Raw genomic sequence first — 41,852 nt, 5'->3', positions numbered from 1 at the left:
TAGCGATAAATAATGTTAGAAACAAGCTAATTGCAAGAGCATTTGCAGTCATAAAAAGAGGAACACCTTATGTTGTTCTTCAAAATCATGTAGCATAAAAAAAATAGTAAATTTTATTAGGATTTGATCTTGGAATACGTATAAAGTTAGTTGTGTTGTTTAAGCATTAAATTTAGTAAATAAAACTAACAAAAAAAATCTGCGAGGATTTTTATAATTAAGCAAAAAGCAAGCAATTAATTTTGTAAAGCTTATTGTAGGTAGTTTTTTTCAAAGTGTTTTCTTTAATATTTTTCGGTATTTTAATCCGTAAACTTCTTGAATTTTATGATTAATTATGTGGTCAGATGGAAATACTTTTAATTCCAATTTATCATTTTTTGATTTCAGCCACTTTATAAATTCAATATATTGGTCAGATTGTGCTACCGTTAAAAATCTCAAAGATTCTATTTTATTTCCGATTTTGAACTTTATCCTATTTCTGTTCGGTGTTCGATATGCTGATATGAATTCAATTTGCAATAAATCCACATAAGGAACTTGTGAGGTTTTCTTTAAAAATGGGTATTTAATTATAATTTCATTTTCCAAAAATTTAATATCGAATGTTCTTTTTCTTTGATAAAGAATAATTAAAATAACAATTCCGATTGATATTAGAATAGATATTACTTTTATCCAAATGATTTCTGAAGAATTAGCTATTACAATTCCAATTCCCAAAAACACTAATGAGGCAATTACTGCTTCATAACTCGAAAAGCTTGATGATGAACTATATTTTGTCATTTTCTCAAATTACCTAAAACGTTCCCAGGCTTTGCGTGGTTGCGGACTAAAGAAGCCGAAACTTTCGGATAAACACTAAATTCAAAGAGATAAAACCAACTTTAAATTAAGCCGAAAACCCGCAATCTCGCAAAACCTGTGTTTGTGGCAGGTTTATTACTCAAACTTAAATTTATGTGTTACTTCAATTCTGTCTTTTATGATTACTTCTTTAGTTTCGGAATTTATTTCAATTTCTTTAAAATTATAATAGAGAACAAAGTCATCATATAGACCTGAATTATTCAATTTCTTATCGAAAATGATTTTTTTATTTTTTTCTACTAAAATATGTGCTTCAAAACATGATTTTCTTTTAAAAGAGAATTGCATTTTGTAGTCAATTTTTGCAACAATACCTTTTCCATTGGTTTTTTTAATCCATGTTCCTTGGGTTATATATTGATTATTAATAAAGTCTAGAATGCCATTTCTTAATACTTCAACTAACTCTGGAAACTCATTTAAAATTATTTGAAATCCTTTATTTAATATTTCAATGTAATAATTTTGAATTTCGATTTCATTTCCAACTGAAACTAATGAATCCCATTTTTTCTTTTCAAAGTATTTAAAATTTACAACAAGAACTTTACTATCATTAATTTCAATTTTTTTTTCGCTATAATTTAAAAAAGAATCTTCAAAAACAACTCTGTTGAAATCTAATTTTGCTTTATACTTTTTTGTCCAATATAATCCAATGTGAAAACATAATGGACGAGAATAAGTATTGAAAAAATCATCATACTTAAAATTTTCTTCTTCTTTTCCAGTTTGAAGAGTTATGTAAAAATCTTTAATTCGAGGCATATTTTTAGGTTTTCTTGGCAAAACTTGCCACTAACTAGCATATATAAGCAAGTTTAAAGAACTTTTTTCATTTTCAACAACCTGCTATTATGTGTCCAAAATAATTATTTTGAAACAATCATCCTAGTTTTTCTTTTAAATAAGGCGCAGTGTAGGATGTTTTATGTAAGGTTAATGCTTCTGGAGTTCCTTCAAAAAGGATATTTCCTCCTCTAATTCCTCCTTCTAAACCTAAATCAATGATGTAATCTGCGCATTTTATCAATTCGATATTGTGCTCAATGACAATGATGGAATGCCCTTTTTCAATCAACGCATTGAAAGAACCTAATAATTTTTTAATATCATGAAAATGCAATCCTGTTGTGGGTTCATCAAAAATAAACAAGGCTTTGTCTTTGGTAGTTCCTTTTACAAGAAAGGATGCCAATTTAATTCGCTGAGCTTCTCCACCAGAAAGTGTAGAGGAAGATTGTCCCAAAGTAACGTATCCTAAACCAACATCTTGCAAAGGTTTCAGCTTTTGAGCAATTTTTCCTGCTAAATTTTCAGTAAAAAAGGACACAGCATCGTCAATGGTTAAATTCAGAATGTCATCAATCGTTTTATCTGCAAAAGTTACTTCCAAAATTTCTTTTTTGAAACGTTTTCCATGACAAGCATCACATTCTAAATGCACATCTGCCATAAATTGCATCTCAATCGTTACTTCGCCTTCACCTTTGCAAACTTCACAACGACCTGCATCTACATTGAATGAAAAATGTTTTGGTTGATAATTTCTGATTTTCGCTAATTTTTGATTGGAAAAAAGTGCTCTGATGTCATCATAAGCTTTGATATAAGTAACTGGATTTGAGCGCGATGAACGTCCAATAGGATTTTGATCAATAAATTCAACATGCTTTATGGATTCAAAACTTCCTTTGATAGCTGTGTGTTGACCAATTTTATCTCCATAACCAAAAAGTTTTTTCTGCATCACAGGATATAAAATCTTTTTAACGAGCGTACTTTTTCCTGAACCAGAAACACCTGTAATCACGGTTAAACATTCTAATGGAAAAGTGACATCAATGTTTTTCAAATTGTGTTCTCTTGCGCCAATAATTTGAATGAGGTTTTTAGAAACTCTTCTCTTTTTAGGAACTTCTATTTTTAGTTGATGGTTTAAATACTTAGCTGTCAATGAATTGGATTGTAAAATTTCATCAAAATTTCCTTCAGCAACTACATTTCCACCAAAAGTTCCTGCTTCAGGACCAATATCAATAATATAATCAGCTTCTTTCATGATGTCTTCATCATGTTCAACTACAATGACAGTATTTCCTAAATCGCGTAAATTTTTCAATACTTTTATCAGTCTTTCTGTGTCTTTTGGATGTAAACCAATACTTGGTTCATCTAAAATATACATAGAACCCACTAACGAACTTCCTAATGAAGTCGCTAAATTGATGCGTTGACTTTCGCCACCAGAAAGAGTATTGGAAGGTCTATTCAGTGTTAAATAATTCAAACCAACATCATTCAAAAATTGCAGACGATTCTTTATTTCCACTAACAATCGCTTGGCAACTTTTTCTTCATATATAGTAAGGTGTATCGTATTGAAAAATTCAGACAATTCATCCAGAGGAAGTGTTACCAAATCAGTGATTGTTTTGTCATTTATTTTTACATAATTGGCTTCCACTCGCAAGCGTTTTCCATGACAAGTGTTGCATTTAGTTTTTCCTCGATAACGAGAAAGCATCACTCTATTTTGAATTTTATAACTTTTTTCTTCCAAAGCTTCAAAAAAATGATGAATTCCATGAAAACTTTTAGTGCCATTCCAAACCAATTCTTTCTGTTTTTCTGTCAATTCAAACCAAGGTTTGTGAATGGGAATGTCAAATTTATACGCAGTTGCAACCAAATCTTCTTTATAATGTCTGAAAGAATCTGTTTTGTATGGAAAAATGGCATCTTCATAAATGGACAACCCTGTGTTTGGAATGACCAAATCTTCATCAATTCCAATAACATTTCCATAACCTTCACATGTTGGGCAAGCTCCATAAGGATTGTTGAAACTGAATAAATGCGTATTGGGTTCTAAAAAAGACACATTGTCCAATTCAAATTTATTGCTAAACTCGGTAATTTTTGAAGTTTCTAAATTTTCAACAAAACAAATTCCTTTTCCTTCAAAAAAAGCAGTTTGAATGGCATCTCCCAATCTGTTGTAAAAATCTTCATCGTTTTTGGTAATGATTCTGTCAATCACTAAATAGATGGGTTCATTTTTATAAGATTCTATAGGAAAATCAGGAATTCTGTAAATAGTTTCTTGCCATTTAATTCGTGCATATCCTTGTTGTTCCAACACTTGAAAAACCGTTTCTAAATTTCTGTTTTCAGGTATATATATAGGAGAGAGTAATAATAATTTGGTTTCATCAGCAAATTCTTTGACAAAATTTACCACATCAGAAACGGTATCTTTTTTGACTTCATTACCAGAAATAGGAGAGAAGGTCTTTCCAATTCTGGCAAAAAGCAATTTCATATAATCATAAATTTCAGTAGAAGTTCCAACTGTAGAGCGTGGATTTGTGGCATTTACTTTTTGTTCAATAGCGATTGCAGGCGCAATTCCTTTGATATAATCTACTTTTGGTTTGTCAAGTTTTCCTAAAAATTGCCTTGCATACGAAGACAAACTTTCCACATACCGTCTTTGACCTTCAGCATAAAGCGTATCAAAAGCCAAAGAAGATTTTCCTGAGCCAGATAAACCCGTAATTACGACCAATTTATTTCTAGGAATCACAACGTCAATATCCTTTAAATTATGGAGTTTTGCGCCTTTAATGATGATGTTTTCTTTTGGATTTACAGTCGCTAAATCAGTCTTCATGTGCTTCGAAAAATAAGCTATAAAAATACCAATAAAATCACTCACTAAAAAAAAGTTTTGATTTCTAATTGTTAAAATTATTTGTTTGTCTAAAAAATAATTCTATATTTGACCACTTAATAACCACAAAACAAGACGCATATACTAAAAAACTACTTTTAAAATTAATATCAAATTAATCAAAATTGAAAGATTTTCTTTCGAAAAAAGTAGTTATGATGAGAACAAAAATCACTTCTGATAGTTTATTAGTAAAAAATTATATTCTTGGGGATGAAGCATCTCTAGAAATTTTAATAAAAAAACACCAACAACGTCTTTTTAGTTTTATATATAGCAAAGTAAAAGACCGAGACATCACAAATGATATTTTTCAAGATACTTTTATCAAAGTTATTAAAACGTTGAAAAAAGGAAATTACAATGAAGAAGGGAAATTTTTGCCTTGGGTAATGCGAATTGCACACAATTTAATCATTGACTATTTTAGAAAAAACAACAGAATGCCCAATTTTAAGAATTCGGATGAGTTTGATATTTTTTCAATTATTAGTGATGATTCATTGAATGCTGAAAAGCAACTGATTCAAGAACAAATTTTTGATGATGTTAGAGAATTGATCAATGAATTGCCTGAAGAGCAAAAAGAAGTGTTGATGATGCGTATGTATAGAGACATGAGTTTCAAAGAAATCAGTGATTGTACAGGTGTGAGTATCAATACAGCTTTAGGAAGAATGCGTTATGCGCTCATCAATATGAGAAAATTAATAGAAAAACATAAAATAATTTTAATAAACTAACAATAAAGATAAAATTGTATCGTTAAGAATTTATAATCAAGACATTAAATTCAATATATGATGCAACTTTACTCAAAAAAGTCATCTGAAATACAGATGCAACCAACAAAAGAAACAGTTCAATTTTTGATTCATTTTTCCAAATCGCTAACTATTGTAAAAACAAAATCAAAAAATTTCATTGAATTGAATTTGAATTAAGAGTGGAAAAAGCTTCAACAAATGTTGAGGCTTTTTTTATGGTTGTTTTTTAAACGCAAAGGCGCAAAGATTTTTCGCAAAGTTTGCAACTTTTTTCTTGACGTTTCTTTGTGTCTTTGCGGGTAATGATTTTTTAATTTTTTCCTTTATAATATGCATCCAAAACAGTTTTTCTTCCCACAGTTTTTGTGATGATGTCTTTTTCCAAATCCCAACCTCTAGCAGGTGAGTATTCGCGCCCATACCAAATTATTTGCAAATGCAATTCGTTCCATAAATCTCTTGGAAACAATCTTTTGGCATCTTTTTCTGTTTGCACCACGTTTTTTCCGTTTGATAAATTCCAACGAAAAAGCAATCTATGTATATGAGTATCAACAGGAAAAGCGGGCACTCCAAAAGCCTGACTCATTACAACACTTGCGGTTTTGTGACCAACAGCAGGCAATTCTTCTAATGCTTCAAAACTTTGAGGAACTTCACCATCATATTTTTCAATCAATATTTTTGACAATCCATAAATGCCTTTGCTTTTCATGGGTGATAATCCACAAGGTTTGATGATTTCTTTGATTTCTTCTACAGAAAGTTTGACCATATCAAAAGGATTATCCGCTTTTGCAAACAAAATAGGCGTGATTTGATTGACACGAACATCTGTGCATTGAGCTGATAATAAAACAGCAATCAATAACGTGTAAGGGTCTTTATGGTTTAATGGAATTGGAATTTCTGGATAGAATTCTTGCAATTTTTGGATGATAAAATCAACTCGCTCTTGTTTGGTCATGAATTTGAATTCAATTAAAACACAAATTTAGGGAGATTAATCCAATTCAGCATAAATATCATCATCCCATTCAAAGCCTTTCACAGCCCAACCAATACTATTTTGATAAAAACTTATTCTCATTCTCAATATAAAATTTTCAAAACGAATTGCGTACACTTCTCTGTAAAGTACATTTTTCAAATTGGTTTCTTTTACTTTCACCACGTCAACAGCTTTGCCAAAATTGGTAGTAAAATATTCTTTAAAACTTTCTGTTTTGATTCTAATGGAGTCAACCTCAGTTTCATTAAGAGCCCAATAAGGTTTCATATCATTAAATGCAGTTTCAAAGTTCATGTTTAAAAAATCATTCGCTGTTTTTTTAGCAAACGTTTGAACTTCTGAAATGTCTTTGAATTTTTTAATTTGACCAATTGTTATTGTTGAAATCAAAAATGTAACAAGTAATAAGGTAAATTTCTTCATGATAATATATTTTTAAAATACAAATTAAAATTAAATTTTAAGTATAATCAATTAGTCAAATGTCTTATTTTTGAAAAAGATTTAAAATAAAATAATAAAACATAATGACATCATTAAAAAAAGGAGACAAAGCACCCAATTTTGAAGCAAAAGATCAGTTAGGAAATACCATTCGTTTGCAAGATTATTTAGGTAAAAAATTAGTTTTATTTTTTTATCCTAAAGCAAATACACCAGGTTGCACAGCAGAGGCTTGTGATTTGAGAGATCATTATACCGTTTTTTTAGCAAAAGGATATGATATTGTGGGAGTGAGCGCAGATGCTGCCAAACAACAACAAAGTTTTACAACAAAATATGAACTTCCTTTCCCATTACTTGCAGATGAAGATAAAGAAGTAATTAAAGCATTTGGAGTTTGGGGACCTAAAAAATTTATGGGAAAAACGTTTGATGGAATTCATAGAACCACATTTGTAATTGATGAAAATGGTTTTATTGAAGAAATTTTTACCAAAGTAAAAACAAAGGAACATGCAACTCAGATTTTAGGGAAATAAAGCTAATTTCAAAAAAACACTTGTTGAGCTTAATTGAATTTTAAAATAAATTTGCCACGAATTCACGGATTTTTTTTAAATATATATCCAATAAATTCGATTTTTCATCAAAGATGAAAACAATTATTGTAATGAAATCCTTAAAATTCGTGAATTCGTGGCAAAAAAAATCTATTTCATTATCCAATAAAAAAAATTAAAACCATCAGATTCAAAATATTATAAAAAAGCGTTTTCTAATCTAGGAAACGCTTTTTTTATAATTTCATTCCAATCTTAAAGTTTAAAACCCTTCCTGTCATAAAATTTGGAATTCCGAATTGTGTTTTAGAATACACATCTCTTACCCAAGTATTGGTAATGGCATTTTGAATATCGAACATGTTAAAGAGTTCTAAACCAGCAGTTAATTCTTTGAAATTAGACAACCATCCTGTTTGATAACGCTTATTTGCATCTGTAAAAACATAAGAAATTCCTAAATCTGCTCTTCTATAATCTCGCAAACGTTGTTGGAATTGATACACATCAGCATATGCAGGTGAACCTCCAGGCAATCCAGAGTTATACACCAAATTCAAATACGCTTTTAAGTTTGGTAAATTCGGCACATAATCTTGAAATAAAATTCCGAACTTAATTCGCTGATCTGTGGGTCTTGCAATATATCCTCGATTATTGATATTTTCTTCGGTTTTTAAATATCCTACACTTACCCAACTTTCACTTCCTGGGACAAATTCACCGTTCAAACGAATATCAAGTCCATATGCATACGCAGTTGCAGCATTGTCAGCTCTATACCTAATTCTTACATTATCAACAGTATATGCATTTACATCATTCAAATTTTTATAATATGCTTCAACTGTTAATTTAAAAGGACGTTCCCACATTTGATAACTATAATCCATTCCTGTCACCAAATGAATGGATTGTTGCGCTTTTACATCCACATTGATGTTTCCATTGAAATCTCTCAATTCACGATAGGATGGAGGCTGTGCATACAAACCCCCAGAAATTCTAAAAAGCATGTCTTTTTCCCAATTGGGTTTGATGGCGAATTGCGCTCTTGGACTGAAAATAGTTTGATTTTTTGATGCAATTCCATTTCCGGTTACACTCCAATTGTGAGCTCTAATTCCGATATTGTAAAAAATTTCATGGTCATTCCAGAAAGTTCTTTGGTCAAATTGCACAAAACCTGAAACTCTTTGAATTGTTACATTGTTATCTTTTCTGATATTTTGAAACGGTACAATTTCACCTTCAAAAGGTTCATAAGGCTGATTATTTCCTGCATGATGTGGAGGACGAATTGAAAAACCCAAAGAGTCAATCACTTCCCATTCTCTAATGCGATCTCTGATGTCTTCTTTTTGATATTTTGCACCAAAAGTCCATTGTTTTTGGTCTTTATTGATGCTTCCTCTTACTTGAAAATTGGTGATTAAAGCATCTAAATCATTTCGAGCGTGATTGAGTTGCGAACCAATTCCTTGCGAAAATTCCACCTCTCCAAAATTTTCAGAACCAATATTAGCATCCACTTCACCTAGATTGTATTGCGCTGCAATGTCAAAATATTCTTCTTCTTGGGTATTGTATCTTGATGCAATTGTGGTTAAAGTAAAGTTTTCATTTACTTTATAATCTGCCGAAAAAGCACCAAAAAGAGTCAAATAATTATCTTGTTCTTGACCTGCATAAAAAACAATTAATTCTAATGGATTGGCTACTGTTCCAAAACGAGTTCTTCTTGAAAGAGGTTTGTAATTGTAATTATTCAAGGAGAAATTTCCTAAAAAATTCAAACTAAACTTTTCAGAAAATTCATACGAAAGATAAGATTGAACATCTGTAAATTTGGGTCTAAAGTTTACTTCAATTTGTTGACTATTTACAAACAAACTATTGTCTCTGTAACGAACTCCAGTAATTGTGCTCAGTTTTTTATTTAAAAATTGTCCTTCAAAAGTGGCACTTCCTCCCAAAAAACTTGCATCAATTGTTGTGGCAGTTTCCGTAGGTTTTTTATACGTAATGTCTAAAACCGATGACAATTTATCTCCATATTTTGCTTGAAATCCACCTGCAGAAAAATTGATATTTTGAATCATGTTTGTATTGATGAAACTCAAACCTTCTTGTTGTCCTGAACGAATTAAAAACGGTCTATATACTTCAATACCATTTACATACACTAAATTTTCATCAAAATTTCCACCTCGAACATTGTACTGAGTACTCAATTCATTGTTATTATTTACACCAGGCAAGGTCATCAAAATATTTTCGACACCAGCATTGGGTCCAACTACATTTTTTACTTTATTGATATCAATTTTTGTAATTCCTTGTGCTTCTTTTTTATTGTCTTTGATGACAACTTCTTTGAGTTCTTCCGTTTTTAGAGAAAGAATTGGCGAAAAGCGAATTCCATTTCTATTGTTTGCTATTATTTTTTCGGTTAAAGTTCGGTAAGAAACGTGACTAAAAACTACAGTAATTTCAGTATCAATGGGAATTCTGATGGAGTAATTTCCATTTTCATCTGTCTCAGTTCCTTTATTTCCGAAAGTGATAGAAACCTTTTCAATAGGTTGTTTTAGGCTGTTTTTAACAGTTCCTTTTAAGATTGTTGTTTTTTGTGCTACCAAAAAAGCAGGAAAAAAAAGGAATAAAAAGAGTAGTTTTTTCACAAAGGCTAATTTACTTGTTTTTTAAAGAACGTAGCAGAAAGCTCGTTCGTATTTCCCACATTGTCATAAACTACAATTTTAAACAAATGTTTGCTACCAACCAAGATTTTATCTGAAAAATCGTAGGTAAGAATTCCTGTTTTGTGATTGTATTCCATTAAAATCCATTCATCATTTAAAGTCGCTCTAAAGGTATCAATACCAGAGCCAATATCGCTAATTTTTACTTTTAAAGTTTCGGAATTTGAAATCCATTGACCATCTTTAATATACATTAATTTTATAGTAGGTTTCTGATTGTCAGAAACTAAACTATAATTACCTAAATATTTTGTTGTAGTGAAAAAGGTACTGTCTTTTTTTCTGGTATATAAATATCTTGGATATTTTGGATATTCAAGATTGGCAATGTACAACTGTTTTTTTTCTTCCTCACTGTATTTTGAAACGTCAAAAGTAAGTGTAAAATAATCATCCAAAGGAATTGTTGGATTATGAATTTTTGCAATTCCTTTTTCTACTTTAAAATCTAAAAAAGTATCTTCATAAAAAGTATTTTTTGGAAAAGCAATGGTAACATCTTCTAAATTGAATTTATTGAAATTTTTAGCAATTACTTGAAATGCTGTAGAGTCTATTTTTTTATTAAAATCAGCTTGATGATCTTTGCCAACAACAGGAATTTTGAGCATGCTTGTGTTTCCATAAAAATCTTTAGCGATAATGTTTATGGTATAATTAAACTCTTTCTCAATGTTGATTTTCCCAAAACTGATCACATTTTTATAAGTAGATAATGCGTTTGCTGGCTCCAAATATGTTTTTTGGAAACGAGTCTTATATTTTTTAAAATGCTCATAATCAATATGAAGATTGATGAATTTACTTTCAGCAAAATCAAATGTTTCAAGTTCATGATAATACATTGATTGTCCATTTACCTGCATTTCAAGACTATAAATTCCTAATTTATTGTACGTACTATCCATTTTATCAATAACTTCAACGCCAAATCCAATCAAATTTTGTGCAGAAATTTTATCAGCAATATGTTCGCCCTCAGCAATTTTTTTTATAGGCAATTGAAAATGATTATTTTGTTGGTTGATATGTGAATTTTCGCTCAAAGAATAGACTTTTACACTTTGAAAAATAGGTGCAATTGTGTCCTGAATAGCAAAGTTAAAAAACAACGGATTGATGATTTTTTCTGATTCTGTATCGCGAATTTCAAAATGCAAATGTGGTCCTCCAGAACCTCCTGTATCTCCAGAAAAAGCGATAATTTCTCCTTTTTCAATCGGAAAAGTATCTTCACTAAATCTCGTTTCTTCAATTTCATAACACTCTTTTTTGTATTGAATAGATTTTACATACGATTCAATTTTTGGTGCAAATTTGCTCAAATGTGCATACACAGTTGTAAAACCATTGGGATGTGTAATGTAGATAGATTTTCCATATCCAAATTGACTCAATTTTATACGAGAAACGTACCCTTCACCAGCTGCTAAAACCTCTAAACCTTCTTTTCCTTGGGTTTTGATATCCAAACCAGAATGAAAATGATTGTTTCTCAATTCGCCAAAAGAACCAGATAAAACAATGGGAATTTTCAATGGAGATTGAAAATAATCTTTCGGATATTTTTCTTGGCTATTGATGTAGAATGAAATGAATGTTAAGAAAATGAGTGTAAAATGTTTCAAAAGACAATTATTTTTGGTAAAAATATAAAAAAATAATCTTTTGATAATCTGTTTAGCATCAATGTATTAATAAAAAAGTAATTAAATGTTGTAAAATAAAAAACAGATTACTAACTTTGTAAGGATAGTTTATTCTAGAAAGCAACATGAGTAATACGCTTGAAGCAGTTCATTTATTGGAAGTTACCTTAAAAAAATTACTTTCGAATTATGAATTTTTGGTAAAAGAAAATCAGATTTTACTTCAATCGAATACAAAATTGCATCATCAGCTTTTGGAAAAAGAACAAATTTTAGCAAATCAAAAGAATGAGTATGAAATGCTAAAAATTGCAAAAACTATCGAGGGCAGTAGTAAAGATACAAAAGATACAAAGCTGAAAATAAATGCCTTAATTCGAGAAATTGATAAATGCATTGTTCAGTTACAAGAATAAAGTTCTTTAAATGGCGGAAAAACTAAAGATAAATGTTGTAATTGCTGGTAGAACCTATCCTTTGAGTGTGAATAACACAAATGAAGAAGAAGGAATGCGCAAAGCCGCAAATGCAATTAATAAATTGATCACTCTTTATGAGCAAAACTATGCAGTTAGCGACAAACAAGATGTCTTGGCTATGTGTGCATTGCAATTTGCTTCAAAATTAGAAATCAGTGCTTTAGATAAAAATTCCACCAATAAAGAAGCAATAGAAAAATTAAATGAGTTGAACAATTTGGTAAATGCTCATTTAGAGTAAGTTCTTTAAAATACATTAACACACACTGCCTACGTTAGTAATTTGTTTGATAAACTCAACAAAAATCTATTATAGAGGATGAGTTTTAGTTGCTAAAGCAAGCCATCAGAACTAGTTTCTTGGATGGATCCTTGATCAGCTAGTTAGTCCTAATCATGTAATAATAGAGTTTATATAAACCCCACTAATGTAGGCTTTTTTATACACTAAATTTAAATTATGGATGGAATGATTCTTCCCATTATATTGGGAGTTTTAGCTGGAGTAGCTATAGGTTTTATAATCTTTAAAGCGTTAGAAAAATCGAAAGGAAAAAAAATATTAGACAACACAAGAAAAGAAGCTGCTTCTATTATCAAAGAAGCTAATATTGATGCAGAATCAATAAAAAAAGAAAAAATTCTACAAGCAAAAGAGAAATTTATTGAATTAAAATCGGAACACGAAAAAGTTATTTTAGCAAGAGAGAAAAAGATTTCAGAAGTAGAAAAAAGAGTTCGTGAAAAAGAATCGATTGTTGCATCTGAAATTGATAAAAACAAACGATTGACAAAAATTCTTGAAGACAAAGAAAAAGATTACGATACCAAATTAGATTTTTTAGAGAAAAAAGAAAGTGATCTTGAAAAAATGCACACACGTCACATTGATATGTTAGAGCAAATTTCGGGACTTTCTGTTGATGAAGCTAAAAAAGAATTGATAGCATCTTTAAAAGACCAAGCAAAATCAGAAGCAATGGCTTTTGTGCAAACTTCTATTGAAGAAGCCAAATTAACAGCTGAACAAGAAGCTCGAAAAATTGTTTTAGGAACCATTCAAAGAGTAGGTGTAGAGCAAGCTGTTGAGAATTGTGTTTCTGTTTTTAACCTAGAATCTGATGATGTAAAAGGACGAATTATTGGACGTGAAGGAAGAAACATTAGAGCTTTAGAAGCTGCCACTGGTGTCGAAATCATTGTTGATGATACTCCTGATGCAATTATTTTATCTTGTTTTGATCCAGTTCGAAGAGAAATTGCGCGTTTGGCAATGCACAAATTGGTAACTGATGGAAGAATTCATCCTGCAAGAATTGAAGAAGTAGTTGAAAAAACTGAAAAACAAATTACTCAAGAAATTATCGAAATAGGAAAAAGAACCGTGATTGATTTAGGAATTCATGGTTTGAATCCAGAGTTGATAAAAATTGTTGGACGCATGAAATATCGTTCTTCCTATGGTCAAAATTTATTACAACATTCACGTGAAGTTGCCAACCTTTGTGGAATCATGGCTGCAGAAATGGGATTGAATGTCAAATTAGCTAAAAGAGCAGGTTTGTTGCACGATATTGGAAAAGTTCCAGATGCAGAAAGTGACTTACCTCACGCATTATTAGGAATGCAATGGGCTGAAAAATATGGCGAAAAAGAAGAAGTTTGCAATGCGATTGGAGCACATCATGACGAAATTGAAATGAAATATTTAATTTCACCTATTGTGCAAGTTTGTGATGCGATTTCTGGTGCAAGACCAGGCGCAAGACGTCAAGTATTGGATTCGTATATTCAGCGTTTGAAAGATTTAGAAAACATTGCTTTTGGTTTTCCAGGAGTACAAAAAGCTTATGCAATTCAAGCAGGACGTGAATTGCGTGTGATGGTTGAAAGCGGAAAAGTAAGTGACACCAAAGCATCTGAATTGTCATTTAGTATTTCTCAAAAAATTCAAAATGACATGACCTATCCAGGGCAAGTAAAAGTAACCGTTATCAGAGAAACTAGAGCTGTAAACGTAGCTAAATAAAAAGTTTCACTAGTATTATATAATTCAAATCCTACTGAAAAGTAGGATTTTTTTATCTTCTAGGATGATACGTTTCTACAACATCACGCAAATAACTTTTATCCAAATGCACGTATATTTCTGTTGTGGTAATACTTTCATGACCTAACATTTGTTGAATAGCTCTTAAATCTGCGCCATATTTTAACAAGTGTGTGGCAAAAGAATGTCGAAAAGTATGTGGACTTATTTTCTTTTTCAAATTGATTTTTGTTGCTGCTTCATTGATGATGATAAACACCATTTGACGTGTCAACCCTTTTCCTCTTCTATTTAAAAACAAGGTGTCTTCAAAGTTTTTTTTAGGCTCTTGAAGAATCCGGATTTCGTTTATATATGTTTTGATATATTTTTGTGCTAGCTGATGAATAGGAACAAATCGCTCTTTGTTTCCTTTTCCAAGAACTTTTACAAAACCTTCTTCGAAAAATAAATCTGAAATTTTTAAGGTTGTCACTTCACTGACACGCAATCCACAACTATACATGGTTTCCAATATGGTGCGATTTCTTTCTCCAAAAGGATGACTTAAATCTATTGCTCCAATCAATGCATCTATTTCCTCTTCGGATAAAGTATCTGGTAGTTTTCTGCCAATTTTTGGAGCTTCAATCAAATCTGTTGGATTTGTTTTTCGATAATCTTCAAAAACCAAATAGTCAAAAAAACTTTTCAAACCAGAAATTAAGCGTGCTTGACTTCTTGCATTTATTTTTTTTGCAGCATCATAAATAAATTGCTGAATGGTGCTTTCATCAATTGAAATTGGAGAAATTTCTATTTGATTCTCTGAAAGAAAACGTACCAATTTTTGCAAATCGTTACTATAGCTAACAATGGTATTTGCAGACAAACCACGTTCTATTTGTAAAAAAAGTTGATAATCTTTGATGGCTTTATTCCAGTTCATAGAATAAATGTACTTAAAAAAATCAATAGATTTAAAAAGACTATTTTACAATCTCTAAAAAAAATGTTCTGAATTTTTTTTATTTTTTTAAGTAAATTGCAATTAATAGTTAATTATATATAAGTTAAAAGATATAAAGTTTTGATATCAATAAAAATATTCATAAAATATTATGATATTCATTAATTTATTTATATTTGATTTTCAATATTTAAAATATTAATCCATTCTTAAATGGTTTTTAAGATGTTTTTCAAATCAATTATTAATAAAAATGAAACTTTCTTCACCCTTGATTACTCGCTTTATTGCATCAGCATTTTTTCTATTTTATTCATCTTTTAGTTATCTTCAAGCTCAAAAAACTTCAAATATTCATCAAAAAAAGGTTTCATCCCTTTTAGATCATTCATTTGAGTGGATTAGTAATGATACTATAAATACAGCTTTAGATGGGTTTCCTAAATTTAAAATTAAGGTAAAAAATAATGGAACAAATCGTTCTCCTGATCGTTTAGGGGTTTCATTTATTTCAATTGATTATGATGGTGTGATTGGTGGATTTGCAAATTTTCCCAATGGAGGTCATATCAAACTTGAACCAGGTGATTCAACAATTGTAAGTATTTGGTCTCAGGGTGTCAAAGAAAGACCTATCAATGATAAAGATGCAAATGACATTTTTTCTAGAGATATTGGATTCAAATTCCGAGTTGATGATTTTAATAATCCTCAAGAACATATTGTTCGAAAAACTATCAAATTTATGGATTGGGAAAGACCTGTAAGATTAGAAAAAATAAACGGTTCTATGCAAATTAGTGGAATAATTCCTGCAGATTTGAACAGCACTTCCATTTCTGGAAATACATCCCAAGAAACCAAAGTTTACATCAGAACTCCATATGCTCAGGAATTAATTGAAATTTCTAGAGGTCCAGCCAATCAGTCACTTTCTTTTCAAGCCAATATTTTGCCAAGAAAGGATTGGTATTTAGTGGTTGATCAGCCATCATATGTAAGAAGTGTAACACATATTACTTCAGAAAATGCGACCAATATTCAAATTAATAGAAAAGAGGCAGGAATTATCATTCCAAAGTATGAATTACATAATGTAATAAATACTCCTACAGGATTTTGGCGAGGTGCAATATCAGAAACTGAACAAACTTTTGTGGTTTTTCCAGGGCAAGAAAACTGGAAAGCAGAGAATACAACTGTTTTAAAACAAAATAGTAGTATTTATAAAATGAATTTTGAAGGGACACAAATTTGGAGTCATGAAACAGGTTGGGAAGTTTGGGGTGGAGATATGACTTCTGATGGAAAATGGGTTTCTTATATTGTCAATCCTGCACCTGGCCCTAAAGAGCATAAAATGGTGATTTTAAATGGTGAAACTGGAAATGTTCATTGGGAAATAAAAACAACTGCTGATGAAGCTTATTCTGCAACTGGACGCATTCTTGAATCTGTTGCTATTGAGTTGTCTGATGACGGAACTTTTGTTGCTTTTGGAACTTCTGCTGGTGGTCAAGTTACTATAGCAAATATTCAAAACAAGGAAATTTTATGGTCTTTTCCCGATGAAACGTATCCATATACAACTGGATTTGGTCAAGTTCGTGAAATGAGATTTTCGGACGACAATCAATATCTTTACATTGGTTCTGGAGATAGTTATCTCTTTAAATTACGTCTTTCAGATAAGAAAATCTTATGGAAAACATACATTGCAGCTTGGCCTTTTGTGAATGGTATGAATTTTAGTCCAGATAAAAAATATATTTATACAGGCACAAAAGCTTATGAACTATCAAAAATAGATGCAGCAACTGGTGAACTCATTTGGCAAATAGAACCTCAAAAATTTGATGCTGAAGTTTCACGAGATGGAAAATATGTAGCAACATTTGGAGGTCTTTTATTCGAGACTGAAACAGGACAATTTTTAGGTTCTGGCAAAGACAGAACGCATGTGCTTAATGGTGAAAAGTTCACAATTGGAGTAAATAAAGAAATCACAACCTATGATTTTGGTGGAAAAGTTTGGAATGTGAGTGAACAATCTGGAATAGGTGATTGTGCAGGTTGTCAAGTTCAGTGGTCTTATCTTAGTCTTGATGAGCAATATGTTATTGTCTCTGCACGCGATATGACTGAAAGTTTTCCAACTCCAGGTCCTGGAATTGCTATTTATAAAAGAGTAGCAGGTACAAATCTTTCAGTAGATGATGAATTAAATAGATTGCCAAAACAAATCGAATTAAAACAAAATTATCCAAATCCATTCAATTCAAAAACAGCTATTGATTTTTCACTTCCTTTTGATGCTGAAGTTAAAATTGAAGTATTTTCATTATTAGGTCAATCAGTATCTGTGATTTTAAATGAAAAAAGAAACGCTGGATTACACACTATAGAATTTGATGCTGCTGGCTTGGCAACAGGAATGTATATTTATAGATTAACTACTCCAACATTTTCTATTTCAAAAAAGATGAATTTACTGAAATAGATATGGATAAACGTGATATTGCTTAAACTATTTATCATACGTCATATCCAAAACGGAAACTTAAAAGTTTCCGTTTTTTTTTGTTGAATAAATTGTATTTTTGAGGTATGAAACTACTAATAATCAACGGGCCAAATTTGAATCTCTTAGGGAAAAGAGAGCCAACAATTTATGGCAATGAAACTTTTGAAATGTATTTTGATACCTTGAAACAAAAATTTCAACACCTAGAATTGCATTATTTTCAATCAAATATCGAAGGTGAAATTATTGATAAACTCCACGAAGTTGGGTTTGATTTTGATGGAATTATTTTAAATGCAGCAGCTTATACGCATACTTCTGTTGGCATTGGTGATGCCGTTAAAGCCATTCAAACGCCTGTTGTTGAAGTACATATTTCCAATATTCACGCACGTGAGGAATTTCGTCATCACAGTTTTATTGCGCCAAATGCGAAAGGAATTATTGTAGGTTTTGGTCTAAAAGGATATGAATTGGCGATTCAAAGTTTTGTATAAAACGAATCGATTTCAAAAATCATTTTTATATCTGCACGATTGTAATGTGCGTTTGTTTCCAAAGGAACTTCTTTAAACCCAATTTTTTCGTACAAAGTTATTGCAGGAATCAATTTTCGATTGGAATATAAAGTAATGCTTTCCCAACCTTGATTTTTTCCAAAATCTAAGCAATATTTCACAAGCATTTCTCCAATTTTTTGACCTCTAAAATTAGGTTTTACAGCCATTTTACTCAATTCAAAAAAATCTTTTTGATTGATGATTGAAACAACTCCCACAATTTCATTTTGGTATTTTGCTAAGAAAATAAATCCACCTTTGTCTAAAATATATTCTTTTGGATGACTCAAAACTTGCTCATCATAAGGTTCTATATAAAAATAATTGCGAAGCCATTCTGCATTCAATTCGTAAAAATCTTTTGAATATTGATTTTCAAAAGGGATAATTTCAATTTCCGTTTGCACATTGTTCATGGCATATTCTATAATTCGTTCTTTTGGATGAAAAGGTTTAATATCATTCAAGCCTAACTTTTCAATGGCAATCTTTATTTTTTCATCTTCAGCAATTGAAGTTGATCTATTTTCTAGGGTCAAGAAAAAATCAGCTGCAGCTATCATTGCTTGTAAAGGCATCAAACCAATCAATTCTGAACCTGTGATTTTTACGCCAATTTCATCCCCAATTTTAGTAGCTTCATCAAAAACTTGATGCATGGAATTGAGTTGAAAATTTGTCAAATTACAAGAAACTTGCGCAATTCCAAAATCTTCTAAAAACCAACCAATGGCTTTCACAGCTTTTAATTTCCCAGGAATTCTGACAGTTTCACCATTTTCATGTGTTACCAAACTTCCTGATTCTCTTATTTTAGAAGCAATTTGATTGGCTAATTTGACTGATGTTGAATTCAAATTTAGATTGTAAGCTATCAAAAAATTGCGAGCACCAATGGCAGTAATTCCTGATTTTCGAATTTGTTCATTGTATTTTTTGGGGCCAAAATCGAGTTGCCAATTGTTTTTTTTGATTTTTTCTTGCAATCCTTCGTATTCTCCTGAACGAATGGACGCTAAGTTTTTTTTCTGTTCTTCTATGGAAGCAAATTCATAAAAATAGCCAGAAATCCCCAACTCTTTTCCTACTTTTTCACCCAATTTATGCGCATATTTAACGGTTTCTTCCATTGAAATATTGGCAATAGGAATTAAAGGACATACATCTGTAGCACCAAATCTTGGATGTGTTCCTTTTTGAATGCTCATATCAATCAATTCTGATGCTTTTTTGATGAGTAAAAATGCTGCTTCCACCACATTTTCTGGTTCACCAACAAACGTAAATACTGTTCTATTAGCCGCATTTCCAGAATCAATATTGAGTAATTGAACTCCTTTCACAGACTTTACAACATGGGCAATTTCTTGAATTTTTTCAAGATCATTTCCTTCGCTAATATTGGGAACACACTCAATAAGTTGCTTGTTTTTCATCAAAAAAAGATTTCAGAATTAATTGTAACGGTTTTTTCTAGCTAAAAACCAAAACCTTACTGCAAATAATAGGAGTAAAGGAATTACTGCTATTGGAAATTCTTGAATTTTTAACAACCAAAAAATGGGAATTAGGCTTAAAAAAAGCAGTAATAATAACGCATATTTTGAAATCCATTTTGGTGGATGTTGTTTTAAAAGTAAAAATGCAATCAAAAAGTTAGGAGCAAAAGCCCATAAAAAGTTGAAATTGTTGGGTGTTGTTGAATGATTGGTAAAAAACCATAAAAACACAATCAGTAATCCAATAATTCCTGAGAAAAAGAAAATGGTAAAATCGAGCAATTTGGTTCTTTTATTCTTTTGAACATCTCTAAAAGTGATGAAAATTCCGAAAATTGAAAAAAGTAAGAAAATCAACAATGGACTAAAAATGGATTTTTTTGGTGTAATTTCTTCAAAATTCAGCAATATATCTTCTCTTTTTACCAAATTTTCTGATTTTGAATCTATCTTAATAGTACTATTTTTAAAGATTGCATATACATATTTTGGCAAATACATAGTTCCTTCAGCTGTAGCTTTTTGGTCTAATTTGCTTCCTAAAGCCACATTGATTCCAAAACTTCCCCAAGAATTCCAAGGAATTTCTTGATTCATTAATTGTCTGAAAGATTGATTTTTTGGAAGATGTTCATCATTAAAAACAAGCTTTTTATTTAAAATAGTCTTAGTAATATCTCCCAATTTTGTAGCGCAATTGTCAAAATACGGATCGTATAAATAATTGCTATTTTGAGGAAGTGCATTGATTTCTAGAAACTTAAAAAATGCTTGTTTTTCATCTTGATTCAAATTCAACACTTGCTGTTTTACCCAACGTTTATCTTGCTGATACGAAGCTAAAAAATAATCAAAAGGATATCTTCCTAAACTGTATAATAATTTTCCTTTGACAAAATTTGAATAAAAATTTGGTTGATTGAAATCAAACATTCCATAATTGTAAATCAAATCCAATTGCAACATGGGATCTTTTACTCTGATGGCTGAATGCCCAAAAGCTTCGTACAATTCCGTTCCTGGACCTGCAGTAACAATGCTAATTTCGGAATATACAGAAAGTTGTACTTGTCCTTGTAATGATTTGAAAATCAGTAAAAAAAATAGGAGGAAAGCGTATTTTTTTATCATAGAAATTATCTTCTAAAAAAGCTATAATCAAACGTGATAGAGAAAATATTCGAAAATAATGCATTTCCAACACTGCCAATATTTGTCAATGCATAATCTACTTGAATGCCTTTGTATATGAATCCCAATCCAAAATTTGGTTGCATAGACAATGATTTTGAGTTATCAAATTCGGTTGTATTTTGAAAATTTCCAATACCCAATCGTAAAAAAGCAATGCGTTCGTAATCCAATTGAAAGCCGATTGCAGGATCAATACTTGCAAAATCTGTGGAAATAACATCATTTGTTTTGGCAAAACGTATGTTCAAATCCACTTCTGATAACAAATTAAAAAATCGCCCAATTCGGAAATTTTTAGCAACACCTATTTGCACTTTTGGTTTGGTAATTTCAGTAGTTTCTGGCAATTCTTGATTTTGCCCAGGAATTGCATTTTTGATTTTTTCAAACTCAGTTTCATTGATACTCCAACTATTAAAAGTGGTGGTAATATCGCGAACCATCAGCCCAAAATGCCAATCATTTCGTTCAAATTGGATTCCAGCATCAAAACCAAAACCCCAAGAAGTAGCAAATTCACCAATAATTCTGCGAACAACTTTGGCATTGACACCAAATTTTACATCTTTAAAAATCAAATCTCTAGCATACGCAACATTGAAAGCATAATCAGCAGCAGAAAATAGACTCACTCTGTTAAAATCAATATTTCCATCACCATCAATCAACTCAGTTGTGTTTAAAATATCATCCACACCAAATCGAATTACAGAAAAACCCAAAGCGCTTTTTTGATCAATTGGCATGGCAAAAGCCGCATAATTGTAATTGGCAATTCCTGCAAAATAAGAAGCATGCATTAACGAACCTTGATAGTCTTCAATGCCTGCCAAACCAGCTGGATTCCAATACATTGCGTTTACATTATTCGTAGTTGCCACCACAGCTTTGCTCATTCCTAAAGCAGCAGCATCCACACCAATTGTTAAAAATTCGTTGGAATAATTTCTAAAAGCTTGTGCCTTTAGAAGTATTGGAAATAGCATTGAAAGAAGTAAAATTTTATATTTCAAGGACATCAAAAATTGAATAACAAATATCTAAAAACCTAGTAAAATAACAGTCGATTTTGAGAGATATTGTTTACAAAATCGGAATTTGAATATTTTCTTTGATAAAACGTGCAATTCGATCTTCCAACCACATGTTTTCATATGCTTTAAAAGAGTTTATAAAACCAACATGACCACCATATTTTGGAGTTTCTAAGTGAAAAAAAGGTGAATGATGAGCTTCTTCAAAAGGAAAACATTCTTTTGATAAAAAAGTATCGTCTTTTGCATTGATCAAAAGTGTTGGTTTTTTGATTGCTAAAATATATGGTTTTGAACTCGCTTTTTCCCAATAATCTTCTGGACTTTCAAAGCCAAAAACAGGTACTGTATATAAATGCTCTAAATGTTTGAATTTGGTTGCTTTGAATAATTTGTCTTTATCCAACTGAAATTCAGGAAATTTGTATGCTTTTTCCAAAACCTTGGTTTTCATGGTTTTAAAAAAAACTTCGAGATAGAGTTTGTTCTTTATTTTGTCCATTTCCTTTTCAGCACTGGCAATGTCAATTGGTACAGAAACTGCAATTCCACCTTTGATTGTTGGTGAAATTTCATCACTTTTTTCGCCCAAGTATTTTAATGTTAGATTTCCTCCCAAACTAAAACCAATAATTATGATGTTTTTATAATCATAATTGTCTAATAAATGATTTACGACAAAATCAACATCTTCTGATTTTCCACTGTGATAGGTTGATAAAAGTAAATTATCTTCGCCACTGCAACTGCGTAAATTGAAACAAACAGTATCTAATTCTTTAGCATTCAAATGATTGGTTGTTGAAGTCATGTATTTGGAATCTGAACTTCCTTCCAAACCATGAATTAAAACAGCTAAGCTATCTGAACCAACGAATGAAAAATCCAAATCAATAAAATCATCATCCCAAGTGGTGATTCTTTTTCGAGAATACTTGGCAATATCTTTCATGAACAATGGTCTATACATCGTATTGAAATGACTGTTTCTGAAAGGAATAGTTGGTAAAAAATCGGATGTAAAGACGGGCATATGACGTATTTTTTACAAATATGAGAAAAAAATGATTGAAAACACAAAAGCACTTTCAATAGATTTCTTACTTTAGCCTATCAATACAATCAACTAACCAATGAAAATCAAAAGTTATATTCCAAATTTATTAACATTAGCCAATCTTTTTTGTGGTGCAGTTGCAGCAATGTATGCTGTAAAAGGATTTTATGAAATGACTGCAATTTTTGTTGCAATCGGAATTCTTTTTGATTTTTTAGATGGATTTGTAGCGCGCATTTTAGGAGTTAGTGGTGAACTTGGGAAACAATTAGATTCATTGGCAGATGTTGTTACAAGTGGAGTTGTACCTGGATTATTGATGTTTTTTTTGATCAAAACCAATGTTATCAATGGTCCAAATGTAGAAATGGAAATTTCTTTTGGACAATTTGAACCGAAATTTGGATTGTTACCTTATGTCGCATTTTTAGTAACACTTGCAGCTGCATATCGTTTGGCAAAGTTTAATATAGACACCAGACAAACAGATTCATTTATTGGTTTGCCAACACCAGCCATGAGTTTATTTGTGATTTCATTACCCTTAATTTATCAAACTACGGATATTGAAATGGTGAAAACGTTGCTATTAAATAATAATTTTTTAATAGGAATTACAGTAGTCTTAAGTTTTTTAATGAATGCAGAAATTCCGCTTTTTTCTCTAAAATTTAAAAACTTTTCTTTGAAAAAGAACCTAGTGAAATATGTGTTTCTTGCAGTTTCAGGAGCAATGATTGTTTTGTTGAAATATATGGCAATTCCGATGATAATTACTTTTTATGTAGTTTTATCAATGGTAAATAATTTGTTTAAAAAAGCTTAAAGGACTTTTTTCTTTTTGAGTTCAAAATCTTTGCCAAGATACACTTTACGCACCATTTCATCTGCAGCCAATTCTTCAGGAGTTCCTTCTTTTAGGATGCTACCATTATACATCAAATAAGTTTTGTCAGTAATTGCTAAGGTTGCTTGCACATCATGATCTGTAATTAAAATTCCGATATTTCGATCTTTTAAATGTGCTACAATATTTTGAATGTCTTCAACAGCAATTGGATCAACACCTGCAAAAGGTTCATCTAACAAAATAAAATTTGGATCAGAAGCCAAACAACGAGCAATTTCTGTTCTTCGTCTTTCACCACCAGATAATAAATCTCCACGATTTTTTCGAACGTGGCCAATGTGAAATTCTTCAATTAAAGATTCTAGTTTCTTTTTTTGATCTGATTTAGAAAGTTTGGTGAATTGCAATACAGACATGATATTGTCTTCCACAGAAAGTTTTCTAAAAACAGAAGCTTCTTGTGCCAAATATCCAATGCCTTTTTGAGCACGTCTGTACATGGCATCATTGGTTATTTCTTCATCATTCAAATAAATATGACCTTCATTGGGTTTGATCATACCCACAATCATGTAAAAACAAGTTGTTTTTCCAGCACCATTTGGTCCCAATAAACCTATGATTTCTCCTTGTTTTACCTCCAAAGAAATTCCTTGAACTACTTTTCTGCTTCCGTAAATTTTTTGGATGTTTTCAGCTCTTAAAATCATTTTTTGAAAACTAGGTTAACTATTATTTGAATTATAAAGTAAATGTACCAATTTTGATTTTTTGTGAATCTTAATTTGCTCTTAAAAATAGAAAATCAATTAATTCTCACTTTCTAAAGCCTCCCAAAATTCGACAGCTCTTCGCAAATGCGGAATCACAATGGTACCTCCAACCAACGTTGCAATAGACATGGTTTCCATCATTTCTTCTTTTGTAACGCCATTTTTATACGCTGTTTCTAGGTGATAGGCAATGCAATCATCGCATCGTAAAACAGCTGATGCCACCAAACCTAATAATTCTTTGGTTTTGACTGATAAATGGCCTTCAGTATACGTATTGGTATCTAAATTGAAAATTCTTTTGATAACTTTATTATCAGTTGCCAGAATTTTCTCATTCATTTTTTGACGATACTCGTTAAACTCTTGAACTTTTTTGTGCATTTTTTTCTTGATTTTTAATAACTCTAAGTGAAACTAAAATTCCAATTTCATACAAAATCATAATTGGAATGGTAACAATAATTTGACTAGCAATATCTGGAGGCGTTATGATTGCAGCAACAATCAATACAACAACTAAAGAATGTTTTCTGTATTTTCTTAAAAATTGAGGTGTTAAAAGTCCAATTTTTGTCAAAAAATAAATAACAACTGGCAATTCAAAAATGATAGAAACGCCAATTAATAAATTGGTTACCAAGCTTATATGAGATTGTAACGTAAAGCTATTGACAATATTATCAGAAATTTGAAAGTTGTATAAAAAGTGAACTGAGATAGGTGCAATTACATAAAAACTAAACCAAACACCAATGAAAAATAGGAGTGAAGCAATAAAAATAAATCCTCTAGAACTTTTAATTTCTTTTTCTGTCAATCCTGGAGAAACAAATCGCCATATTTCCCATAATAAATAAGGAAACGCCACAATGACTCCTAAAATAATGGAAGACCAAAGTGAATTCATTAATTGTGATGTAACTTCGATACTTTGCAATTTTTTATCTGAAAAAGAAACATGGCAAAAATCACTATCTAATCCAAAGAAATTAAAAAAGTCACAAAAAACTTGGTAGGTAATAAAATCCGATTGAATATGAGCTAATAAAAAATAGTCATACACTTGCTCAGAATATACAAAAAAACCAACTGCCAAAATAATTACTACAACTGCACTTCTTACTAAATGCCATCTTAATTCTTCTAAATGTCCTAAAAAAGACATTTCTTTTTGTTGTGCTGCCATTAAAAAATTCCTTCTTTGATTAGATCGTGTAAATGTACAACTCCTATATAATTATCATCGTGATTTGTTACTAATATTTGAGTAATACTATTTGTTTCCATTCGGTCTAGAGCTTCAATTGCCATAGCATCTTCTTGAATGGTTTTTGGATTTTTACTCATAATATCTTTCGCAGTCAAATGATTGATTTCTGTTGATTTTGTAAGCATTCGTCTAATATCACCATCTGTGATAATTCCAAGAATTTTCGAATTTTCAACAACAGCAGTTACTCCCAATCTTTTTTCCGAAATTTCTACAATCACTTTTACAATGGAATCATTTTCAGTTACTTGAGGCATTTCGTTGTTGACAATCAAATCAGAAACACGCAAATACAAACGCTTTCCTAAAGCGCCTCCTGGATGGTATTTTGCAAAATCCGAACTTGAAAATTCTTTCAATTCTAACAAGCAAACTGCCAAAGCATCACCCATCACTAATTGAGCTGTGGTGCTTGTTGTAGGCGCTAAATTGTTTGGACAAGCTTCTTTTTCAACAAAAGTATTCAGGGTAAAATCAGCATTTTTTCCTAAAAAAGAATCCATATTTCCTGTGATGGCAATGATTTTATTTCCATAGTTTTTGATCAAAGGAAGCAGTACTTTAATTTCTGGAGTGTTGCCACTTTTTGAAATGCAAATGACAACATCGTCTTGCAAAACGTTTCCTAAATCGCCATGAATAGCATCAGCAGCGTGCATAAAAACAGCAGGAGTTCCTGTAGAATTGAATGTAGCCACGATTTTTGTAGCAATATTGGCACTTTTTCCAATACCGGTAACTATTACTCTTCCTTTGGAATTGTAAATAAATTTTACAGCATTTTCAAAATTTGTATCAATAAAATTTGCTAAATTAGCAATAGCATTGCTTTCAGTTAGAATGGTATTTTTTGCAGTAGCAATAATGGTAGAAAAATCTTTCAAAAGTTATTTTTTTATCTAATTAAAAAATGTTATATCTTTATATATTAGTAACAGGCAAATTTACTATAAAATAAGTTACTTCAAAAAATATAATAATAGGATTCCGTTTTTGAACGAATATTAAAAAAGAAAATTTAGAAATATGGATTTATACAGTCCTCTTAAAAAGTATTTTGGATTCAATAAGTTTAAAGGATTACAAGAAAAAGTAATTGAAAGTATTGTAAACAACGAAAATACGTTCGTCATCATGCCTACAGGTGGTGGAAAATCATTGTGTTATCAGCTACCCGCATTGATGAAAGAAGGAACAGCCATTGTGGTTTCGCCATTAATTGCCTTGATGAAAAATCAAGTGGATGCCATAAGAGGAATCTCTGAACACAATGGAGTTGCACATGTATTAAATTCTTCCTTGAACAAAACGGAAATAAATCAGGTTAAAAAAGATATTGTAAACGGAATTACGAAACTATTATATGTTGCTCCAGAATCGCTGATAAAAGAGGAATATATGACTTTTTTACAATCGCAAAAAATATCTTTTGTTGCGATAGATGAAGCACATTGTATCTCGGAATGGGGTCATGATTTTCGACCTGAATATCGAAATTTAAAAAATATTATAAAAACTATTGATAATGTTCCTGTGATTTGTTTGACAGCAACTGCTACTGAAAAAGTGCAAGAAGACATTCTGAAAACACTTGGAATTACAGATGCCAATTGTTTTAAAGCCTCTTTTAACAGACCCAATTTGTTTTATGAAGTGCGTCCAAAAACGAAAGAAGTGGAAAAAGACATCATTCGTTTTGTGAAACAACGTCAAGGAAAATCAGGAATTATTTATTGTTTGAGTAGAAAAAAAGTAGAAGAAATTGCTCAAATATTACAAGTAAATGGTATCAAAGCAGTTCCATATCATGCAGGTTTGGATGCAAAAACAAGGGTAAAACATCAAGATATGTTTTTGATGGAAGATTGTGATGTGGTGGTTGCAACGATTGCTTTTGGAATGGGAATTGACAAACCCGATGTTCGTTACGTAATTCATCATGACATTCCAAAATCATTGGAAAGCTATTATCAAGAAACGGGTAGAGCAGGACGTGATGATGGAGAAGGCTATTGTTTGGCGTTTTATTCTTATAAAGATATTGAAAAGCTCGAAAAATTCATGTCGAGCAAACCAGTTGCAGAACAAGAAATTGGGCATGCATTGCTGCAGGAAGTGGTTGGTTATGCAGAAACTTCTATGAATAGACGAAAATATTTGTTGCATTATTTTGGAGAAGATTTTGACGAAATCAATGGTGATGGAGCAGATATGGACGACAATTCCCGCAATCCAAAGAAAAAACACGAAGCGAAAGAGGATGTTGTCAAATTGTTGAAAGTTGTCAAAGAATCCTTACAACAATACAAAGCCAAAGAGATTGTAAATATCATGATTGGTAAAGAAAATGCGTTGTTGACCTCTCATAGAACACATTTGCAATCCTATTTTGGTATTGGAAAAGACAAACCAGCAGCGTATTGGATGGCTTTAGTGCGTCAGGTTTTGGTAGTTCATTTTATTAAAAAAGAAATTGAGCAATATGGGGTCATCAAAATGGAGAGTGAAGGAGAAGCCTTTTTGAAAAAACCAACGTCGTTTATGATGACGGAAGACCATTCGTATAGTGAAGAAGATGACAATACGATTATCGCAAATGCGAAATCTTCAGGAGGTTCTGCTGACGAAGTTTTGGTGAGACAGCTGAAAGATTTGCGTAAAAAAGTAGCAATGAAATTGGGAATTCCGCCTTTTGCCATTTTTCAAGATCCTTCTTTGGAAGACATGGCATTGAAATATCCTATCAATTTAGACGAATTGTCAAAAGTGCATGGAGTAGGAGAAGGCAAGGCAAAAAAATTCGGAAAAGATTTTGTGCAGTTTATTGCGGATTATGTGGAAGAGAATGACATTTTACGACCTGATGATTTGATTGTAAAAAGTACAGGTGTCAACTCAGGATTGAAATTATACATCATTCAAAATACGGATAGAAAACTACCTTTAGAAGATATTGCAGATTCTAAAGGATTAGAAATGAGTGAACTGATTAAAGAAATGGAAGCCATTATTTATTCAGGAACGAAGTTGAATATTGATTATGCTGTAGATGATTTGCTAGATGAAGATCAGCAAGAAGAAATTCATGATTATTTCATGGAAGCAAAAACAGACAAAATTCAAGATGCTTTAGACGAATTTGATGGTGAATATGATGAAGACGAATTGCGATTGATGCGGATTAAATTTATCAACGAAGTTGGGAATTAAATATAAAAAAAAGTGGCGAGAGCCACTTTTTTTTATATTTAATTATTTTAAAAAAAACTAAACCGTCACAAAAGTCAATACAATCCCCAAAATAATGGCAATAAACTTTTTGAAGTTAAAACTATGATTTTCAGAGCCTTCAAATAAAATAATAGTAGAAATATGTAGAAAAACACCAATGATGATTGCTGTAATTTCTCTGTTGTAAATACTAAAAAAATCAATTTTATCTGCTACTAAAACCCCCAAAGGACTCATCAACCCAAAAACCAATAGAAAGAATGCAATTGTTTTTTTAGAGAAATTGGCATGGATTAAATAGGTGGTCAATACAATCGCTATCGGAATTTTGTGCACTACAATTCCCCAAAGCAAACTTTCGTTGGTATGTTCTATGGGTAAACCCTCTGAAAAAGCATGAATACACAAACTGATAAATAGCAATACTGGAAATTTATGTTCGTGTCCATGCAAATGGATATGTCCATGTTCAGCACCTTTTGAAAAAGATTCTAAAACGGATTGCATCACAATTCCAATCAAAATCAACAGTCCCATTTTTTTCGATTCTTGGTCTCCTGTAAAAACTTCGGGCATCAAATGCAATATGGTAATTGACAACAAATACGAACCACTAAACGCCAATAGCAATCGTACTACTTTTTTGGGTAATTGAATAAAAATCACCAAAGACGCCCCTAATAGAACAGCTAGGAGTAAAAAAATATAGGTCATTGTGCTATTAAAATTAATCTTTTTGAATAGTTTTCATCAAACGGATGTAGCTGATAATCTCCAAAAACATGTTTCAAATTCAATCCTACTTTTTCAAAGAATGCAGTCATTTTTTGCAAATCTAAATATTTTACGCTCTCCGTAAACTGATGATGTTCGCCATCAGCAAAAAAAGAAATGTGTTTTAGGATAAATCCATCTTCAATTTTTCTTTGAATGTGAAAGGTAATTCCGTCTACCATTTTAGTTTCTGATGCCACCAAAGTGTCTTTTACAAAAGAAGCATTCAAAAAATCAAAGACAAAATATCCGTTTTCTTTCAAACAATTTTTGATGTTTTGTAAGACCAAAATATCTTCTGAATCTTCTTCAAAATATCCAAAACTAGTGAATAAATTGAATACGGCATCGTATTGTAAATCAAAGGGTTCTCTCATATCTTGAATGATAAATTTCAAGCTGGAATTCTCAAATTTTTTGGCAAATTGAATGCTATTTTCAGACAAATCGGCTCCAATAACTTTGTAGCCTAATGAATTTAAAAATACAGAATGACGTCCTTTTCCACAGGGTAAATCCAACAATAATGCATTTTCTGAAAGTGGTAAAAATGCTGTAATATTTCTAATAAACTGCTGCGCTTCCAAATCATTTCTGTCCTTATACAAAATATGATAATAGGGCGTATTAAACCAGTCTGTAAACCAATCTTTTGTTCTCATATGTTTTTTGGTTGTGTAAAAGTAACCAAATCTTAGGTTAGAAAAAATGAATTTGTGTTTTTCTGAAATTTCGACGCTAGAAAATGTATTTTTGTATCGAAATTTAGCAATATGAATACTGATTTTAAAATGGTGGCTACAACAATTTTCGGTTTGGAAACTGTGTTGGCTGATGAATTACGAAATTTGGGCGCACAAGATGTTGAGCAGGGCATAAGAAGTGTTTCTTTTAAGGGTGATACCGGTTTTATGTACAAAGCAAATATTGCTTTAAGGACTGCAATCCGTATTTTAAAGCCAATCAAAGTCACTAAAATTTATGATGAAGAGGATTTGTATGATGCCATAAAAAAAATAAAATGGGATACCTATTTGAATGTGGATGGCAGTTTCTCTATTGGAGCAGTAGTCAATTCACCCAATTTCACGAACAATTCTCATTACATCGCATTAAAATCAAAAGATGCTATTGCTGATTATTTTCGCGATAAATATCAAAAACGTCCTGATGTAGATTTGGATTATCCTGATTTAAAAATTCATGTGCATATTCAAAAAGATTTGTTAACTGTTTCTTTGGATTCTTCTGGAGATTCTTTGCATAAAAGAGGGTATAGGACAGCTACCAATATTGCGCCCATCAACGAAGTTTTGGCTGCAGGTATGGTGTTGTTATCAGGTTATACTGGTGATGAAAATTTTATTGACCCCATGTGTGGTTCAGGAACCATTTTGATTGAAGCTGCTATGATTGCCAATAATATTCCTGCAAACATCAATCGAAAACATTTTGCGTTTGAAAACTGGAAAGAGTATGATGAGGATTTGTATTTTACAATTCAAGATTCTTTATTGAAAAAAATTCGCAGTTCTCACTTTAAAATTATGGGATTTGACAAAGCGCCTTCTGCCATTGTTAAAGCGAAACAAAATATCATTTCCGCCAATTTAGAGGAATTTATTGGAGTACATCACGTGAATTTTTTCAATTCTAAAAAGGAAGTTTTTGGCAATACAACCATTTTGTTCAATCCTCCTTATGGCGAACGTTTAAATGTGGAACTTGCTGAGTTTTACAAGAAAATAGGGGATACTTTAAAACACAATTATCCTGGCTCCACAGCTTGGTTGATCACTTCAAACGTTGATGCGCTGAAACATGTTGGTTTGAAAACTTCCCGCAGAATTCCATTAAAAAACGGAGATTTGGATTGTAAGTTTGTACGGTACGATTTGTACGAAGGTTCTAAAAAAGCGTCCAAAAACAATTTAGACGCCCTTAAGAATATCAATGAAGATTGATGGTTTTTCAAACATTGGAAAATAGCCACAATCGGCTATCAAATGTGTTTTTTCAACAGTCAAAAAATGGTTGATTCTTTCAGGAGTATCTATATCTCCTGAGGATTTGTCCATTCCCCAAATTATTTCAATTGGAGCATTCGTGTTTTTAATGGCATCTAGCCATCTGTTAGAGGATTGTAGAATTTCTACACCCCAATAATTGATAAAATTCAAAGTTTTCAGTCCGTCATTCAAAAGCAATAATTCCCAGGAAGTTTTCAAAGCTTCCTCCGAAATGGCATTGGCATCACAAAAATTCAAGCGAATGCATTTTTTAAACATTTCAAAAGAACTTACCATTTTCATAAAACCTGCATTGATATATTTTAAGATTTGTCCTTGTGCCTCCATATTGGGGCTCAATTCTACGGACAAACTCAAATTCAATAACCAAATTTTAGACACTTTTAAGTCACTAAATCCTGCGTTAATAATGGAGAGTATTTCACACAAAATACTCGCTCCAAAACCTTGCGCCATGATTGCAACTTCTTTGATATTATGCTCCTCAAGCAGCCTTAAAAGCATCTGCGCTTGTTCAATAAAAGAGAAATAAAAATTGGTTGGTTTGGAAGAAAACCCAAAACCAATCAAATCGGGTATCATTAAACGATATGATAGTTTTAATTCATCAATTACTTTATGGTAATCGAATGAACTCATGCCAAAACCATGAATTACTAAAACTACTTTGTCACCCACTACAGAATCGATGAATGATACCCTTTGATTAAACAATTTAATTGTTTGATGCTTGGCTTGCCAGTCAGAAATGTTCATTTGCTTCCTTTAGGCAGTTGCAAATTCATATTTATAGGAATGGTATGCAGTTTGATCTAGTTCTCTAAGAATCATCAGCAACCAATTGATAGGTTCTCTATCCAAAACAAAACAATGTTTGTTTTCAATAATTTCTATATTGTTGTGATGATCTGATGCAAGATTTAGCAATAAGTCTTTGATGTTTGCAAAATCGTCTTTTCGCCAAAATATTTTAACAGGAATGTTCGTTTCTTTCAAAGCGCTCATCCATCTATGCCAGTACAAATAGGTTTCTTCATTGTAGCAGCACAATACCAAGGCTTCTTTTTGATGCTCTAATTCATTGAATTTTTGCCAAATTCTATCAATTTTAGCCTTGTCTTCGTATTTTTTATTTTCAACAGAAAGTTCATAAAACAAGTTGTTCTTGTAATTCATCAAGATGTTCTTGTATTTTGCTAACTTTTTGTTTCTAATCAATGCTGTTATGGTATTCAAATCTGAATAAAAATCATTTTTCACACTATTACAAATCAACAATTTCTTGATGTTGAATGAAATCAAGTTGGCGTTTTTCTTATACAAAATTTCTTTTGCAATTTTAGAACCATATCCATCTGCCAATATTGAAAAACTTTTCAAATTGAGTTTTCTCCATAGCTCAATACAAACGTTTGCTTGATCCATCAGCGAGAAGCAATAAGTATCAGGCAAATCAGAAAATCCAAAACCAAAATGGTCATGAACAATCACTCTGTAATATTCGCTTAATGTTGGGAGAATTTTGTGGTAATCATAGGAGGTTGATGGGTATCCATTAATGATTACGATTGTTTCTTTAGATGAAGTTTCATCTGCTGTATCAATGACAAAAAGATCGTTGTTGTTAATACGAACGAATTTGCCATAACTTTTCCACTCTTGTGCAGTCATAATTTCGGGGGATTAATTAATAACTTGAAATGTTACTACAAATATATAATTTTATTTTAAAGATACGCAAGTGATTTGTTAGTTTTTTTTAAATTTAACGTTATGAATTCCTTATTTTGTTGTTGTATTGAAAATAGCCCTACTTTAATACTGTATTTTTATTAATGTATCTCTGAACCATATCATTCAGTTCTCAATATTATTATGAGAACAGTATTATGATAACCTAAATTTTAAGTAATTTTGAAATCAAAACAGCATTCCATTGAATTCACCTTACTTTATTGATGTTATTTTACCCATCCCAATTCAAAAGGCATTTACCTATTCAGTGACCCAAGATGAAGCTGGTTTTATCCAAAAAGGCATGCGAGTGGCTGTTTCTTTTGGAAACAATAACATGTATACAGGCTTGGTTTTAGACATTCATCAAAACGAACCTTTATTATATGAAGCCAAAGAAATTCATCAAATTTTAGACGAAACTCCCATCGTTTCTTCCAAGCAACTTTCGCATTGGCAGTGGATTGCTGAGTATTATATGTGTTCTTTGGGCGAGGTGTATAAAGCAGCTTTACCGTCAGCACTCTTGCTAGAAAGTGAAACTGTGGTGTTTAAAAACCAAGGATTTACAGATGAATCTATCCTAGAAGATGAAGAATTTTTGATTTTTGAAGCATTACAGCGCCAATCACAACTGACCATACATCAAGTTGCAGATATTTTGGGAAAGCAAAAAGTAATGCCCATCATCAACCAATTGATTAAAAAATCAGTCATTTATATAAAGGAGGAAATTTACGAACAATACCGACCCAAATTGGAGAAATATGTTCGTTTGCATTCGCAATTTGCTGATGATCATTCTTTGGAAAAATTACTTTCAGAGTTGTCAAACGCCAAAAAACAACATACAGCAGTATTGACATTTTTTCAATTGAATGCTGCCAAAAAAGCCATCAAAGCAAAAGATTTAGAGAAAAAAGCAGGTATTTCTAGCGCTGTTTTAAAAGCCTTGGTGGATAAAAATGTGTTTGAATTTTACCATTTGCAAGTTGACAGAATTACTTTCCAAGGAAACTCAAATCCTTTGAAACATCTTAATGAGTTTCAAGAGAAAGCCCTTTCGCAAATCCAAGAATCTTTCCTTGAAAAAGAGATTGTATTGTTTCATGGCATTACGAGCTCTGGAAAAACGGAAGTCTATGCCAAATTGATTGAAGCACAATTGCAGCAAGGAAAACAAGTCCTATTTTTATTGCCCGAAATTGCATTGACCGTTCAAATCATTTCGAGATTGGAACAGTATTTTGGCGATCAAATTTCGGTTTTCCATTCCAAATATTCCATCAACGAACGCGTGGAAGTGTGGTATCATGTGCTGGAAAACAAACCAAAAGCGCAAATTATTTTGGGGGCACGTTCCGCCATTTTTTTACCATTTTCCAATTTGGGATTGATTGTAGTGGATGAAGAACATGAATCGTCTTACAAACAATTTGAACCTTCTCCAAGATACAATGCACGAGATGCTGCCATGGTGTTGGCAAAAATGCATCAAGCAAAAATGGTTTTAGGCTCTGCAACTCCTTCTTTAGAAAGTTATTTCAATGCCACTCAGCATAAATATGGGTATGTATCTCTCAATAAGCGATTTGGAGAAGTGAAAATGCCCAAAATTGAGCTGATTGACTTGAAAGAAAAACAACGAAAAAAACAGCTAAATGGTCATTTTTCAGATACATTATTGAGCTACATTCAGCAGGCATTAGACCAAAAAGAACAGGTAATTCTGTTTCAAAACAGGCGTGGTTTTTCGCCTATTGTGGAATGTACTACGTGTGGATTTTCACCACAATGCCCCAACTGCGATGTGTCTTTAACCTATCATAAATTCAAGCACGAATTGCGCTGTCATTATTGCAGTTACCAACGTGCAATGCCCAATAATTGCGGTGCTTGTGGAAGCAGTACCATCGATACCAAAGGATTTGGAACAGAACAAATTGAGCTAGAATTAAAAGCCTTATTTCCTGATTTCAACATTGGGAGAATGGATTTAGATACCACTCGTGGCAAATTTGGATTTCAAAAAATCATTGGTGCTTTCGAAGCAAAAGAAATCGATATTTTGGTGGGCACTCAAATGCTCTCCAAAGGATTGGACTTTGACAACGTGTCTTTGGTGGGCATTTTGAATGCAGATGCCATGTTGAATTTTCCTGATTTTAGAGCCTATGAACGCGCATTTCAAATGATGGTGCAGGTTTCTGGAAGATCAGGAAGGGCTTTAAAACAAGGAAATGTTGTCATTCAAACTTTCAATCCTGAACATGCAATTTTACAACAAGTAGCCAATGCAAACTACGAAGCAATGTTTCGTGAGCAGCTGCAAGAACGTTCAAAATACAAATATCCTCCTTATTTCCGATTGATTAAAATCACCCTAAAGCACAAAGAATATTTGAAGGTTGATACAGGAATCAATTGGCTTTTCCAGGCATTACAAGGTGTTTTTGGAGAAAATGTGTTGGGACCTTCAACTCCTTCAGTGTCGCGAATCAGAAATCAGTATATCAAAAATTTGGTGATTAAAATTCCCCCAAAACAATCGCTTTCTGCCACCAAAAAACAGGTTCAAAAAATTAAAGACACCTTTGAAGCCGTTAAGGAATTCAGACCTATTCGTTTTGTGATTGATGTGGATGCGTATTGATAGTCGATTCTCGATGTTCGGTAATCGAAATCCGGTACCTGCATTTTTACAATTCCGTGCGTACCCAATTGCTATCGCCTACGTGTGCAACTGCCATTCCCTCAGTGCCCAATTACCAACTATTGTACTATTAATACCTTAAAAACACTAGTATTTATGACTTATAAATACTAGTATTATTGACTAAAATATACTAGAATATCTATCTATAAATACTACTATATTTATTTGATAATACTAGTATATTTTAGTCAAAAATAGTATTATATTTGGGTAGTCCTCACGGTACGCAGTGGCAACTGGGCACGTACGCAACTGCAATTGCGCAGGTAGGGAGTTGCAAAGAAACACGAACAACCATTTAAAAACACATTTATGGCATTACAATACCGAATTACCAAACGATCTAACAGCATAAACAACAACAGTGATTTGTATATCATGCAAGCCATTCATACAGGTAAAATGGATACCGACGAATTATCGGAAATAATAAGCAGTGAATCGAGTTTGTCTGAGGCAGACATCAAAGCTGTGTTGCTGTCATTAGGAAAAAAAATGCAGCTTTATTTGCAGCAAGGTAGGGTCATAGAGCTTGATGCTATAGGAACTTTTAAAATGAGTTTTCAATGCACAGCGGCAGACGATCCCAGCAAACTGAAATCACCTCAAAGCATTAAAAAGTTTCATATCAATTACCAACCTAGCAAAAAAATGAAACGCTTGCTAAAAAAAGGTGTCCCTGTTTTAAAAGAGGTATAGGGTATTACAGATTTTTGATACAGGATTTTTTGGCTATTTTTAAGTTTAAAGTTACTGGTATTGGTTTTATTTGTATTTTGGGAGCTCAATGGGCAACTTTGTTTTTTTATAAAAGTTACATAAAGTTGCGCATATAAACTAGTTGTGTGTAATTTGAGGAATGAGACAAACGATAACCAAAAGTGATAAAAATTTAAGAATTCTGAACAAATTAATTGTGAACGGATTCTATAATGGATATATCGGAACTGAAAAGTTTGAATTAATGCGGAATCGTTTTCCAAACAATCACAGACTAATCGGAATTGTGAATGACACAGGTAATTACGATTTGAAATTTGACTTTAAGTCACCAATGAATATTTTAGCGAAAGTTTTACTCGGACTCGGAATTCTGATTTCAATAATTTCGCTGATTAAAGGAAATTGGATTTTGCCGATTGTGTTTGTTGTTTTCGGACTGATATTGTTTGCGGATTTTAAGCTAAAAGAGAAAAAAGAAATAAATCTATTTACGGATAAACTATTGGAGTTCCATAAAACTGAATATGATTAAATTAAAAAACTAATGTTTTTAAGATTTGTAGTTGGTACTGATTCTCAATCACCAAGAGAGTTAACAGGCTTATTCACTGAAGTGGAATATTTAAGAAAAGAAGGACTTTTGTTAGATTATCAAGAAAATATGGTAGATAATATATTCGGATATTTCAACAACAATCTTCCTTGTCCACCTTATTCCGAGACAAATTGGTCAATCAATGCAATTTCTTGGTTTAGAGATTCTGCTACTGAATTTATAAATAAGATGTGGGATTTAAAAGCAATTTTGGAACAAAATGACATTAGCGTAAGAATTCTAAAAGTTGAAAAACCTGGAATGATATTATATGAAGATGAATTCCAAGTAGTAGCACAAGATAGAGTTCATTAAAAAAAACTACACACAACACAGTATAAAATTAATGGCTAGTTCTCGCCTACTTACGAAAATCCTCGCGGATTTTCTATCTGGTGTTTATTTGCTAAATTAGTTGCTTAACCACGCCACTAATCTTATACATAAACGTTGTGTGCCATTTGAACAAAAATGGAGAATATTAAACAAATAAAGTTCCAAAACAAAAAGAAGCCAACTGCTCAATTTGATATTTTGAAGTTGGAAAACCTTTTTAAGCGAAAAGATTTAGACCACTCTATTGAAGAATTTCACAAAGTCAATTTTTTTGCAATTATCCTAATCGAAAACGGAACAGGGTATCACACAATTGATTTTACGGAATATAAATGCTCTAAAGGGACAATCCTCACCATTAGAAAAGACCAAATACACAAGTTTTTTAGAAGTGATTCCATAAACGGTTCGCTCTTTCTTTTTACAGATGAGTTTTTAGTAAGCTATTTAGAAAAATCGGAGAACTTAAGAGTAATTCAATTATTCAATGATTTATTGAGTAGCCCAAAATTACAGTTATACCCAAATGACTTTTTAGAAATTCAACAAATAAAGCAACGCATAGAAAGCGAGTTCTTTGAAAAAAATGACAGTTACTCAATGCATATCATTAGAAGCGAATTGCATATTTTAACGACCAAGCTTTTAAGGATAAAATTAAACCACCAAAACCTTGACCTAGAGAGAAAGTATTTAAAAGAATTTATCGAATTTCAGAATTTAGTTGAAAGTAATGTTCACATTTATACCAAAGTAAAAGAGTATGCAAATAAATTAGGCGTTAGCACCAAAACGCTTAATACAATTACAAAAGAAATCGTCAACAAATCAGCAAAAGAATTTATTGATGATATTGCTGTAAGGCAGATTAAACGACTGCTTATCAATACAGAATTAAGCATTAAAGAAATAGCCTATAAGTCAGGGTTTGAAGAGACCACCAACTTTTATAAATACTTCAAAAGACATACGAAGTCTACACCAGAACAATTTCGTCTAGCTTATTAATTTTCCCATTTTTACAGTTATTTAGCGTTTTTGTATAGCTCAAACATTCAAGTTTAGAACCACCTTTGTATCATAATTTTAAAATCATAAAAATATGGCAAAAGGAATAACGATACTTGGAATACTCGTGCTTGCAATCACGATAATCAGTTGCAATTCAACTAAACATTCACAATCAAAAAAAGAAGTAAAAATGGAATTATCAAACAAAGAAAAAGTAGTAGCACTACTAAACAGTTTTAACACAGGAGACCAAACACCAATTTCTTACATTAATGCCGAAAAATATATTCAACACAATTTAGCTGTTGGTGATGGTTTAGCAGGTTTTGGCGAAGTAATGAAAAACGCACCTGAAGGTGGTTTTAAAGCTAATGTAGTAAGAGCATTTGAAGATGGAAATTATGTGTTTACACATACTGAATATGACTTTTTTGGACCAAAAGCAGGTTTTGATGTTTTTCGTTTTGAAGATGGAAAAATTGTAGAACATTGGGACAACCTAATTGAAGTCCAAAAACCTAACCCAAGCGGAAGAACCCAATTTGACGGAGCAACAGACATTACCGACAAGGAAAAAACAGAAAGTAATAAAAAAGTAGTTACTGACTTTATTGAAAAAGTATTATTGGGGCACGAAATGGACAAATTAACCACTTATATCAACCCTGAAAAATACTTACAACACAATCCTGCTGTTGCTGATGGTTTAGATGGATTTGGAGAAGCAATGAAATATTTTGCTGAAAACGGATTGGTTATGGAATACACCAAATTACACAAAGTATTAGGAGAAGGAAACTTTGTGCTTTCAATGAGCGAAGGGAAATTTGGTAAAGGTGAGCATACTGCATTTTACGATTTATTCAGACTTGAAGATGGGAAGATTGTTGAGCATTGGGACGTAATTCAAGCTATTCCACCACAATCAGAATGGAAAAATACCAACGGAAAATTCTAAATTGAAGGAATAAAAACGGCACACAACACAGTGTATAAGCAATAGCGGTTTAAGTGCAAACTTGAACCGTTTTTGCATTTTATTAAGTATCTTGCTTTCCGAAAATTTAGTGGAAATAAATCCGCTACTGCTCATACACAAAACCGTTGTAGCACATTTGAGAAAAACCTATGAACAAGATTTTGACATTACCATTTTTAATAATCATTTCGTTTCTGACTTTGGGGAATTCGACTGAATTAAAAACTCTGAATGAAAGTGAATACGAAAAAAACTTAAATACTGCATCTGAATTATATTTAGGGAAAAAGAAAATTCCTGAATCTATTTTAATAAAATTAGTTCCTGAAAACTATACTGAATTCGGATTATATTACGGAACAACTGGACCTGACCATAAAATGGGAAAAACGGACTTTTTCTATGATACTACTCGACTGATTTTTGAACAAGTGACTTCTGAAAAAAATTCTGATTTTTACTTGCCGAGTTTAAATCTTGCGAGTTTTGCAGATGGAGAATATGCAGAGGAATTTATTGAGTTTTTGGAATTAATAATAAATTCGGACAAAGAAAAGTTTTGCGAATCATTAAGTGGAATAAAATATAAAAATCGTAATCCGATTAAATATTATTCTGAATTAAATAAATGTGAATAAAAACGTGCTACAACACCGTATAAAATTAATGGCTAGTTCTCGTCTACTTACGAAAATCCTCGCGGATTTTCTATCTGGTGTTTATTTGCTAAATTAAGTGCTTAAACACGCCACTAATCTTATACATAAACGTTGGCAGTAATTTGACGCAACCAATTGGTGATTTCTGCATCTATTGAGTATAATATAAAAAAAGAATTATGAAAATAGGAAAAATTAGTTTGACAATTGTTTTAGGATTAGTACTACTTACAAGTTGTAATAGTGATGACGATAATAGCACAGAACAGGAATTTGAATCAACTGCTTTAATTTCTGGTTTTGATATGACTTTATGCGCTTGTTGTGGTGGTTGGATTATTGATATAGATGGAGAAGAATCTGAAAATCGTTTTTCTAAATTACCTCAAAATTCAGATATTGATTTGGAAACTCTAGAATTTCCAATTTCCGTTAAACTGAATTGGACTGAATCGAATGAATATTGTGGACAAGGTATTACTATTGAATCTCTTGAATTGATTGAATAAAAAACTACTGCCGTGTATAATTAATTGCTTAGTTTTAGCCAATTTACGAAAGTACTCACGTACTTTCTATCTGTGTTTTATTTACTAACTTTAGTTCTTAAAACACGCAACTAATCATACACAACAACGTTAGTGGCAAGCTTAACCGAACAAAACTCAAAAGGACAAATGACAGAGAATTTAAAAATTATTAAGACGACTGAACTAAACGAACAAGCAAAACAACAAGTGCTTGAATTATGGAATAACGAATACCCTGAAAAACTTTCATACAATAGTTTGATTGAATTTGACTATTATCTTCAAAACTTAAATAACCTTAGCCATTATTTATTGACAGGTATCATAGACATAATTTTAGGTTGTGTAAGCTTCCCTTAAATTCGATCCATTCAAAAATAGAATTTTTATTCATTTAATCTGTATTCAATTGGTGATTTATTTTTAAGTGATTTATGTGGTCTATTGTAATTGTAATCGTTTATCCACTCTTGACTTATATCT

Annotated in this window: 40 protein-coding genes and 1 other RNA gene; 20 read left to right on the top strand and 21 right to left on the bottom strand. The window is 31.7% G+C overall.

The features are described from left to right. Window positions 1-270 precede the first annotated feature (270 nt). The 3 genes from IU405_RS11560 to uvrA form a co-directional block, all read right to left on the bottom strand. A complete protein-coding gene (locus IU405_RS11560; RefSeq protein WP_197438769.1) occupies window positions 271-792 on the bottom strand; it encodes a hypothetical protein in 522 nt (173 codons plus the stop codon). A gap of 156 nt (window positions 793-948) precedes the next feature. Continuing rightward, on the bottom strand, window positions 949-1,644 hold the full coding sequence (locus tag IU405_RS11555) for a hypothetical protein (RefSeq protein ID WP_197438768.1): 696 nt from the start codon (window positions 1,642-1,644) through the stop codon (window positions 949-951). Window positions 1,645-1,762: 118 nt separating this feature from the next. Further along, a complete protein-coding gene (gene uvrA / locus IU405_RS11550) occupies window positions 1,763-4,552 on the bottom strand; it encodes an excinuclease ABC subunit UvrA (RefSeq protein WP_197438767.1) in 2,790 nt (929 codons plus the stop codon). A 218-nt stretch (window positions 4,553-4,770) separates the two neighbouring features. On the opposite strand from uvrA, the gene IU405_RS11545 reads away from it, so the two are divergent. Next, entirely contained in the window at window positions 4,771-5,355 is a 585-nt protein-coding gene (locus tag IU405_RS11545) for an RNA polymerase sigma factor (protein WP_197438771.1), read from the top strand. A gap of 334 nt (window positions 5,356-5,689) precedes the next feature. Here the strand turns inward: IU405_RS11545 and IU405_RS11540 are convergent, their stop codons facing one another. Beyond that, window positions 5,690-6,346, bottom strand: coding sequence for an endonuclease III domain-containing protein (locus IU405_RS11540; RefSeq protein WP_197438766.1), 657 nt, complete (start codon window positions 6,344-6,346; stop codon window positions 5,690-5,692). Window positions 6,347-6,382: 36 nt separating this feature from the next. Continuing rightward, window positions 6,383-6,814 carry a hypothetical protein gene (locus tag IU405_RS11535; RefSeq protein WP_197438765.1) on the bottom strand — a complete coding sequence of 144 codons (432 nt, stop codon included), beginning with the start codon at window positions 6,812-6,814 and terminating at the stop codon, window positions 6,383-6,385. Between the two features lie 104 nt (window positions 6,815-6,918). Here IU405_RS11535 and bcp point away from each other — a divergent pair, with 104 nt between their 5' ends. Continuing rightward, on the top strand, window positions 6,919-7,374 hold the full coding sequence (gene bcp / locus IU405_RS11530; protein WP_197438764.1) for a thioredoxin-dependent thiol peroxidase: 456 nt from the start codon (window positions 6,919-6,921) through the stop codon (window positions 7,372-7,374). A 257-nt stretch (window positions 7,375-7,631) separates the two neighbouring features. Here the strand turns inward: bcp and IU405_RS11525 are convergent, their stop codons facing one another. Then, the gene (locus tag IU405_RS11525; protein WP_197438763.1) at window positions 7,632-10,079 is read right to left on the bottom strand and encodes a TonB-dependent receptor; all 2,448 of its coding nucleotides are present in this window, start codon (window positions 10,077-10,079) and stop codon (window positions 7,632-7,634) included. Window positions 10,080-10,084: 5 nt separating this feature from the next. After that, a complete protein-coding gene (locus IU405_RS11520) occupies window positions 10,085-11,788 on the bottom strand; it encodes a M23 family metallopeptidase (RefSeq protein WP_197438762.1) in 1,704 nt (567 codons plus the stop codon). 146 nt (window positions 11,789-11,934) lie between these two features. Between IU405_RS11520 and IU405_RS11515 the strand changes: the two genes are divergently transcribed. From IU405_RS11515 to rny, 4 genes are all read left to right on the top strand, one after another. Beyond that, window positions 11,935-12,225 (top strand): hypothetical protein, encoded by a 291-nt coding sequence (locus IU405_RS11515; protein ID WP_197438761.1) that lies wholly within the window; start codon window positions 11,935-11,937, stop codon window positions 12,223-12,225. A gap of 10 nt (window positions 12,226-12,235) precedes the next feature. Beyond that, entirely contained in the window at window positions 12,236-12,529 is a 294-nt protein-coding gene (locus IU405_RS11510; RefSeq protein ID WP_197438760.1) for a cell division protein ZapA, read from the top strand. Between the two features lie 53 nt (window positions 12,530-12,582). Continuing rightward, window positions 12,583-12,701, top strand: a non-coding RNA gene (gene ssrS, locus IU405_RS11505) — 6S RNA. Between the two features lie 47 nt (window positions 12,702-12,748). Continuing rightward, window positions 12,749-14,317 (top strand): ribonuclease Y, encoded by a 1,569-nt coding sequence (gene rny, locus IU405_RS11500; RefSeq protein ID WP_197438759.1) that lies wholly within the window; start codon window positions 12,749-12,751, stop codon window positions 14,315-14,317. A 52-nt stretch (window positions 14,318-14,369) separates the two neighbouring features. Here the strand turns inward: rny and xerD are convergent, their stop codons facing one another. Then, a complete protein-coding gene (xerD, locus tag IU405_RS11495) occupies window positions 14,370-15,266 on the bottom strand; it encodes a site-specific tyrosine recombinase XerD (protein WP_197438758.1) in 897 nt (298 codons plus the stop codon). Window positions 15,267-15,540: 274 nt separating this feature from the next. On the opposite strand from xerD, the gene IU405_RS11490 reads away from it, so the two are divergent. Both IU405_RS11490 and aroQ read left to right on the top strand, forming a co-directional pair. Beyond that, window positions 15,541-17,787: a T9SS type A sorting domain-containing protein gene (locus tag IU405_RS11490; protein ID WP_197438757.1), complete on the top strand. Its 2,247-nt coding sequence runs from the start codon at window positions 15,541-15,543 to the stop codon at window positions 17,785-17,787. A gap of 107 nt (window positions 17,788-17,894) precedes the next feature. Further along, window positions 17,895-18,308, top strand: coding sequence for a type II 3-dehydroquinate dehydratase (gene aroQ / locus IU405_RS11485; RefSeq protein WP_197438756.1), 414 nt, complete (start codon window positions 17,895-17,897; stop codon window positions 18,306-18,308). Here the strand turns inward: aroQ and ftcD are convergent. The 4 genes from ftcD to IU405_RS11460 form a co-directional block, all read right to left on the bottom strand. Continuing rightward, window positions 18,293-19,807, bottom strand: a complete 1,515-nt coding sequence (gene ftcD / locus IU405_RS11475; RefSeq protein ID WP_317193369.1) for a glutamate formimidoyltransferase — start codon at window positions 19,805-19,807, stop codon at window positions 18,293-18,295. The two genes, aroQ and ftcD, sit on opposite strands and share 16 nt — an antisense overlap. An 18-nt stretch (window positions 19,808-19,825) precedes the next feature. Beyond that, window positions 19,826-21,001 (bottom strand): DUF4105 domain-containing protein, encoded by a 1,176-nt coding sequence (locus IU405_RS11470; RefSeq protein WP_197438755.1) that lies wholly within the window; start codon window positions 20,999-21,001, stop codon window positions 19,826-19,828. A gap of 5 nt (window positions 21,002-21,006) precedes the next feature. Next, window positions 21,007-22,050 carry a PorV/PorQ family protein gene (locus IU405_RS11465; protein ID WP_231749706.1) on the bottom strand — a complete coding sequence of 348 codons (1,044 nt, stop codon included), beginning with the start codon at window positions 22,048-22,050 and terminating at the stop codon, window positions 21,007-21,009. Window positions 22,051-22,147: 97 nt separating this feature from the next. Beyond that, window positions 22,148-23,131 (bottom strand): YheT family hydrolase, encoded by a 984-nt coding sequence (locus IU405_RS11460; RefSeq protein WP_197438753.1) that lies wholly within the window; start codon window positions 23,129-23,131, stop codon window positions 22,148-22,150. 100 nt (window positions 23,132-23,231) lie between these two features. Between IU405_RS11460 and IU405_RS11455 the strand changes: the two genes are divergently transcribed. After that, window positions 23,232-23,981, top strand: a complete 750-nt coding sequence (locus IU405_RS11455; RefSeq protein WP_197438752.1) for a CDP-alcohol phosphatidyltransferase family protein — start codon at window positions 23,232-23,234, stop codon at window positions 23,979-23,981. Here IU405_RS11455 and lptB read toward each other — a convergent pair. The 4 genes from lptB to IU405_RS11435 form a co-directional block, all read right to left on the bottom strand. Then, entirely contained in the window at window positions 23,978-24,715 is a 738-nt protein-coding gene (gene lptB / locus IU405_RS11450; RefSeq protein WP_197438751.1) for an LPS export ABC transporter ATP-binding protein, read from the bottom strand. The two genes, IU405_RS11455 and lptB, sit on opposite strands and share 4 nt — an antisense overlap. Window positions 24,716-24,814: 99 nt before the next feature. Continuing rightward, window positions 24,815-25,162: a carboxymuconolactone decarboxylase family protein gene (locus tag IU405_RS11445; RefSeq protein WP_197438750.1), complete on the bottom strand. Its 348-nt coding sequence runs from the start codon at window positions 25,160-25,162 to the stop codon at window positions 24,815-24,817. Then, the gene (gene tatC, locus IU405_RS11440; RefSeq protein ID WP_197438749.1) at window positions 25,137-25,967 is read right to left on the bottom strand and encodes a twin-arginine translocase subunit TatC; all 831 of its coding nucleotides are present in this window, start codon (window positions 25,965-25,967) and stop codon (window positions 25,137-25,139) included. The genes IU405_RS11445 and tatC overlap by 26 nt, the downstream gene beginning before the upstream one ends. Continuing rightward, window positions 25,967-26,935 (bottom strand): SIS domain-containing protein, encoded by a 969-nt coding sequence (locus IU405_RS11435; RefSeq protein ID WP_197438748.1) that lies wholly within the window; start codon window positions 26,933-26,935, stop codon window positions 25,967-25,969. Before IU405_RS11435 ends, tatC begins: the two co-directional genes overlap by 1 nt. A 142-nt stretch (window positions 26,936-27,077) precedes the next feature. On the opposite strand from IU405_RS11435, the gene IU405_RS11430 reads away from it, so the two are divergent. Continuing rightward, the gene (locus IU405_RS11430; protein WP_197438747.1) at window positions 27,078-29,261 is read left to right on the top strand and encodes an ATP-dependent DNA helicase RecQ; all 2,184 of its coding nucleotides are present in this window, start codon (window positions 27,078-27,080) and stop codon (window positions 29,259-29,261) included. Between the two features lie 57 nt (window positions 29,262-29,318). On the opposite strand, the gene IU405_RS11425 is transcribed toward IU405_RS11430, so the two are convergent. Together IU405_RS11425 and IU405_RS11420 are read right to left on the bottom strand one after the other, a co-directional pair. After that, complete coding sequence (locus IU405_RS11425; protein WP_197438746.1) at window positions 29,319-29,996, bottom strand: ZIP family metal transporter; 678 nt, start codon at window positions 29,994-29,996, stop codon at window positions 29,319-29,321. Next, window positions 29,993-30,718 carry a class I SAM-dependent methyltransferase gene (locus IU405_RS11420; protein WP_197438745.1) on the bottom strand — a complete coding sequence of 242 codons (726 nt, stop codon included), beginning with the start codon at window positions 30,716-30,718 and terminating at the stop codon, window positions 29,993-29,995. Before IU405_RS11420 ends, IU405_RS11425 begins: the two co-directional genes overlap by 4 nt. 111 nt (window positions 30,719-30,829) lie before the next feature. Here IU405_RS11420 and IU405_RS11415 point away from each other — a divergent pair, with 111 nt between their 5' ends. Continuing rightward, window positions 30,830-32,020: a class I SAM-dependent RNA methyltransferase gene (locus IU405_RS11415; protein ID WP_197438744.1), complete on the top strand. Its 1,191-nt coding sequence runs from the start codon at window positions 30,830-30,832 to the stop codon at window positions 32,018-32,020. On the opposite strand, the gene IU405_RS11410 is transcribed toward IU405_RS11415, so the two are convergent. Next, entirely contained in the window at window positions 31,988-32,842 is an 855-nt protein-coding gene (locus tag IU405_RS11410) for an alpha/beta fold hydrolase (protein ID WP_197438743.1), read from the bottom strand. The genes IU405_RS11415 and IU405_RS11410 overlap by 33 nt on opposite strands. A 9-nt stretch (window positions 32,843-32,851) precedes the next feature. Continuing rightward, window positions 32,852-33,757, bottom strand: a complete 906-nt coding sequence (locus IU405_RS11405) for an alpha/beta fold hydrolase (protein ID WP_197438742.1) — start codon at window positions 33,755-33,757, stop codon at window positions 32,852-32,854. A 265-nt stretch (window positions 33,758-34,022) separates the two neighbouring features. Between IU405_RS11405 and priA the strand changes: the two genes are divergently transcribed. The 9 genes from priA (at window position 34,023) to IU405_RS11360 (ending at window position 41,729) form a co-directional block, all read left to right on the top strand. Further along, on the top strand, window positions 34,023-36,473 hold the full coding sequence (gene priA, locus IU405_RS11400; protein WP_197438741.1) for a primosomal protein N': 2,451 nt from the start codon (window positions 34,023-34,025) through the stop codon (window positions 36,471-36,473). A gap of 375 nt (window positions 36,474-36,848) precedes the next feature. After that, complete coding sequence (locus tag IU405_RS11395) at window positions 36,849-37,235, top strand: HU family DNA-binding protein (RefSeq protein ID WP_197438740.1); 387 nt, start codon at window positions 36,849-36,851, stop codon at window positions 37,233-37,235. A gap of 160 nt (window positions 37,236-37,395) precedes the next feature. Further along, window positions 37,396-37,791, top strand: coding sequence for a hypothetical protein (locus IU405_RS11390; protein WP_197438739.1), 396 nt, complete (start codon window positions 37,396-37,398; stop codon window positions 37,789-37,791). A gap of 12 nt (window positions 37,792-37,803) precedes the next feature. Then, window positions 37,804-38,169: a hypothetical protein gene (locus IU405_RS11385; RefSeq protein WP_197438738.1), complete on the top strand. Its 366-nt coding sequence runs from the start codon at window positions 37,804-37,806 to the stop codon at window positions 38,167-38,169. A 156-nt stretch (window positions 38,170-38,325) separates the two neighbouring features. Next, window positions 38,326-39,198, top strand: a complete 873-nt coding sequence (locus IU405_RS11380) for an AraC family transcriptional regulator (protein ID WP_197438737.1) — start codon at window positions 38,326-38,328, stop codon at window positions 39,196-39,198. A 193-nt stretch (window positions 39,199-39,391) separates the two neighbouring features. Continuing rightward, window positions 39,392-40,159: a nuclear transport factor 2 family protein gene (locus IU405_RS11375; protein ID WP_197438736.1), complete on the top strand. Its 768-nt coding sequence runs from the start codon at window positions 39,392-39,394 to the stop codon at window positions 40,157-40,159. A 170-nt stretch (window positions 40,160-40,329) separates the two neighbouring features. Beyond that, window positions 40,330-40,818, top strand: a complete 489-nt coding sequence (locus tag IU405_RS11370; protein ID WP_197438735.1) for a hypothetical protein — start codon at window positions 40,330-40,332, stop codon at window positions 40,816-40,818. Between the two features lie 200 nt (window positions 40,819-41,018). Beyond that, window positions 41,019-41,348 (top strand): hypothetical protein, encoded by a 330-nt coding sequence (locus IU405_RS11365; RefSeq protein WP_197438734.1) that lies wholly within the window; start codon window positions 41,019-41,021, stop codon window positions 41,346-41,348. A gap of 132 nt (window positions 41,349-41,480) precedes the next feature. Continuing rightward, complete coding sequence (locus IU405_RS11360) at window positions 41,481-41,729, top strand: hypothetical protein (RefSeq protein ID WP_197438733.1); 249 nt, start codon at window positions 41,481-41,483, stop codon at window positions 41,727-41,729. A gap of 26 nt (window positions 41,730-41,755) precedes the next feature. Here IU405_RS11360 and IU405_RS15920 read toward each other — a convergent pair whose 3' ends face one another. Beyond that, complete coding sequence (locus IU405_RS15920) at window positions 41,756-41,848, bottom strand: integrase core domain-containing protein (protein ID WP_410896734.1); 93 nt, start codon at window positions 41,846-41,848, stop codon at window positions 41,756-41,758. Between the last annotated feature and the right edge of the window lie 4 nt (window positions 41,849-41,852).

It is taken from the genome of Polaribacter sp. BAL334 (genome assembly GCF_015767435.1).
Taxonomy (GTDB): domain Bacteria; phylum Bacteroidota; class Bacteroidia; order Flavobacteriales; family Flavobacteriaceae; genus Polaribacter.
This window is presented reverse-complemented; position numbering and strand designations above follow the sequence as displayed.

Excerpts from the sequence above, each read along its gene's own strand:
- IU405_RS11560 (WP_197438769.1), bottom strand. The coding sequence starts at position 792 with ATGACAAAATATAGTTCATCATCAAGCTTTTCGAGTTATGAAGCAGTA.
- IU405_RS11555 (WP_197438768.1), bottom strand. The coding sequence starts at position 1,644 with ATGCCTCGAATTAAAGATTTTTACATAACTCTTCAAACTGGAAAAGAA.
- uvrA (WP_197438767.1), bottom strand. The coding sequence starts at position 4,552 with ATGAAGACTGATTTAGCGACTGTAAATCCAAAAGAAAACATCATCATT.
- IU405_RS11545 (WP_197438771.1), top strand. The coding sequence starts at position 4,771 with ATGAGAACAAAAATCACTTCTGATAGTTTATTAGTAAAAAATTATATT.
- IU405_RS11540 (WP_197438766.1), bottom strand. The coding sequence starts at position 6,346 with ATGACCAAACAAGAGCGAGTTGATTTTATCATCCAAAAATTGCAAGAA.
- IU405_RS11535 (WP_197438765.1), bottom strand. The coding sequence starts at position 6,814 with ATGAAGAAATTTACCTTATTACTTGTTACATTTTTGATTTCAACAATA.
- bcp (WP_197438764.1), top strand. The coding sequence starts at position 6,919 with ATGACATCATTAAAAAAAGGAGACAAAGCACCCAATTTTGAAGCAAAA.
- IU405_RS11515 (WP_197438761.1), top strand. The coding sequence starts at position 11,935 with ATGAGTAATACGCTTGAAGCAGTTCATTTATTGGAAGTTACCTTAAAA.
- IU405_RS11510 (WP_197438760.1), top strand. The coding sequence starts at position 12,236 with ATGGCGGAAAAACTAAAGATAAATGTTGTAATTGCTGGTAGAACCTAT.
- rny (WP_197438759.1), top strand. The coding sequence starts at position 12,749 with ATGGATGGAATGATTCTTCCCATTATATTGGGAGTTTTAGCTGGAGTA.
- xerD (WP_197438758.1), bottom strand. The coding sequence starts at position 15,266 with ATGAACTGGAATAAAGCCATCAAAGATTATCAACTTTTTTTACAAATA.
- IU405_RS11490 (WP_197438757.1), top strand. The coding sequence starts at position 15,541 with ATGAAACTTTCTTCACCCTTGATTACTCGCTTTATTGCATCAGCATTT.
- aroQ (WP_197438756.1), top strand. The coding sequence starts at position 17,895 with ATGAAACTACTAATAATCAACGGGCCAAATTTGAATCTCTTAGGGAAA.
- ftcD (WP_317193369.1), bottom strand. The coding sequence starts at position 19,807 with ATGAAAAACAAGCAACTTATTGAGTGTGTTCCCAATATTAGCGAAGGA.
- IU405_RS11470 (WP_197438755.1), bottom strand. The coding sequence starts at position 21,001 with ATGATAAAAAAATACGCTTTCCTCCTATTTTTTTTACTGATTTTCAAA.
- IU405_RS11465 (WP_231749706.1), bottom strand. The coding sequence starts at position 22,050 with ATGCTATTTCCAATACTTCTAAAGGCACAAGCTTTTAGAAATTATTCC.
- IU405_RS11460 (WP_197438753.1), bottom strand. The coding sequence starts at position 23,131 with ATGCCCGTCTTTACATCCGATTTTTTACCAACTATTCCTTTCAGAAAC.
- IU405_RS11455 (WP_197438752.1), top strand. The coding sequence starts at position 23,232 with ATGAAAATCAAAAGTTATATTCCAAATTTATTAACATTAGCCAATCTT.
- lptB (WP_197438751.1), bottom strand. The coding sequence starts at position 24,715 with ATGATTTTAAGAGCTGAAAACATCCAAAAAATTTACGGAAGCAGAAAA.
- IU405_RS11445 (WP_197438750.1), bottom strand. The coding sequence starts at position 25,162 with ATGCACAAAAAAGTTCAAGAGTTTAACGAGTATCGTCAAAAAATGAAT.
- tatC (WP_197438749.1), bottom strand. The coding sequence starts at position 25,967 with ATGGCAGCACAACAAAAAGAAATGTCTTTTTTAGGACATTTAGAAGAA.
- IU405_RS11430 (WP_197438747.1), top strand. The coding sequence starts at position 27,078 with ATGGATTTATACAGTCCTCTTAAAAAGTATTTTGGATTCAATAAGTTT.
- IU405_RS11425 (WP_197438746.1), bottom strand. The coding sequence starts at position 29,996 with ATGACCTATATTTTTTTACTCCTAGCTGTTCTATTAGGGGCGTCTTTG.
- IU405_RS11420 (WP_197438745.1), bottom strand. The coding sequence starts at position 30,718 with ATGAGAACAAAAGATTGGTTTACAGACTGGTTTAATACGCCCTATTAT.
- IU405_RS11415 (WP_197438744.1), top strand. The coding sequence starts at position 30,830 with ATGAATACTGATTTTAAAATGGTGGCTACAACAATTTTCGGTTTGGAA.
- IU405_RS11410 (WP_197438743.1), bottom strand. The coding sequence starts at position 32,842 with ATGAACATTTCTGACTGGCAAGCCAAGCATCAAACAATTAAATTGTTT.
- IU405_RS11405 (WP_197438742.1), bottom strand. The coding sequence starts at position 33,757 with ATGACTGCACAAGAGTGGAAAAGTTATGGCAAATTCGTTCGTATTAAC.
- IU405_RS11395 (WP_197438740.1), top strand. The coding sequence starts at position 36,849 with ATGGCATTACAATACCGAATTACCAAACGATCTAACAGCATAAACAAC.
- IU405_RS11390 (WP_197438739.1), top strand. The coding sequence starts at position 37,396 with ATGAGACAAACGATAACCAAAAGTGATAAAAATTTAAGAATTCTGAAC.
- IU405_RS11385 (WP_197438738.1), top strand. The coding sequence starts at position 37,804 with ATGTTTTTAAGATTTGTAGTTGGTACTGATTCTCAATCACCAAGAGAG.
- IU405_RS11380 (WP_197438737.1), top strand. The coding sequence starts at position 38,326 with ATGGAGAATATTAAACAAATAAAGTTCCAAAACAAAAAGAAGCCAACT.
- IU405_RS11375 (WP_197438736.1), top strand. The coding sequence starts at position 39,392 with ATGGAATTATCAAACAAAGAAAAAGTAGTAGCACTACTAAACAGTTTT.
- IU405_RS11370 (WP_197438735.1), top strand. The coding sequence starts at position 40,330 with ATGAACAAGATTTTGACATTACCATTTTTAATAATCATTTCGTTTCTG.
- IU405_RS11365 (WP_197438734.1), top strand. The coding sequence starts at position 41,019 with ATGAAAATAGGAAAAATTAGTTTGACAATTGTTTTAGGATTAGTACTA.